Source organism: Puia sp. (genome assembly GCF_035546395.1).
GTDB lineage: Bacteria > Bacteroidota > Bacteroidia > Chitinophagales > Chitinophagaceae > Puia.
In genome coordinates this window covers 1-56,874 of record NZ_DASZXR010000016.1, presented here as the reverse complement: position 1 = coordinate 56,874, position 56,874 = coordinate 1, and the positions used below count along the sequence as shown (strand labels likewise).

Below are 56,874 nucleotides of genomic sequence, written 5' to 3'. Positions count from 1 at the left end.
ACTGGGCCAATCTATGATACGGCTCCCTGCTCAATTGCTGTTGGAGGTGCGCATTGAACCACAATATCACTTCGCGCTTAAATCGGTGAGGATAGACTAGCAACAGCAAGGGTATAAATGCGGCGTTTGCCAGCCATGTATCAGGCAATTTCTGTTCATCCACCTGTTGAGCCTGTAATACCAGGGCCGCCCATGACTGGGTTTCCTTTAACTGCTTGGTAACATGCTGGCCGTTGGGAATCCGCCATTTATAGAAGTCTTGTTTATTCGTCATTTCAAAATATTCTACCTGCACTTTGCTTATGGGATTCCATCTTTGCGTCAGCGCCTCCCGCATGTTGTCGAGGGCCGCGAGGTGTATCACGGTCTCCAGAGTATAAGCACTACGGCGGTTCAGAAAGCCGTTCATCTGCTCAGGAGACACAATAAGCCGAAGCAATATGGTATCTTCTGCATCATAATATAGGTCTGGAAAGGCCAGCGACGGCGTCAGGATCAACCCTAGGATATTATCCACCACCTGTATCAGTAGTTTATCGCCATCCGCAGATGCACCGCGAACCTTCCTATACCAATACACACACAGGTAAAAGGAAATTGAAGCCTCCCCCCAGATGATCATATCTCCCGCGTGCCTTGCCAATATTTCGTCTATATCTTCCAATTGCACATCGATCAGGTCTGCGGATAGATATTTCCGTATACCCAGATAGGCCATCAGCCCCATAAGGATCGTCACGCGGTATTTATACACAAATGCATCCTGGTTGAGGTTGCCAACGTATAAATATTGATGGCCCTTTATCTCTTCGCAAAGATCAATCAAGCTGTTGGTGATGATCTCCTCTGTCAAACGGAGCTCTTCTTTGCAACTTGCCAGGCTTGTACCTGTACTTTCACAGTACCCTAACAGCTGCGTCTGATAGATCGTCCATCCTTCGATCACTGCCCAGTGGTTTTTCTTTTCGCTATAATTTGTAAGCGCGAGCGCGCACAGGAGTGCCCCACTCGATAGCGCCCTCCTCTGTCCTTGTTTGGTTATATCTTCTTTGTGGATGATGGCGGTTAGCAGGTCTGAAAACTTCTTTTTGTCCAGGAACTGATCGCCACTGTCGATTCTAAACTCCAGCAGCGCTTTGAAGTCGGCCAGTTCCGTCGGTACAAAATGATCTTTATTCCGGAATGCCATATCGAGAAATTGTCCCTTGACAATCACCTCGATCTTATAATGCAGGTTTTGTTTTCTCCATTGTTCGTTTTGTACATGGATGGCATTGAACGCCTCCTCATCCATGTCCCCATTCAGTACAAAGACGGATCGATGCCGGTCATGGAGCGGCAGGGAAGGATGTGTAAGCGGGGTATATATTGCCTGATAAAACTGGTTGATATCTTGCTGCCAATCCCTTAACTTATACCTACCTCCCTTTACGTCTTTCAATTGAAAGCCAGTGGGAACACCCTCGGGATCGATCGCTATTACATCTTTTCCCCATTCCATACCACAATGTCGAGTAAGATGGATAATAGTATAGCCATCCTGGATCAACAAATAGCAAAAGGGCAGTTGAAAGGATCTTTCGGAGGAATTAGTCAACCAATTTTCTATTATTCTCTCGATCATACCATTGCATTCTTTTTGTTTCCAATATTTCTTGAAATCTTTGCGTGTAGGCAGCATTTTCTTTTATCTGAAGCAACGCGGCATTGATCTGCGCTCCCATCAGCTCTCCTGCCACGATGGATGGCATATTTGGCTGGCCATTCGGCTGAAAGGAAATCTCCACTTTTTCATAGATGGCGAATATGTCCTCGGGCGTGACAGTGCCTTTGGAAACATGCTTGTTGCCAACCAGTTCGGTCACCTCGCTGATCGTTTGAACAGACATGCTTACCTGCTGGTCAGCCATCTCTTTGGCCATCGCCAGCAGGTGCTCATAGATCAGCAGGGGATTGTTCTTGATCTCGGCAATGTCTAGCGTGAATGAAGCTGTCATCTTCTTCATCGGAGACGTATGTACTAGATCGTCATAGTAACTGACCAAGCCGTTACCCTCATGCATTACACTATAGCCAGCATCACGGAAGACGCCTGAATACATTCTTACCGCCGATGTGAAGAACTCTCGCTGTTGGGTATCTAATTGTTCTCGTACACGTGAAAATTCGGGAAGCATTCGGTGGGGGTTTATTCTTTAAGAACATCTTATTGGTGTAAATTTACTTTAAAGAGTGGACATAGTTCAGCAAGGATAGGGCGTACTTGTCTTGTAGCTGGTTCATAAACGGAGCGAAAAGCGGCGGTCGTAGTGAGGTTTTGATAAAGGGCAAGGGTGGTCATTGGAGCAACTTTGCAATAGCCCATTGCAACGACATCTGATTAATTGTGAGCTGGTTATGGGTGCATTTAAATGTTTCTGCCGAGCATGAAGGTAACGATTGAGCTACCTGAACTCATCTTTTTTTTGAGTTGCTAATATATTTAGCAATATATTTGGACATGGAGTTGCTCGGATGGCAGGGGCTGTTTGGTGATGAACAGAAATGCGTTCAATTGACCATGTTCCAAGACGGAGGTGCTATCGAAATATTTGTCGACAAATACCGAGAGGGATCCATCAATTTCTATTCAACTGGAATGGCAGTGCACATGCATCCCATGACTTCCTTAACAGGGGATGACATCTACATACTTCTGGAGCTGATTAAGTCGAATAATCGGCTACGAAACGCCATTTTAGGCAATCGGCTTTTGGAGCGAATTTGTCAAGCTATCAAGTAGCAGAGATTCCGCTCTTTTCAGCAGTTGAAGCACGATATCCTTGTCAACAGCTGGGCTGTCTCTCAGGAACGAGGCGACCGATTTTCCGTTGGTGAGGTGTTCAAATAACCGACTTACGGGAACAGAAGTATCATAAATGCATAATTCTCCACTGAGCATTTCCGCTAATTTTTTGGATTTATTTCCCACGATTGATTTGGATAATTTGGTTAACATATACCCCTAACTACAATGGGCACATTTATACTTCATGTAGGTAAGAGAGATAATCCTTCAAAATAAATATTTCTATCACAAAAAAAGTTGGTTTAACTATTCTTTGAACCGCTGGCCAAGGCTATTCGCAAGCAAAATCTAATGGATATTCGCAGTAAGGCCCATTTTCCGTTTTCGAAGAGGGGCACACGTCCTTTAATGACTTTTTCATACCATTTGACAATTGTTTTCGAAATCGCTGCACCCGCATCCTGAGACTAGACTCTGTCATTTCGAAAATGGGGACCATTTCTTTGAAAGTATATCCTTTGGCATGTAACAGGCAGATTTTAAAGCCAGTTTCGCCGGAGCGCTTTATCACCTGCATCAGATCCGCTGCTTCGTAGGCCTCGGCAAAAGATTGCACAATAGTTTCGTCCGGACGGTATTCCAACGTTAACCGATGCTGCCGTTCATTTTTATTTCTCCAATCATACAATATACTTTTGGCGGTGAACCAAATAATGCTTTCCACCGGGTAATGGCTGTAGTGCTCTGTTCTTAGTTTCAACAGAACTCGCAATGCCGTCTCTTGCATTAGATCTGCCACGATCATATGCTTTTGCTCGAAAGTGTATTGTAGCTTCCGACGAAAGAAATACTCCAACTTGGGGTGCATTTGCCCAAATGCCTGGATGAACTCTTCTTTTTTGAATTGATCAGCAGCAACGATGTAGCAAGACAATGCCGGCTTCGCTGCTACAGCTGCAACCATAACATCCCCATCGCCCTCAGACAGCAGATCTTCTTGTACTGATGCATAATGCTGAGCTGATTGTATCTCTTCCATGATATCCCGAGCGTAATCGTCGATGGCCCGATCCTCTTCCTCAAAGAAAGCAGCGATACCTTCCAGAGTGGTAATCTGCTCTGATTCCACTATTTCTTTAAGCGTCAGTACCGCATCCTCTAAGGCCGAGTCGGCAAACGATAGATGCTGTGCTGCCACATCAAATAAAAATGCGTACACCGCTCCCAATGTCCGGTCATCCAACGGTAATGGCAATTCAAAATCTTCAAGTATGTAGTTCAACAATGTACGTTGCTTGGTTGGTAAAAACATGACACAAGGTTTAAAATAATCGTTTAGTATCCTTTCGTAAGGCGCTTCTGAAGACGCTGACGGAGCCGAAGAATTCGGTTGTTAAGGGCAGTCTCTGAAAGCTTAAGCCTTGCCTGCATAGCTTCCCGATCGACTTCGTCGGCCACGTTCTCCATGATCGAAAGCTGGGTTTCGCTCATCAGCTTCGTCACTGCCTGCATATCTTCCCGCAATACCAGACGCTGATAAGGATCCGGCTCCCCGGAAGCAAGATCATAGGCCTCCGGTGGGTGATCAGTTAAAGGAAGCTTCTTTTTTGGAATACGAAAGGTTTCGCAAAAAACATCATTTGTTTTGAGGCGGATGATATGCTCGATGTCCCTTTTGGATTTACCCCCCGGCAACACTTTTAGAAGCCCCATTTCAAAAATTAGGTCCATCATGGTATTGATCATGGGGCCTCTGTTCTTGACGAACGGGGCTCTTTCACGAAACAACTTGTATAGGGTGGCAAGCACCACCTTTTTTTTCATTTTAAAGATGGCTTTGTAACCATTAAGTATTTCCTCTTCATCGACCCACATGAGTAACGGTTTACAAGTGAAATAAATGGGTTTTGAACATGGAGATCGTTGCTATTACTATGATAAGCGTTCCCAGCAACCATGGCGGTATATTATATACAAACATCTCAATGTAGCTGGCGGCATATGGAATTTTGATTTTGATGACCATATAGTTCTTTTTAATATAGTACCCACGTTTGGCCATTTCCATCTCGGTAGATTCGGGGCTTTTTTAATATATTATTTTACTTTATTCAAATATTCTTAGATATCAATGATTTATGCTGTTTCGATAAATAAATTTAATGGTCCAGGGAATTATACCAGGGCTGCGCAGCGCGGATGGTTTCAAATAGCGATCACTTGCGGCCAAAATCGGCAGGGTTCTCGCCCCAGGCTCGGGTCTCTTATTTCAGCAGTTTGTTATCATATTCGTTGTTCCTCAGCCAGGCCAATGCCCGGTCGACTAGTTAGAACAGCTTTTTGTTACTGTCTCTTCGCGGGTGATTGGTGCGAACTTCTTTGTCTTTCACCCAGCCGATCGCGTTGCGGCTGTCTGAATAAATCGCGCAGTGGATGCCTTGGCGACGGCAATGCGCCAACGCATGCACGATGGCGAGGAACTCGGCAATATTAATAGTGCCATCGGCGAAAGGACCCTGATGGAAAATTACCTTTTTGCCAGATGTTTCGACACCCTGGTTTTCCACTTCGCCGGAAAAGGTATTCCAGGCAGCGTCTACGGACATGGTATCCAACCTCGGATTCCCAAGTAGTGCCAGTTGCTCGGGAGTTAACTCGTTCTCGAATATGTCCTGTCCAATGAACTTTTCACTTTCATTCGTGAATGCCTCTTCCGCCATGGCCCGCGTTTTGAATGATTTGAATTCCGCGCCCGCAAATCCGTTAATCTGCGCACAGCAGGCCTCCCAGCTAGCGTAGATGCTGGGTGTACGACCTTTCCAAACGACATAGAATTTTGGCTTGGCCATAGAGGAAGTTACTAAGGATATGGCGGTCAAGCAAATTAATCGAATGTAGCTACGGTCCCTTGGTCAATTTCTTAACCGGTCAAGCCTGGAATTATCTTTCCGAGTCGGCTTCACCTATTGAAAATCCACCTTTCCAACATAGGACCTTTGAGTACTCAATAGCCGCTTATGCGTCGCACTTCCGAACAATTGAACCTATTTCCGCCTGAAATGGCAAACCGCCCCGTCACCGTTACCGACCTTGAATTGCATTTCAGGAAATTCAAATTGGAAATATTAAAGGAGATCAGTCTCATGGTATCCGATCAGCCAAAGGCCACTCCCGCCAGGTGGCTGAAGAACAAGGCCGCGGCCGCCCTACTCGGCGTGTCACTTCGCACCCTCCAGGACCTTCGGGATAAAGGGATCGTACCCCACAGCAGAATCGGCCGCATTATCTACTACGATCCAGAGGATATACAACAAGAGATCGAACGCCGCAAAAGCCGGGGACGATCCCATCCGGAACTAAACGCCACACCAACATGCTCAAACCCGGCAGGCCGGTCTCTTCCCGGCCGAAAAACCCGAAAGCAAGACCCAGCCTCTGGCAGGTGACCATCTACTTCAACGAAAAAGAATTGCCAGCGAACGAAGCAGCGGCCTTTTGGCGATCCCTTCTACAGGATCAGACAACAACACCATGGAAACAAAAAGCATTCCGGTGGATCGAACGCTATTACCGGCAAAAGCCCTGGTTATACCGTAGACGTCATTGACTCTTTTATACTTGAAGCTTGCTACACTTTTTTTAGGACGGCTAAAAATTCGATTGAACTTGCCCTGCCTAATATTATTCCCGTTACCGTTCGCGGCTTTTTCATTTTGGCCTCTCACCGACAATGGTAAGAAAGATCATTATCTCTTCCCCAATCCGTTTCGCACTCTGAACCTGGCCCTATTTTTTTTGCGAGCTTGCCCGGCAGCTACAATCCAATTCTCGAAACGCGGGGGCTTGCTACCGGCCAGACTCCGCCAGCGCTTTAGCCAGGATACCCACGTTAATCACAAAAAATCAAGCAAATATGGATAGCTATTTTCATTTTTCAGGACCGATCCCTCCCCAGTTCCAGGAGGTCCGCAATTACTTTACCGCCAAAGGCATATCGGCCCGCGAAGCGGAGGATTTTTTCCTGCTCCATGAAAAGCGACACTGGCGCAGCAGCACGGGAAATCCCCTCAAGAGCTGGAAACCTGCAGCCTATAAGTGGATCGCAGGAACAAAACGGAAATTGATAACCGATAGATCCTGCGTAATTGCGCTTCGATCGTGAAACAATTTTGGCCGGCCCTTACCTCTGCAGCCAACACATCCAGGTCTTAGCGCATGACCAATTCCTTTATAGGCACCTACACAATGAACCATGACATCACCACTACCACAATACGAGCAACAACTTAAGGAGGCTGGAATCACACGGATAGCCAGGCTTGTCACATCCCACGATAAATCCGACAGGACCGTACTTGAAGGATCGATAGCCAGCGTACCTATTCGGGATGGCATGGTAGGTTCTATCTTAATATACATAGAAACAACCAGGGTGGTCAGTCCGGCTCATCGATCTGTCGAATTGATCGTAGCCATTCTTTTGGTTGAAGAAGAGAAGAATAGCGGAGGTCGTGCCTCCTTAGTCGCTGAGAAGACATACCTGCCATTGATCCAGGGTTTTCCCCTGCTTGCTCGAATCGTACAAGATCTGATTACTATCTATGTTCAGAATAGGGCACTTTCTGCCGAATCGTAGTGGCTGTGGCTGATAAACTGGGGTTAAAGGTTGCTGGCTCCCCCCTAAACAGCACCCCGGCGCCTTCTGTTCGCTTGCTCTAGGGAAACCACCGACTTGCTCTTGATTTTTCTTTCCGAGGATGGCTCGCATACTGAAGAAAAAGGTTGTCGGGACATCATCTTTGTAGCGTGATTCGGTAAGTCAATGTTTTGATGAATCTTATTGCTCATACAATGCCAACAATATGAAACGAGAATCCTTTCATGTCCACTTTCCCTTCTTGTACAACCCACCCTAGTCGTAATAGTTGCCTGGCTTCTTTTATACGGTTGCCTTGTGGTGCTTCAGCGACCTCCCTTGTTAATATTTCCGCCATGATCAAATACAATAAACGGATCGACGAAGAACTAAAGCAATTGGGATTTGACAATGCGAAGGACATTTTTAAGACTGCGCAGCAGCTCTTTGGCATGACTTATATGTACGCAGAAGTTCCCATTAACGGGACATTGGCCCTTGGTTATGATCGAATTCATTTTCGATTCATTTTAATGTATCCGACTAAAAAGTACCCATATTATATCCAACACGTCAACGCCGCAACCGGACGATCGAAACGGGATTTTCGGGTAGAAGACCATCGGACAGTTGTGGATATGTGGGCGAAGGATGGTCCTTTGTCGACCCGGGAACAGTTGATTGCCGCAGTTCGGGCCAAGGCTATCGAGGAGCGGAAGAACTATAAGGAACTGTACAGGACGTTGATGATGGAAAAGATTTCCAAGATGAGGAATAATGACCAACTAAGAGCAAGTCTCCGGAAAAAATGAATAGCTCCAGCTTTCCACAGCACGACGGCCATGAAGCAACCGGTGATTTGTCGATACTAACACTAGCGACTTCCTTTTTGCTGAACTATTACATGGCGCTGAAATATCCGCACCAATGGGAAACAGGTCTTCTTTTTCTGATAAAAGTAAAATATATGATTCACTTCCACCACATGGTCCTGCACGGATTGCTGTTGATTCTTATCGGTTTGTTCATCCGCTTCAAAGTAGGGCAGCGTCGCTTTAAACGCCGAACGGTAACGGGAATGGAGCTCTATTCCTCCTATGCCAAAGGGGTGATTACCCGCTGCCTGGAAGGTGTGGCCGCCTTTTCGGGTCGCATACTGATCCTTGTCGGATTGGTTCTTGTAATAGCCGGGACGGTGTGAATGGATCGGAAGGGCTGTCGAATTCAATGTCTTTTTATTCGACCTGCACCTCGCTGCGTTCGTGAACTATCTCGCTTTGGTATTTTTCTTTCCCAGTGGGTTTCGCATACTGAATAAACACCTTTTTTGAGCCGCATCTTTGAAGGATAAAATCTGATGTTATGAACAAAGTTATTCCGATTTATCCCTGGCTGCCATTGACCGTAACGGGACTTGATCTGGGCAAGGAAACGACGAACCAGCGACCGGGACAACGATCACTTGACTGGCTGGCTGCCATCGTAGCTTGGCTTCCTCATCGGCGCCGACTTCTGAGGTCAATCAGGACTAAATCCGAAGGACACAAAGGATTTAAGGAAATGTACATCGCGCATCAGTCTGGCTGTCCCATAAGCCGTAGTTGCTCCCGACCTGACAATCGTGAAAACGTTAGTGGCCGGGGTCACGAGCTGATTAATGAAGAAAGGAGGTTTTGAGACCGTAGACACGACAAATGGCTTGGCGACCCATTCGAACTATCTAAACACAACAGGCATGTATTTTATATTTAACGTTTGGGATATCTGGGTGCTACTGGACAAAGTCCATGGCAAGAGCCGGTTAATTACCGATCAGGAGATCGATATACTGCGCGGCTTGTACCCGCTCCTTTTGGCGGATCAACCGAATTCCCTTACAGCACTGCAGATCAGTTATCTGCCACTGAATAAACTTCAAAATCAAAAGAACCGCGACTCGCCTGCCGCAACACCAGCCACGGTAGCGGAGCAGGTGAAATACGTTTCCTGCAAGGTGGCCAACAACTGGATCATTTATGAACTCAATGAGGAAAGCAGCCGATCTATGACCAGTTCCGAAATAACCTTTGTCCGCTCGTTCTTTGCAGGAGTCATTGATCAGGCTTCTTCGTTGGTCGAGGCTATTCAGGTGTGCACCATCAGTTTATCCAAACTTCAACAGCTCATACCGCTGTCCGCTCCACCAGTTGGTCAGGCGGCTAAGCTTGGCGGCTTACAGGTTAAAAAATAGAACCCGATTCAAATGCAAAACATCGAAATACACAGCAAGTATGGATTGGTTGTCAACTAGTCACAAAGAAGAGATTTTCAAGGAGCTGGTCGATCTTGGCTTTGATCGCCCCGGTTGGATCCTGGACCAGGCAGAACCCTGTATGGACCCCCAAGACCCGCTCGTTAAAGCCAATATCTTTTTTGACCCTTGCCAACCGGGAAATCAGGATGTCGGGTTGTATTTGGTGATCAAGGAACGCGACCGGGAGCATTGGTATGTGGAGCAACTGCACCTTTCAGTACAATTGGAGACCCAGCGTGCCGAGGAAGGGGTAGTTGTATTAAATCGAAAATTTACCGTCGACCAGGGGCCGCTTCCCAAATTTGATGAGGTACTTCGGGAGGTGGATACGTTGGTGGCAGTAGAGCAATTCAAGGAACAGTGCTTTCTTCAATATAATTTGGAAAAAGAACTGACGGAGCTGGGGTTTACGAATTACCCGGATCTGTTGCGCAGTCGCACCAAGGAGGCTGACTTCACGATTTTTCATACATCCGAACTTTTCGAGGCCAAAGAGCTCCATAAGGAAATTGCCGTCCGTTTTCAATTGGTCGTGACTCCCCCGGAAAAGAACCTGCCCGCCGTACTCTGGATGATTCGCGGTTCTTTGCATAGCGATCCCGCCGAGCCATTCGGTCTCCGGTGCCAGGCAGAACGGGCGTTTTATAAGTTCAATGACCGATTGCCCCACAAAGCAGTCATGGTCCAGGAGCTAATGCAGATGGCAAAGATCCAGAAAGACCCCTATGAGGAAGTCCGAAGGCGGTTTCGAATAGACCAGAGCAAGTTGGACAATAATTCGGATTTTAACCACAAACAGGGTCGCCTGAGATTGTGATAGACCATCGAAAGCAGTGAACCGGTCCTACTTCGTATGATTCTTAAAACGTAAAAACAAAGACCCTCTTATGACTTTTCCGGAATATGTGCCCATTAGACTGAAAAATAACGCTTTGCTGCCAGGTACAAGAAAGAAGACCGGTCGAAGGGGCAGAGAATTCAAGCCTTAGGATGCTTGCCGTTCAATGGGACCATCGAAGCGCTGCCATACAATCCAGATTCAAGGGTTGAGGGCGCCTATTGTTGCGCCCAGCAAGATGTATTGTTGTCGACAACTATTTATTTAAGCCCTGCGGAAGGCCGGAAGGCCGGTCAGCGTTACTATATATAATGGTGTAAATATCTATGGGACGGAAAAAGGCGAGAGAACAGGTTGAATTGAAGCACAAACTGTGTACCCGCGTGAATGATCAAAAAATGCGGGAATTGCAGGCCATCCTAGAGAAGAACCCGAAGATGGATATGAGCGCTTTGGTCCGAGGAATCCTACACAATCGCAAGATTAAAATCTATGTCAAAGATGAGACCTTGGATAACGTTATGGAGGAGCTTGCCCGGCTCCGAACTGAGATCCGGGCCATCGGCGTCAACATCAACCAAATCACCCGGCATTTCAATACCTATCCGACGCCTCAACAGAAGCTCCTGTACGCGAAAATGGCATTTCGGGAATACCAGGCCGTCCAACCAAAGATTGATGAATTATTGACGATTATTTCTAAACTGTCCATAAAATGGTTGTCAAATTGAAAACCGGCTCTTCTATACGGGGAGCACTGAGTTATAATGAACAGAAGGTTTACCGGGGAGAGGCCCACTTATTGTTGGCGTCCGGTTTTGGTTGCGACATCGACCGGCTTGGGTTTTCTGAAAAACTGAGGCGTTTTCAACTTTTGAATGAACGCGACCGAAACATAAGGACCAACACGCTCCATCTATCCATCAACTTTCCCCCGGAAGAGGTGCTTTCGGACGAAAAAATGCGCTTGATCGCCACGGACTATATGAAGCGGATCGGGTTCGGAGAGCAGCCGTTTCTCGTATACCGCCATGCCGATACCCTACATCAGCATTTTCACATCGTAACGACGAGTATCGAAGCGGATGGGAATCACATTGATATGAATTTCCTGGGGCGCGATAAGTCCGAGCCGGCCAGGAAAGCGATTGAGCAGGAGTTTGGCTTAATTGCCGCCGAGAGCAGAAAGCGCAAGGGATTTGTCCTCGAAGGGGCATCACCATTGCTGCCGGCTGAATACGGCAAACAGGAAACGAAGCATGCGATCACCAACATAGTCGGGACAGTAGTCAATTCCTACAAATTCGCATCCCTGGATGAGTTCAATATTATTCTGCGTCAGTTTAACGTGATCGCGGACTGGGGCCTCCCCGGCAGTCGCCGCCGCCATACCGGCGGATTGGTCTACAGCCTGCTGGACGCGGAGGGCCGCAAGACGGGGGTTCCCATCAAAGCAAGCGATATCTATAAAAAGCCGCTGCTGAAGCTCATCCAAAGGAAATGTGCCGGCAACCAGGTCAAAAAGGCGGGACTGGCAGTTAAAACGGAAAATACCGTCACGACGCTGCTGCGCAGTTGCCAGACAGCGAGCGAACTGGCGAGTCGATTGAAAAAAAGGGGCATTCGTCTTCATTTTGACCAAGATAAGCTGGGAGTCCTCCAATCCGTCCATTTCGTTGATCACTTCAACAAAACCGTTTTTTCGAATGGAGACTTGAATATTTCTCTCAATGACTTTTACCGGCTCCGGGCGGGGGATGTCATGGAAAGTTCCAATCGCAGCCAAAAAGTGATGATCCGTCCGTCCGGCGGCGATCATGCTCCGAATTCGACGGATTTTTTTGGGCTGGGCAGTCACTCCACCGCGGGGACCATGCATATTCTTTTCCATCAGACATTCGCAGCACCTGGACCCGGGCCGAGTACTCCCAAAAAGAAAAAGAGAAGAAAAAGGGGACCATCCCACTAACAGCCTGGAGTCGCCATTAATTAACCAAATCATGCACCATGCCAAACGGAGAAAATATTCAAGCCTTGGCCAAAAACCTGGAGTTGATCCGGTTTGTTAGCATCCTGCTGCTGCTGATCCATTTTTACAGCGTATGCTTTCCGGCCATGCTGGAATGGGGGCTGGCCGTAAATTTCGTGTCCACCCTTCTTTATAAGCTGACGCGCGGATTTCCGTTCCTTGCCGGAATCGAAGCCCCGAAGTTGATCATTCTCGCCTTTCTATTTATTTCACTGTATGGCCATACGGGAAAAAAAGACAATAAGATGACCTTGAAACCGGTGCTATGGTCAGTAGGATCCGGGGCCGCCCTATATTTTTTGTCTGGCCTCCTGCTCTCCGCCACCTTTTCGGAGCAGGTCAAAGCGGTTTGTTACATGGGTAGCACTACCATTGGTTATCTTTTACTACTGCGCGGAGGGGCAAAAGCTTCCCGGATGCTGACGCTACGAATGGGAAAGGATATTTTCAACATCGAGGCGGAAACCTTTCCGCAGGAACAGCGGCTCCTGGAAAACGAATATTCGATCAATCTGCCTGCCCAATACCGATATAAAGGCCAATGGCACTCATCCGTAATCAACATCATCTCCCCGACCCGGGCGCTCCTCGTGCTAGGCGTACCCGGGTCGGGCTGACGACCGACCCAGGGACTTGTCATGATAGTGACAGGAACTTGGGTCGAACCAATACAAAAGTTTTTTCGTGATCCGTCACGTGATCACGCAGCATATTAGTAAAGGCTTCACTTTCTTTTTATATGATTTCAAATTCCCGGACTTGACAACCATTGCCTACAATACCGCCCTAAAGTATCGGGACAAATATCCTGTGGCCCCCAAATTTTATATCATCAATTTCGACGACCTGTCCCGGTCCCATCGCTGTAACCTACTTGCACCCGAAACGATGGTAGATATTACAGATGCTACCGAATCGAGTAGGACCATCATGCTGGCTCTTAACCGGGAATGGATCAAGAAGACTGGCGATTTCTTTGTCGAGTCGGCCATCAACTTTATCACGGCCATCTTTTGGTTCTTAAAGAAGTACCAGGGAGGACGGTACTGTACACTCCCACATGCAATCGAGCTATCGTCTATTGAGTACCGAAGACTGTTCCCTGTGCTCTCTCTGGAACCGGATATCGAAGTACTGATCAATCCTTTTATTTCCGCCATGCTTAACAATGCACAGGAACAATTGGAAGGGCAGATCGCCAGCGCCAAAATAGGAATGGCCCGGTTGGCGTCGCCGGCGCTGTATTATATCCTTTCCGGTAACGATTTTGGATTGGACGTGAACAATCCGCAGTCGCCCAAAATTGTGTCGGTCGGCAACAATCCCTCAAAAACCCAAATTTATGGGGCGGTGATTTCTCTTTGCACGGAACGGATGCTGAAACTTGTCAATAGAAAAGGCCAATTGAAGTCTTCTTTGGTATTCGATGAGTTTCCGACGATTTTCGTCAATAACATCGATACCCTTATTGCCACCGCTCGCAGCAACAAGGTGGCCACGACGCTGGCAGTGCAGGACCTGTCGCAATTGAGAAAGGATTATGGCCGGGAGCAGGCCGAAGTGATCATGAATGTATGCGGCAACGTAATTAGCGGGCAGGTGCTGGGCGATACCGCCAAGCAGCTCAGCGAACGACTTGGAAAAATAATGCAGGAGCGGGAATCCGTTTCCATCAACAGCCAGGACACCTCTGTAAGTTTATCCACTCAATTGGAGGCCGCTCTACAGCCTTCCCGGATTTCCAATTTAAGTAGCGGCGAATTCGTGGGCGCGGTGGCGGACGATCCGCTGCAAAAGATCGAATTGAAAGCGTTTCACTGCCAGATCCTGAACGATTACGCGGCCATCCGGACAGAAGAGAGCGCCTACCAGGAGCTTCCCGTCATCCGAAACATCACTCCGGAGGTGATCCAGGAGAACTATTTCCAGATCAAACAAGATATCAAAAGCCTCATAGATTCTGAGATGGCTAAGATCGAAGCGCACCCGGAATATCAGAAGCGCGTTCGCGGAAATGCGCCGAATCCTCCCTCCGCCGAGAGTTTATAGTCTCTTATTTTAAAATAAAAATCAACCATTATGACACAGGAAATGGAAAGAAACCTGGATTATCTACAGAATTCGCTGGTTCGGGCCGGATTCGGAGACATTTACCATGAGCAACTGAAAAAGGACATGGCTGCAGGAAAGCCGGTCATCGAATTTCCGTGGTCCGGGCCTGAACAATCGCCCGGAGCAAAAGACTACATCCTTCTTCGCCCAAACATTGTAGAAAGTGAAGATCGGCCAGGGTTTTACATCTTCACGGGTATCGCGGCAACGAAATTCATTAACGAGAAACCGGAGATTTCCGTGACCATTCCGCACTACAAGATGACGGGCATGACGGCGGCCCAGGCCGTAACGGTGCTGAGTGGTGGCACGGTGCTGCACACCGAAGGCGAGGACTCGAACAAAAGGGCGAAGCAATACTTTAGCGCCATTGATTTCAAAAAACCGGTCAAAGAGGGCGAGCAGCACGCATTGGTCCGGGTAGCCGCTAAGAGCTTTGATCTGCCGCGGCTGTTGTCGAATGAGCGATACATGGGAAGGGAAGAGGAAAAGGCGGAAATTCTCCTGAATGTGCAAAACGGTCTCAAAGCCGACGTCACGCTTCAAAAAACGGATGAACATGGCCGATACCCGAAAGTCAGCTTGCAGCTTGGACTGGTAGAAAACAAAACGCAGGATACCTACGAGCTGGCACTGAAGGTACTGGACCGGTCGGGTAACGAGCTACGCCAACATGTGCAGCAGCCGAAAGCGGCCGTTGAGATGAAGACCACGCTGAAACTCCAAACGCAGAAAAAGCCGGAAGGATTGCCGGGGTCCACCCTTAGCTTGGCAGGGGCCGGGGAACCGGGTGGACGCACGCGGCGCCAAAATACGCCTAAGGTCTAATATGCCGGCTTGCCGTGCCGCTCCCACTTTTGTTAGGCCCTGGCTTGTGCCCGGGCCTACCTATTTTTGCCCGTTGATGTCATTGGTTCGTCCATGATCTGAACGGCCGTCACTGTACCTCAGTATTCGATGACAACGATGCCATTTTCAATGGCAAAAAGCACAAGGCCGACCCTGCTCTTTACGTGGAGCTTCACAAAAAGCGAGTCGCGATAGTTGTCCACTGTCCGCGGGCTAATTTTCATTTCTGCGGAAATTTCCTTATAAGTCATCTCCGTACTCGCAAGCCGCAGAAATTGAATTTCATTCTCGGTAAGATTGACCGTGTTCAGAACAGGAACATTCGCTTCGCCGTGCTGCAGCAGCTTGGCAATCTTGACGGTTGTGCTGCCGGAATAATAATACCCTGTTGTCATCGTGCTTTTTATGGCGTTGCGCAATTCGCTCGGGTGAATGTCTTTTTTCAAAAACCCCCTGACGCCCAGCTGTAACAGGCGGATCATCATAAACTCTGAATCGTACATGGTGAGTATCAATATCGGAATGTTCGGACAGTGTTCGCGCAACCATCGAGCTGTTTCATATCCGCCCAATTCAGGCATATTGACGTCCAGGATCAAAAGCTGGGGAGGGGCATTGTCTTGGAGCTGACTTATGAGTTCCTTGCCGTTGCTGGCCAATAGTGTTACCCTGCAATCGACAAACCCGTCGATGGCAGCGCCCAGGGCGTCGCGCAGAAGGATGTGGTCGTCTACCAGCCCAATTCTAATTGTTGAATCCATCTTATGTGTGACTTATTTTTATTGGTGTGGGCGCTATCAACGACACGATGCTTCCGAGCCCAGGATGGCTCTTAATCGTTAGCTGAGCCTGGATAAGCTCCGCCCTCGCCTTCATGTTATTTAATCCCCGTCCGCCCGTGAGAGGCTTCGATCCTTTGCCTGCAAGGGGAGCGGCAAATCCGGTGCCGTCATCCCGAATCTCCAAAAATAGCTCATGTGGGCGATAGTCTAAGATAATCTGTATCTCCCGGGCCTTGGCGTGTCGGATAATATTATTAATGGACTCTTGAAATATTCGGAACAGGACAATTTCTTGTTGATCATCTAAATGCCGGTAATTGCCCCGAATTTCAAAAATTACACTATATGACTCGGTTTTAGTCAGCTGGTTAACCTGGCTCTCAATAGCCTTTCCCAGCCCTTCCGACTTGATCTCGTCCAGGGTGAGGTTCTTACATAGGTCTCTCAGATCTTCCATTGTTTTTCCCAGCAGTTGTTCCGTATTGTTGACCATTTCCGCTGTGCGACTACCGGCGTCCACAGGCACGGTGGTCATGTACAATTTGGCCAGCGAAATAGATTGGCCAATATTGTCGTGGATTTCTCTGGATACGTGAAGTAGCGTTTGTTCCTGGACTTCCAACTGAACACGCAGGATTTCCTGCTCATATTTGCTTTTGACGTCCTCCAATTGGCTGATGAACGTCTTCCTCTTCTTTTGATAATAGAAGAGAACGGCCGTGATGAACCCCATCAACAGGATCATCAACGAAAACACACCGGCCATCGTAACCAGTACTACCGTTTTTTCAGACATGTCATGGCTTTAATGAACAATACCGTATTTATCACCTGTGCATAGTTATTGACGGAATAGGAGGCGCTTGCCAGCTCGTAATTCTTTTTAAATTTGAAATAGGCGAAAAAAAAGAGGCAGGGAATTTCTAGGGCAAAATAAAATAGTATCCCCGTTACCATCCAAAAGCCGGGGTTGCTACTTAGGTCTGTTATAACGGGGCGTACCATCAATTCTCTAAAATAGAGTAGACTCCCAAAGCACATCATGAACGCTTCGAAGATTACGAGACGCCCCATATATGGAGTCGTCTCGTGGCGCATCGCATGAAGCGAGATGTACAATAGGAGAACAACAGCCAATCCCGAAAGTAAAATCCTTGCCCTCCTGCCTGCAATCAAGTTGACTAAAAAGTAAGTGAAATAGATCAGCTCAACGATGGTATAGAAGAATTCAGAAACGTCGGTCCACGAATGATTGAATAGAGGAAGGACGTTGACAGTGGCGTTGATCCATGCGTAAATCGGAAAGCTGCGAAGATAGGAGGGGTTGAATGGCCTCCAACAGTACGCCACTGAAAACACGGCGAGCACCAAAGAGGAAAGCGTCATGCTGAAGAGCGAAATCTGATAGAGCTTATCGGTCATAGTACAAGTTAACAGAAAGCCTGAGGGACCTATACCGTGAAATCACCCTTGGTTGGTGGGAAAATTCGCATACGGGTTAAGGGGAATTACCTTCACTCGCTCAATGTACTTATTTATTTTTATTACCGAATTGCCCTGCTGTTAATATCCAATCTGTTGAAAAACAACGATAATTCGATCTGTTCTACGTGGAAACATTTACGATTGATGCCTCAAAGGTTCGAGAGTTCCGGTCATACAGACGCTATTTTCCAAAAATGTCATGATTATACGGATTGCGCGCATGAATTGACAACAACTCTTCCTCTACCTTAATTATCGCCCAATTACCAGCGCAATGGTCGATATGCCGGCCAACTACACATGCCAATAGTTTGAACCAGCGGCTTTGTCCCGGTAGCGCCGCCGTTGATCCTGATACCGATAGTTCTCATCAATACCTGTTCAACAATGGATAACAGTTCACTCGTCAGCAGCACTACCCCCCAATTATGGGAGCGGCTTCAGCATGATTTGGATGACCAGCTGGCGGCCATTCAAAAGGAAGAATCCCAAATCCTTTCTATGGCTCACCGGGGCAGTCAGGTCAGCAGCCAATTTCTTCACCGGCTAGTCGAATCGGTTGTTGATTATGCGTTCGGCGACGGTGAAGAAGTGTTGTTTTACAAAAAGGTCAAGCCCTACTTCCTCAGCCGGGTAATTTATTTCAATCGACTTTATAATTTGGAAATGGATCGGCCGGCCGGCGCCAGCAAGGGGTTGGAAGACTTTTACCGGAAGGCCTCCCAAGAGGTTGCTAAGATTTATGAACAGCATCGATTTATCTATCGGTATTTGCGGAGCGGGGCGACCCATTTAGACGAAAAGTTTTTTTTTCACCCACATGCCGGCAGTGTCGTCGCACTTTCAGGAATGGAGCCACCGGATGACGCAAGGCATCCCGTCTGCTACGACCATGTAGCGGCCCACCTGCTGGTGGCGGATGCTTTTCAGATGTTTCTGCAAGAGGCCCTACAGGAAATCCAAACACTCCAGAGAGGCCCTTCCGGGACATTGCCGCGCGTGACCTGGACGGACAGCAAAACAAGCCTGATAGAGCTGGCCTACGCACTGCAATCCGCTGGTGTCCTGAACAATGGCAAAATTGATCTAAAAGACGTCATTGATCACCTACAAACCGCTTTTCATGTGAATTTGGGCAACTACCCCCGCACCTTTCAGGAGATATTGGCCCGGAAAACGGGCTATACCAATTTTATCGACCGACTGAAAGCCAAATTGCTGCTGCGTATCCAGCAAATCGAAGATAAATACGACAGGGGGTAGCATCGTCGCAATGTAGCTGGAAAATTTGCCCCATTTTCCTTCTTCTCTCTTACGGAGTTTTGTGCAACGCTATTCCGAGCGCTCTCCCCACTCGGGTTTTTCCGCAACTTTCCGTCTTCTTCCTTGCCAGGTGCAACCCTTTTGTACTTGACTAAGTTCCAGTAGACCCCGACGCGCCAAGATCGGGCGCATTTTCCTTGTGATAAAATTTCTTGCCGAGTGCCTTCCCGGTATCGAAAGACCCCCTTCCGCGCGTCGCATATTTGCAGTACAACAGCGCGCGAAAAATACATCAATCACCCAAATTCCACGTTATGCTTTATAATCTTTCTCTCGTCGAAATTCTCCTCATTGCAGCCGGCGCCGTCGCGCTCTACCTCGCTATCCTGGCCACCGTCTTTGGTAAAAAACTTCCTGCCCTCCTGGGCCGGTCCCTTCGTGCTTCGGTCAGCCAGGCGACGGCGACAGTGTCCCACGGCATGCCGGAAAGGGCAGTGGAAGAACTCCCTCCGCTGATCGATAAGCCGGCCGATCATCCTGCCGAACAAGCGGGCATGTTTCACCCCTACGACGATCTCTATTCCGAGCCCATTGACGAAGGCGCCATTACGCTCTTGAAATCGGCAGAACACGTTGTCGAGCAAATCCAGGAGGTGGTCGATCATATTGCTTCCCATCCTGCCAACCCTGATGAAGTCTGCTCCAAGATACGGTCCATTGTCAGCCATTACAGCTTTTTTGAGGATACCGAATATTACGACGCCATCAATAGCTTCATAGTCGTCACTGTCCAGCGGGACTGCGATCTCGCCCTGACCGAAGACGACTTGAAGTTGCTCTGGGTTGAGGAAGCCGCTTAGTGACGCTGGTCCGCCCACTTCCTCCATTTACGAAAAAAACACCGGGTATTCGTCTAACGAAGCAGGCATTGACTTACAGCCTGTACAGCTCGCCGTTTGCCTCACCCAATCTCTGTTTTCACCTATCAAATTTCTGTTACAATGATCAAAACATTCAACCGCCCCACGCAGAGCCGTAAAACTGGCTTTATTCGCAAGACCGACTTAGTTGTTCTCGCAGTCACAATGTCCAGTCTGTCATTTGCCCAGGCAGACGGGAAAGCCGGCATTACCCAGGCCACCAACTTAATTACCGGGTATTTTGATACCGGCATCACTTTACTGTATGCCATCGGCGCGGTGGTCGGCCTTGTGGGAGCGGTCAAGGTCTACAATTCCTGGACCCACGGCGAACAAAATACCAACAAGCTGGCCGCCAGTTGGTTTGGCGCCTGTATTTTCCTGGTGGTCGTCGCGGCCGTACTAAAGAGTTTTTTTGGCGTGGCCTAATTCGCGGGAGGGCACGACTACTTATTGTGAGTAGAGCGACTTGCCGGTATCTAGGCAGCCATAACGTCGAGACCAGCTCATAGTTGCGGTCGTGCCTTCTCCCAAATGGCTCCCATCAGCCTTATTCCGAGGATCCAGTTAACAAACCATACATCGCGTTACAAAATGGCTACCGTCTACGAAATAAATAAGGGAATCAACCGCTCCGTTGAATTCAAAGGGATCAAAGCACAATATATCATCTATCTGGCAGTTGGGCTGGTGCTGCTGTTGCTCCTCTTTGCCCTGCTCTACGCCATCGGCGTCAAGCTATATGTCTGCATCGCGATCGTCGTTCTCGGAGGGGTCGGATTTGTCATGTTCATCCAACACTGCAGCCGCGTTTACGGCGAGCATGGCCTGGTGAAAAAAATGGCCGCCAAACGCCTTCCCGACTCCATACGTTCCCAGTCCCGTAAAATATTCATTGAGATTAAACCGACTCCCGATGTCCAGAAGTAAACTGCTGCGCGAGGTGATGCCCATCTACCGGGTCGAGCAGGATTGTATCCTCTCCCGGTCTGGCGATTTCACGCTTGCCTACGAACTGACGTTACCTGAACTGTTCACCCTGGGCGTGCAGGATTACGAAGCCGTTCATCAAAGCTGGCTCAAAGCGATTCGCCTACTGCCGACCCATACCGTCCTGCATAAACAGGACTGGTTCACGGAATGCCGCTATCAAGCGAACTTTTCCCGGGAAGACCTGACGTTTTTAACCCGTTCCAGTGAACAGCATTTCCACGATCGGCCCTACCTGGAACACCAGTGTTTTTTGTACCTCACCCAGAAACCGGCGGATCGCCGGCCTGCATCCGCTATGCTGTCAACATTGGTCCGCCCTTCGCTGGCCCCCGTCCAAACGCTCGATACAAAGGTCAAAGAGCAATTCATGGACAAATGCGGCCAGTTTGTCAAAGTGCTGCAGGATGCAGGCTATATTCAGCTCCGCCGCCTTTCTGACAATGAATTGGCCAGTTCGGCCGATAAACCCGGGCTGTTGGAGAAGTATTGCTACCTGCTCCATCCGCAAGAGAACCCGGTCATTCGAGACATCTCCTTGTCTCCGTCGCTGCAGGTGGGGAATCTTCACTGCCAGATATACAGTCTGGCGGACACGGAAGATCTCCCCAGCCTCTGCGGCCCGCGCATGAACTACGACAAGTACAGCACCGACAAAACGAAGTTCAGTATCAGTTTCGCCGCTCCCCTCGGTCAGATGCTGGCTTGCAATCACATCTATAATCAGTATTTGATCATCGACGATGGCCGGGAAACCCTAAAGAAAATGGAAGCCAAACGTCTAAAATTGCAGAGCCTATCGGCCTATTCAAGGGAAAACAGCCTGAGCCGGGATGCTACCAATAGTTTTTTGAATGAAGCCATCAGCTTGCAACGTCATCCCGTAAAAGCCCATTTTAATCTGCTTACCTGGACTTCTGATCCTGCCCGATCTGCCGACATACGCAATGCCGTTTCCGCGGCCCTGTCGCAGATGGATGCACGCGCCCGGCAGGAAACGACCTGTGCGGCCCAGCTCTTCTGGAGCGCCATGCCGGGTAACGCAGGTGATTTGCCGGTCCACGAAGCGTTCGACACATTTGCGGAGCAAGCTGCCTGTTTCTTTAACCAGGAAACCAACTATCGTAGCACGATCTCGCCGGTAGGCGTCCGGTTTGCCGAACGGCTGTATGGACAACCGGTTCACGTCGATATTTCTGATTGGCCGGTTAAAGCAGGTATCTGTGCGAACCGAAACAAATTCGTGCTCGGCGGGAGTGGCAGCGGGAAAAGCTATCTCATGAACATGCTGATCCGAACCTATGTAGAGCAAATGAGCCATGTTGTCATCGTGGATGTCGGTCACAGTTATAAGGGTATCTGCGACTTACTGGAAGGGTATTATTTTACCTATTCCGAGCAAAACCCGATCAAGTTCAATCCGTTTTACCTGGGTAGCGACGTGCTGGATACCGAAAAGAAGGAGTCCATTAAGACGCTGCTCCTTAGTCTGTGGAAAAGAGACGACGAATCGTTCAGTCGATCGGAATATGTTTCTCTTTCCAACGCCCTGCAGACCTATTTCGAATATTTGAAAGAGCATCGCAACGTGTTTCCCTGCTTCAATAGCTTCTACGAATATTTGCGGGATATTTTTTTGCAGAACCTTCGCCAGGAGGGGATTAAGGAAAAGGATTTTGATATCGATAACTTCCTCTACGTGCTGCGACCTTATTACGCAGGCGGTGAGTACGATTACCTGCTCAATGCCCGGGAAAACCTGGACTTATTGTCACAACCCATGATCGTTTTCGAATTGGACAATATTAAAGATCATCCGATTCTATTTCCCTGCGTGACGATCATCATCATGGAAGTGTTTATCAATAAAATGAGAAAGCTAAAAGGCATCCGAAAGGTCATATTGATCGAAGAAGCGTGGAAAGCTCTCATGCGCAATGGGATGGCTGAGTATATTAAATATTTGTTCAAGACGGTCCGTAAGTTTTATGGAGAAGCCATCGTCGTTACCCAGGATGTAGAAGACATTGTCTCTTCCCCGATTGTAAAACAGGCGATCATTAACAACTCCGACTGTAAGATTTTGCTCGATCAATCCAAATTTCAGAACAAGTTTGATGGTATTCAGGAACTGTTGGGGCTGACGGACAAAGAGAAATCGCTGGTCCTGTCTGTCAATCGCGCCAATGATCCAACGTTGAAATACAAGGAGGTATTTATTAGCCTCGGTGGTCAACTCAGCAAAGTGTATCGGACCGAAGTGAGCGCCGAAGAATACTTCGCCTATACGACGGAGGAGAAGGAAAAGATGTTGGTGCAAGCGTATGCGAAGAAGTACGGGAGCCTTCGCCGCGGCATTTCGATGTTGGTACAGGAACAACGGGAAGCGAGAAATCTGACAAAATAGTTCATCATGTTGACCGGTGGCCGCCGCCGCTGAATGGGCTACTTGGAACCTATCAACTTTTTTCACTAACTCAAAAATATTCGAATATGAAACCTATTGGACGATCCTGCCTGGTGGCATTGTTGATCCTCTTTTGGCCGTCGATGCGTAGTCAGGCCCAAATCTTGGAAATTATCACGGCCGCCATTAAGGCCGCCGATATCGCGGTGCAAAAAGTGCAGAACGTGACAATTGGACTGCAAAATGCACAAAAGGAACTCGAAAACGAGTTATCGAAATTACAATTGGGACAGATCGGCGATTGGGAGTCGAAATTTAAGGACATCTACTCCGAATATTTTACGGAACTGTGGAAGGTAAAGACGGCCATCTCCTATTTCCAGGAAGTAACAGCCATTATCGCGCAGCAGAGCCAGTTGGTTGCCGAGTACAAGCAGGCCTATAGTCTCATCCGCCAGGATAAGCACTTTACGCCGGCAGAGCTCGCCTACATCTATAGTGTCTATTCCGGTATCATTGACCAGAGCGTGAAGAGCCTAGACGAGATCGTGACGGTGTTGACGCCTTTCTCCCTGCAAATGTCAGATGCGGCGCGCCTGCAGCTCATCAAACAGGCGTCCACCGAGATCGAGCGACAAACGACGGACCTCCGCAATTTCAATAACCAGGCCGTACAGATCAGCCTTCAGCGTTCGAAGGACGAGCAGGATATCAATTCCGTCAAAAGCCTTTACGGGCTTTAATTCAGGTGCCATGAACGAGTTGAAGAAAAAATGGAGTATTCAAACCCATTGGTCCAAAGTATTGGCAATGCATACGGATTGGCTGATCTCAAAAGGCTATACCGAGCGAATGCTGGAGTCGGGGGAGCCGGATGGCCGCCTAAAAGAACGGATCAAAGAGGGCATTACCCAGGCCGTCCAGAATACAATCTGGATATACAGACTGGAAGAGTTTGACGTAGAAACGGTAGGTCGGTTTAAAGAAAAGGAGGATACCGTCGTCTTTCGATTCAGCTATCAATTGGACCCCGCCGGCGGCCGGCTGTGGTTGACCTCCATAAAAGCCAACCTGGACGCCACAAGCCTGGAGTACCTGATTGAACGGAACACCCCGGGACAGTTACCGGCTGCCAGTACGGTGCATAAGCAACTCCTGGCGATCCAACAGAACGCACTGCTGAGCCGGCTATACCGGGAAACGCAGCAGCCGCCGGGAGAACCAGTCAAGAAGAAAAAAATGTGATGCATTATTCAACCACGAGCTGAGATATGACAACTAATTATAAAACATTGGACGAGAACATTGCCTTGCTGGCTTCGAAGGGCTACACAGAGAAGGGCCTGAACCTCGACTACCCACCCGACACCATACGGAATTTGTTGGGAGAGGCGTATCAACACTATGCTTCACTCGCCGCGCTGACCGGGAAGGAAGAGAATTTCGTATTGGCGTTGCCGGCTAGGTTTGACAATGCCCAGGATACGGTCCGGTTTCGGATCAATTTCCGGCTGGACCCCTCCCAGGACCGGTTACGTATTACCGCGCTGTCAGCCAGCATGGACAATTTTAAGCAATTGCAAATATTGGCCGCGCGCGCAGAGATCCAACCCGCGGAAGTCATTTATCAGCAATTGTCTGATCAGCGGACGCATAAGGTCGTTCAGCTGCTGGAAACCAGAAAAGTTAATCCCATTAAACGGACCGTTCATCTATGACTACATGTACGCAATACCGACACTGCTTGGCCATCGGGATCCTGCTGGTCCTGCTGGCAGTCGGCCCCCTGGTAGCAGGAGCCCAAAGCATGGAAGAAACCATGTTGGAACAGATTGCCCGGCTGGAAACGACGCTCCAGCAACTCAAAAGAGGCTATGAGATCGTTCGGCAAGGGCTGTCCACTATCTCCGCCATTAAACAGGGACAGTTTGACCTGCATAACATCTTTTTTAGCTCCTTGATGCACGTCAACCCGTCCATTCAACAGTACAGCAAGATAGCCGATATCTTGGCCATGCAGGGGCAGATCCTGCTGGGCTGCCGTACGACGCTGCCACAATACGTGTCATCCGGCATGTTCAATGCCCGGGACCTCGGGTACCTGTCGGCCGTATATACGAACCTAAAGGAATTAACGTCCAAAGATGTCGATGAACTGTTAGACTTGGTTTCGAATGACTTCTGGCAGATGTCTGATGACCAGCGCATGCGACGGATCAATCAGCTCTATGACAAAGTCGAGGAAAAGTACGTCTTCTTGCAGGCGTTCACCAACCGGACGCGCGAGGAAGGGCGGTGGCGCGCCCAGCAGCAGTTGAATCTTCAAAACCTTTCAAAACTCATCAATCCATGAGAAAGATATTGTTTTTGCCCATACTGCTCTGTATCGGATTGTTCCCTACAGCCCGGGCCAACGCGCAGGCACAGGAACTGGAGCAATTGGCCCTTGACATTGAAAAGCTCGCCCGCATGAAGAGCATTCTCAACGAAATGTATGACGGATATAAGATCCTTACCCAGGGCTACGATGCCGTGAGAAACCTGGCAAAGGGAAATTTTGATCTACATTCGGTTTTCCTAAACAGTCTGCTGGCGGTCAATCCATCCGTCAAGCAATACGTGCGGGTCGCCGATATTATCTCCAGCCAAGCCACCCTAGTAACAGAATATAAGTCTGCACTGACTGCCTTTCGCAAATCTGGCGCTTTTTCCGCCAGCGAGCTGAACTACCTGGCGAGCGTATATGGTAACCTCGCCAATAAATCGCTGGACAACCTGGACGAACTGGTCATGATTCTTACGGACAGTGAGCTGCGGATGAGCGACGCCGAACGGGTCACAGCGATTGATCATATTTATGAGGATATGCAGCAGAAACTCGCCTTTCTCCGACAGTTCAACGGCCGCACCGGGATGCTGGCCAGTCAACGGCAACGCACGCTTCAAGACATCAATTCAATCAAGCCGCTTTTCGGACAATAACAGTTATATGAAATACGCACTTTTTTTAGGCCAATTGCTCCTTATTTGTCTGCTTCTTCCCGTGATTAGCTTTGCCCAGACAGATGCTGGGATAGGGGAACTTCACGGTGTGCTTCAAAATGTATATAGACAGATGATCCCCCTTTGTGAGGACCTGTTGCAGGTCTCCCGGGCCATTGCCGGGTTTGGGACAACCTTTTACATCGGCGTCCGCGTGTGGCGGCATATTGCCCGGGCAGAGGCTATCGACGTGTTCCCACTTTTCCGACCCTTCGCCATTGTCGGCCTGATAGCCTTGTTTCCGAACGTACTGTCCCTTATCGATCAGGTACTCAGTCCCACGGTCACGGCCACGGCCGCCCTGGTGGAACACTCCAACGATGCGGTCAACAACTTGCTCGCCGCCGAGACGATCGCTATAACGACGGACAATTCGCCCATTGTCATGCCACCCATGGGCGGCGGTAACACCCAAGCGTGGGACAAATATGCACAACCAGGGAGTACCGCCCCTGACAACGATAGCGGCGGCGGCTTCTGGTCCGCGATCGGCTCTGGCTTTAAGTTTATCGCCAGTTCTGTGGAGTCCGCTTTTCGCTTCATCTTTCAGCTCCTGATGTCCGTGCTACTGCGCATACTGTATTTTGCCGCCAGTCTATGTATCGATACGATTCGAACGTTTCACATGGTGGTGCTGGCGATCATGGGGCCCCTCGCATTCGCGTTCAGCTGTTACGACGGCTTCCAACATTCACTGACCAACTGGCTGGCCCGATACATCAATATCTATTTGTGGTTACCCGTCGCCAACCTGTTTGGGGCCATCCTCGGAAAGATCCAGGAAAACATGTTGCAGATTGATCTCGCCCGCATACAAAGTGGAACGGCGACGCTTTTTTCAGCCACCGATCTCGCTTACTTGATATTTCTTTTGATTGGTATCGTAGGATATACCACAGTTCCCTCCATTGCCAATTACATCATTCATACCCACGGTCCGAATCCGCTCGCGCAGAAAGTCACCGCGCTGGGATCAATGGCTGTAACTGCTGCATCCGGCGGCGCCGCCGGCGGAGCGGGTGGCATGGCGGCCGGTGCCGCGTCGGGCGGCGGGTCCGGAGGCGGGTATGAAACCACCGCCAAGGGACAGCCCTATGATCCTTATCAATTTAGCCGGGACAAGATCAGTGGCTAATTCACTCACCGATAATCTATTGGATGCCATGTTCAAGCAATTCAAAAACATCGATACTGCCTTTCAATTTGTCAGACTGTTTGCTATTATTTTCCTGGTATGCAACGTCATCATTTGCCTTTACACCGTCTATCGCACCACGGCTACGGTTCAAAAGGGCCAACAAAAGATCTATGTGCTGTATAACGGTAAGTTGATGGACGCGATCGCTACCCAACGATCCGATAGCCTGCAGGTAGAAATCCGGGATCATGTGAAAATGTTCCATTTTTATTTCTACAGCCTCCAACCCGACGAAGCCGTCAACAAGCGCCACGTCACAGCGGCCCTGTACCTCGCCGACAACAGCGCGCGCCAGGAATACAATAACCTTTCGGAAAATGGCTACTATACCAACATCATTTCCGCCAACGTCAGCCAGGAAGTGCTGGACTATGACAGTATTCAGGTGGATATTAATCATGTTCCTTATTCCTTTCGGTACTTCGGTAAGCTGCGGATCATTCGGGCTACCAGTGTCCTGACCCGATCGCTAATTACGGAAGGCTATGTCCGGATGACCGATATCAGCGATCACAATCCGCACGGCATGCTGATCGAGCGGTGGAAAGTCGATGACAATAAGGATCTCACCCTGGAAAAACGATGACGCCGCCTCCCGGCGTCCGACACCGGAACACGGCAACGCCATTGCCTTCACCATTCATCTATTATAACTATGAGATTATTTCCTAAAAGACAATCCCTGTTTGGTATAAACCTGCCGCCCAACAATGCCCTGACCAACGCCCGACAATATTGGCAAAGTCAATGCCGTAGGATAGCACTGCACCTCAACCGGCGGATCGCCCTACTGTCGCAACGGACCAAAATAGCCGCCATAACAGTTTTTTGCCTGTCCATGGGGATATTTTCCAGCCAACTGCTGTATCGAGGATTGTACAGCCGGCCGATCCAAACGGGCGGTTTTTCGAACGGCCGGTCCATCAGCCAGCCGGCAACGCCGCTGCTTTCCGACTCGACGTTGAAAGCCATTCGCCGATTCCGAGCGCGACAGGTCGCTCCTTCGTCCCCTTCAACCGATTCATTCACCAAATAAATGTGCAAACATGCCTAACCAAACAACCGTCTCTCCGAAAAAGCGCCTGTTGGCAGCGGCCGCCATTTTCTGCCTGCCCGTCCTGGTAATTATCGTCGCCGTTAGTGCGCTACTCAGTCATCACAAAACCTCCGCTAAGACCGGCACAAATTCCGCTTTCAACACCAATTTACCATCGCCCAATCTGCCGAAAGGCGAGAAGAACAAATTGGAGATTTATATGCAGGCCCAGCAAGATTCCATTAAGCAACGGCAAGAGCGTGCGAAAGATCCGTATGTCGGCGCGACCACCGATCCGACGGCATCCGGCCTACCGAAGCCACCGGTGGCGATCATGCCGGCGTTCCATTCTTCAGGAGGGGACGGCAACCCGGTGTATTCACCCGAAAGCAATGACAGAAAGGTCGCGGAACGCCTTCAGAAAATCTATGCGGCGCTCGGGTCTTCTACGGCCGGAACGGCCGGCGATCGATCCTTTTCTCCGGGATCAGCTCCTTCTCAGCCGCCCGCTGCTTCGGCAGAACTTCCCCGCCTCGAACGACTCATCGCGTCGCTGCATCAGACGGATACCGCCACCGACCCCCGGCTTCGCCAAATCAAAGATGTGCTGGACCAAGTCATGGCCCTGAAGTACCCGGACCGGATGGCCGCTGGCAACAATACACCCACGGAGCGAGTTGTCCTTCCCGTAGAGGCAACACCGCCTCCGACCGACGATTCGCTATACCCAGCGCCTATCCGATCGACCGCGAACGGATTTTTTGGACTGAACGATGAAGCCGATAGTGCAGCGACGGCGACCACCCTGCAAGCGGTCGTCCACGCAACCCAAATCGTCCAAACCGGTTCCATCGTCAAATTGCGCCTTCTGCAGCCCATTTATGTGGGAGGCAGGCCTATCCCCGCCAACGCATTCATCTATGGGCCGGCCACGATCAACGGAGAAAGGGTCACAATCCAACTGACCAACGCCATATACAACGGACGTATCTATCCCATCGCGCTGAAAGTGTACGACGGAGCGGATGGACTGGAGGGCCTGTTCGTGCCTGGGATGATTACGCGGGATGTCGTCAAACAGAACATGAGCCAAGGGGTCAGCGGTTTGAACATCGGGACGTTGGATCCTTCGCTCGGCGCGCAAGCGGCCGCGGCCGGGATCGAAACGGCCCGCAATTTATTAAGCCGGAAGATCAGTCTGGTCAAAGCCACGCTGAAAGCCGGACATCTGGCTATCCTCAAAGGTGCCAACAATCAATAATCTCATCTTTTAAACTTACGATCATGTATAAAATCATTGCTTATTCGCTCTTTTTCTTTGTTTCCTGCGCAGTTCGCTTGTACGGTCAATCAATGGCGACCCCGCTCCCGTCGTCTACAATTGTTCCCCACCACCTTATTGCCATAAGTTACAATACGACCACCGTCCTTGTATTCCCCGCCGCCGTTCGGCCCGTTGACCGGGGGGACCAGGACATCCTTGCCCAAAAACAACCGGGAGCGGACAATGTGCTCAAACTAAAAGCCGCCCGGAAAAATTTCCCGCTCACCAACTTGCATGTCTTTACCGCGGATGGGCGCATCTACGCTTTTGACGTTATCTATACCGATAGCCTGGCATCGACCCACGACCTGACCGCTTTGCCGACCCGAACCCCCGCCGGTCCGTCTGAGAATCCCGTTCAGCTGACGGGAGAATCGGTCAATACGGAGGCTATGACCGCTTTCCTCGACTCTCTGCGTTGTCTGCCTCCTTTGCACCACGGGCCGGTCAATCGCCACGATAAGATGACGTTTCGACTGCAACGGATCGGGTTTGCAGGATCGCTCTTCTTCTTCCGCTTCGAGATCGCCAATCACTCCAACCTCGACTATACGATCGACTTTCTCAGAATGTACATTCGGGACCGTCAAAGGGCCAAACGAACGTCTGTTCAGGAACACGAGATGACCCCGGTGTTCCTGGATTCACTCTCCATCGTGCCGGGAAAGGCGACATGCCAATACGTGCTGGTGATTCCGGCGTTCACCCTTACGGCCGGAAAACAATTCCTCGTAGAAGCCTATGAAAAAAACGGCGGAAGGATCATGACGCTGAATATCCGAAACAAGTACTTGTTCAAAGCCAGTAAACTTTAATTGTTGTATGCCAACCGAAACAAATGGGCAAAGACCCTTCAATCGACCGATGGATCTTGTTCGTTTCTATGCGGAGCAGGAAGGAGCCCACAAGGTTAGAAGTCCGCTGGCGCATAAAGACGATCCGACCGCCCTGCAATACCTGAAGTCGCAATACGAGCATATTCTTACCCGGTTGCGAAAGATGCCACGACTGACAACCGATGAACGGAAAACCAGGTCCTACCTTCGTCATGAAGTACGAAGAATGCGGGCCAAGCTAGACCCATCCTGGGCTCGATCGATTGTCCATTTCCGCCCTGTCAACTGGCTACTGAATACGTTGCTTGGGCGTCAGACTAACTATGCGCAGCATCAAAAAGTAATTACTGCCTATACCAAGAATACGGCTATCGAGTACAATGTAGCGCAGGTGCATCAACAAATGGCCGAGGCAGGTTTCACCGGGCAGATCGAAAAAGCCCTATCAAAACTGATGGAGCACGAACTGCCGGCCTTTAGTCTCCGGTATGTACAGCCAGATGCTCCGAATGCCGATTTTATGCTCCATTTCACCCGGATACCGGGACGGGACATCTATTACTTTAAAGGGTTTGATGTAACGGCCAGGCCCGATCTTCAATCCGTCATTGCCAACGATCCGGCTACCCCCAAGATGACCTTTCCGATATCCAAAGACTTGGCGTTTTCGGCACAAGAGGCGGCTAACCTCGCGCATGGCCGACCGGTACAAAAAGAAATACAAGGTAAGTCCGTTTGGTTCATGCAGGATCACTCCGGCATTCCCGCTCTACAGCAGCGGCCATTCGATCTGGAGGAGGCGCTCGGCGCCTGGAATCTGAAGGAAGCCAGGAACCGATCGGACCGGGCGCAACTGATCCAAACGCTGAAGACCGGCGGCAAAGCGACTGTAACCCTGTTGTCCGCTGACGGTATGGAGGAAAAATTGCAGATGAAGTTAGGATTTAACGCCGACCGCCTGGTGTTCACCGACCTGCGTGGCCGATATGTAGACCCAAGCATGCCCGACGAGCTACGCTCTAGGGCCAGGCACCTGAACCAAGACCTTCAGCAACGACAAAAGGCCGTGTCAAAGCGGGTAGGGACGCCCCTTAAAATTCACTGACGTATAAATTTCTTACTTCATGCTGGCAGACCATACCACTTTGGATCAACACATTGCCTTACTGCAGGACAAGGGCTATCTTGAAGCCAACTTTAAAACAGCCACACAGGTCGGCTATTGGTTGAAGGAGCTCCAGGAACAGTTTGATCAAAGCTACCAGCAGGCACATCTGGCCGGAGAAGCCACCCGGTTTATTGCGACAATCAGTGGTCGCTTCAACGCCGACCTCGACCTTCTTCACTGTTCGTTCCGGTACCGGTACGACCCTCAGAGCGATGCCCTTTCCCTCACTTCCCTCTATACGAAGCTCTACCAGTTCAAGAGGCCCTACTATTTGGATAAGCAAATGGACCTCCCCAGCGCCCAGGACGTGTACGACCGACTCGCCGTCGCGCTGGCTAAAAAAGAGCACGAACCCCTTTTTTGTCAACTGAGGCAGGAATTCCAACGGGAAAAAGATCCCGCCAATGACTACCATCCCCCTAATCCAAGAGAACGGCCATTTATTCATCCGCTCGATCTTCGGGATGCGCCAGCTTTTCGACTTAAAATCCGGCGATAGACCGGATCAAAACCGATTCGGGGCACACTGCGCCCCGGATTTAGTCAACCATACATAATTGATTGTCATGCAAATAGAGCAGAGCCTTGTCCAAGATATCAGTCAGATCTGGACCGCCGCCCGGACCAAGGCGTTTACGCTGGTCAACAAGGCCCTGACCGACGCCTACTGGGCGATCGGTCAACGGATCATGCAAGCCGAGCAAAAGGGCCATGCCAGAGCTGAGTACGGCAGCTACCTGTTAAAGGAGCTTTCTCGCCAACTGACCCAACAACACGGGAAGGGCTTTGACGAACGGGAGCTGCGCAGAATGCGCCAGTTTTTTACGGCCTTTCCGAATCGGGGCGCAATGCGCCCCGAATTGACTTGGTCCCACTATCGCCTGCTGCTGCGAGTCGAAAGTCCGCAGGCTCGCCTCTACTACATGAACGAAGCCGCAGACCAGGGGTGGGCTACCCGGACCCTTGATCGCAATATCGGTTCGCTCTATTTTGAGCGCATTGTGGCCCATCGCCGGCCGTCCGCCGTAACGAGCCCTTCCGCCACCGGTGCCGCTATTTCTGCCGATGACCTCATTAAAGACCCGTATGTGTTGGAGTTTCTGCGATTGGACGTGCCCACCGGCTTCTCCGAAAACGAATTGGAGAGCGCCATTCTCAGCAAGCTCCAGCATTTTCTATTGGAAATGGGGAAAGGATTTTCTTTCGTCGGGCGGCAATACTCGATTAAAACCGACACGGCGCAGTATTACATCGATCTGGTCTTTTACAATTATATTCTGCGTGCCTTTATCTTGGTCGATTTGAAAATTGCCCCACTGACCCACCAGGACATCGGTCAAATGGACATGTACGTCCGCATGTTCGAGGATCTTCGCAAAGGAGCCGCCGACAATCCCACCATCGGCATCATCCTTTGCACAGAGAAAGACGCCACCTTGGTAAAATACAGCGTTTTGGAAGAGAACAAACAGCTTTTCGCCTCTACTTATCGTCTGCTATTGCCCACGGAGGAAGAATTGACCCGGGAAATCGACCAAGCCAAATACTACAACCAATCCCAATAGCCCACCTGCACGCTCGGTGAAGTCGCGGCTCTCTGACGTTCACACAATAGGTTCTACGATGAAAATATACTTTTTTACCGATGGGCTGCCCTTAGAAACCCAACGAGCGCTGTATCTTGAATTGAAAGATAAGTTCGAACGGCCCTCCATCGTGGACCCCGCGTTGACCGGCGACGAGCTGTTGAACGCCAATTTGGAAGACGTCGCTTACTTTGACACGCACATTTTCAATCTTCTCAAATTCGCCCGAATTCAAACTGTACGGGAACTAACGCAAACCTCCGAACAATATTTGTGTTCCATCCGCGGTTTCGGGAACGTGTCGTTGCAAAAAGTCAAGGACTTTCTCGACGCCAGGGGCTTGGCGCTAACCCGTGAGTATTAATGCATCACTACGCGGCTATCTATCCTGTAGCTCAATTGGCCTAATATTGACGAGTACAAATCTGAGCAAATGCCGACGTAGCATTTACACCCAATTTTTACCATAAGTCAGGGTGCAACCATTTGTTCAAATGAGATTCAATCAGGTGTGCTCCGTACCCCCGGATGTTGATCTCATCTCGAAGGTCCATGTACTCTTCCGCCTCAAGCAATGGGTTGACTAAAACATCGAATTTTATAGCCGGCGGCGATGGCAGCCGAAAAAGAAACCCATCTTTGGAAAAGGGCTCGGGCAGCTCCAGGACAAACCGGTATTCCGATTCATACCGAAACGCATGTTCCTTTCGGAAGACGGCATATTTTACCATGGCATCCTGAGCATCCTGCACTTTCCGTATGGTTGTCAGGTTACGATATTGGATACTCCCCTGCATCCACTGGGCACGATAGTTAAATGCGTGGTCGTTCATCGAAATCCCCTCTTTAAATAGCTTTGCCAGACTCGTCCGATAGAACCGAATGGCAGCCACTCTTCGTTCGTCTCTATCCTTAGCATAGGCATCCCAAAGTGCCAGGGACTCATTGTTCGCCAGATGCCAGCAGCTGATCAAGAACCGCCGCTTCCTTTTGGCCAGCGCTGCAAAGTCGGGTTTTTCAACAAGGAGATCCTTTAATAGCACCGATTCCATCTTGTCCCCGAATTGGTCAGCTCGCGAAAACCAGATCGCTTTTTTGTCTAAGAAATCGAAAAGATATTTCTTTGGAAGAAATCGGTAGAGGTATTTTTCCGTCAACTCGGTTGTATGGTAGGTGTCGTAACGTTTCACTGGATTTTAGGTGGCTTTTGGTTAACTATTAGTCAAACGATGGCCTCGTGCCGATCACGGGGCTTTTATGGCCGGGTTACTAAAGATGTCTCTAATAAGTTCGGTATACCTCGCCTCGAAGTGATTGTCATCCTCGAATCCGGGTGAATCTATTACCTCTGATCGGTTACAACGATTATCACGTTAGACCTTGCTCATTTAGTCGATCCCCAATTCTTCATGCATCGCTTGCCATTCTTTTCCAAATTGAATGCTTTCTAATGCAGCTTTTCGCTTTTCTTCTGGCAAGCACTGGACACAAGTTGGATACTGAAGCCCTTTGTAATTTTGTTTACATTTAGGACATAGTTCCAATTTATTTATATCAAAGTGAAATGCACACTTTTTGCAAGCAGTTATTGTGTCCTCAAAAGAAAGGTATTTAATAGTGTCGTTCAAGTAAAGCAAAAACGCCTCTTTCCCGATCTTTTCAGCATCTTTATTTTTTGCCCGTTCTCTTTGTAGCCAATACCTAATATTTGACAGGTTATGTTTGTTTCTCCATTGATCCTTTGATATAAAGCACTTATCCCGAACTTCCATTGCGTCTTCATTTTCATAAAAAATTGAAATAAGTTCATTAACAGATTTATAGGCCGGGCTGTCGAATTCGTGCCGGCATGCTTTGCAACGATACTGAGGGCGTTTTCTCACCCTTTTGTCAGGATTACTATTGTTACAATTTGGACAGAAAGGGACGGGCACATAATTATATTTATTTAGGACGTAAGTTCTAAACTCATATTTATTCACTACGGGATTAGCGTTGATATGCTCATTAGCATATGCTCTTGTTATGTCCCTTAGATACTCAGAATATCTTATAGGATGAGAAAGATGCTGTAGCGTTAATGTATCATTACTACCGCATATTTCACATTTGTCTTTAATAAATTCAGACTTCCTTTCTTTCCAATCTTTTGTATGCCAGGACCTTTGCCCTTCATTAAATTCATTCCAGTATTGGGCTTGTGCGGCTTCTAAGCCAATTTCGCCGTTCGCCAGTTTGTCCCTTAGAAGTATGGCTTCACTATATGTTAACATATCATTTTTGACTTATTTTTTGCACCTACTGTCTTTTAATCTCCCATATAAACGTGGTATTCGGAGTCATGTCTTTTAGTCGAGTGGAAAGCGATGACACAGTCATTCGCAGAACTAGCCGCTGACAGCACTAGGCAATTTTTGGTAGTCCTTTGCGCAACACTGCGCGTTGAGGAAATTGGCTAGTGCAGCCCTCCTTCAACACCCATTCTACTTTGCCTTGGGTCATTTGCAGCACCCCCTTTGCTACGGTCGTTCCGTCTTCCTCCGGGCCATCTACTATGTTGCATCGTACTTTCCCCCATTTTCGTTTTCCCGAGATAACGAACATTCTCCAGCTGGTTGGGTCAGTTCCTAAACGGACATTAAATCGGCCTTTCAATTCGCGACCCGATCCCCACGATTCCAAGTCAATATAATGCGAAAGTACGTTCCGGATTTGGCCGAGGTTGTCCCAGTTGCCTACAAATATCCGCCCTTTACGCTCAGCGCGTCCATGTTTCCACTTTAGGTAAGCGATAACTGCTTTTCCGCTTTCTTTTATCACCACGTACAAGCCCCCAATGGCGCCGAGTACTTTGGTCGTGAGGTCTATGTCGATCTTCATAAAGCATCGTTTTAACGAATTTACGTTCATTTTTGTGATTGTGGCGCCAATGCTTTAAATTCCAAAATTCCTGTTGTAGCCGAAGCTTTATGGCCACTGCCGGGTAGTCAGCATTAATGTCGTCATCAAATTATTTGGGGGGCGCTACCAGCCGCTCGCCTTGATGGGACAGCGTTGCGTCGCAATCCTTTCATCATTTGTTCCCTGATGGGGCGTGTGTGGGTTCCCCGGGGGGTGGGGGAGTGGCGTGCAAGCGCCCTTGTGGGCGTATCGCATGTTTTGTGTGCGTCATTGCTTACGTGACCCTTCCGTGAAGCCCGTCGCTGAAGGTTGAGTATCTAAAACGGCAATGACTTAATTACTTCCCAGTCAGATGTGCCCTTCTCCCGTAGGCGAGGAGAGCAGCGTTGCCGAAGGTCCTAAACCCTTGTCTGCAACGGATGATCGGAAGGGGTCTTAAATAGCCAAGAACGGCTTGAAATTCTCCTGTAAATAATGGGAATGGTTCTCCAATCAAAGGTTCATGGCTGCACATGCCAATGTCCCAATCTTTCTCTCTTGTTCGCACCCGTCGTGAATGATATGCAACACTTTAAAAAGAGATAGCATCTGGCCAGCCAATAAAGGGTGCGCACCAAGGCACGAAGGTAAGAGCTCCAAGTCCTCAAAAAGGGTGCAATGAAGCAGGTCAGTGCAACGATTCGTCTTCAGAGCCTCTCTACCTGGCCGAGATTGGTCCATAAGCGACGAGAATTGAGCTGAATGGCGGCGGAAAAGAAAGAAGATTACCTTTCGACAATAATGCGGCTTCTCAATTATTTTGAAGTGCCCACAGACGTTTTTTTTCTTATTTTGGCTAATAACAGTTTGAAACGCGGTTCATTTCTTAAGTTATTTAGGCTTTCATTTGTACTCAGCCACTTCACATCGGCAAATCCCGAATCGATTGCTTTGGTGAGGCTGTCAAGCGCCTGCTGCTTCTGTCCAATCAGAGAATAGTATATGCACCAGCTCACGAAGCCCCGAGTTGTACCCGGAGATCGTTTTTGATAATCCTCAAGCGCATTTTTGGCGTTGTCGAATTTTCCACTCCTGGCATAAGCAACTGCAACATCGCTTTTGTAGTCGCCATCTCGATAGGAGTCCGACATTAAGGAGGCGTAATTGAGTAATTCGATGGCTTTAGAGTAATCCTTCTTATGCGATTGACATGTAGCCATACTTCGATAGGTTGAAGCGATGTCGTCCTTTTCTGCTTGAACCTGATTTTGAATCTCAAGACAGTTTTTATAATAATTAAGCGCGGAATCAAAAAGGTTCAACGAGTCATATGCGTCGCCAATGTAGCTGTAAATAATTGAAAGAAAGACAGGGTCTAACCCCTTGGCTCTTTCTAAAATGTCTTTTGTTGCTTTAAAGCAATTTATCGCTTCCTGAAATCTCTGCAATTGTATCAATATAACACCCTTGCGTCCATATAGGCCTGCGTAAATGGTGTCATCCGCATGCAAGTATTTACGTCCTATTGAAATTGCTTTTTCTTCAAACCCCAATGCCGCTTCATAACGGAATGTGTCGATTAATGTTGCCGATATTTGGTGGTAAAGCCCGATAAGTGGTGAGTCCTTAACATTCGGCACTTGTTCAAAATACGTAACACTTCTTAATTCGTATTCCAACTTTTTGCCAGGATTATTCAGGGAATCGTAAAGAGTAGCTGTAAACCAATAATAATTGCCGAGAGCTGTGTTATTTCCCTTTTTTTCTAGTATTCTGTTAGCTTTATTAACAAATTCCAGGGCGTCATTTGTTTCTTTAACTTTGAAAAGGAGGCCCGATACCTCGAAGTAACAAGATGCAAGATCTAAATCAGCCGGCAAGGCTACTTCCCAAATAGCCAACGCTTTTTTTGCATGTGTTATAGCACTATCAGGCAGTCCTAACTGGGCAAATAGCTCTGCAGCTCTGAAATGAGCTAGCGCAAGTGATGTGTCAGAAGGTTCTTTCGTCGATTTTCGGATTCCGATTCCTATTAACCGATATTTTAACGCGTCTTCCTTTTGTCCGGACTGTGCAAGGCAAAAAGAATAGTTTTCGACAGCTTTTAGATATTCTGGGTCTTTTTCTTTTCCATGATTGTGCAGAATAGTCAGGCAGTTTTCCAAATCGAACAATGCGCTATCGACTTTTCCGGTGTGGAAATGATATAGTGCTGCATTGTTGTACGAGGTAGATAATGCCAAATATTGTGAATTCGCTGCTTCGATTTTGATAGCGTCTTGCTCGGCAATCAATGCAAGCGGATATTTTTCCTGCGCAGCATAAGTGCTAGCAAGAATACCATAATAGGTAGATAAGTGGGCGTGCAAAGGCCCCAGTTGCTCTTTGGTAATCGATATGGCACGTTGTACGTATTCAAGCGCGGAATCCAACTTATTGCTGTAAAGAAAAATAGCTGATAAAGTATTTAAGTATCTTGCTATTACAGCGTTTGCATTCCCGATGCGTTTTGCTTTCAGGGCTATTGCTTGTCTGCAAAGTCTTTCCGCTTCATCATATTTTTGCAGGTGCTGACAGATCAATGAAAGGGTATGGTAGCACTCTGCAAGATCGGGCAAGTCTTTTCCACCTTTTCTCTCCAGATAGGCAACCGCGTCAGAAACTAGTGTGTATCCTTTTTCGGCTTCGCCGACGTCTAGGAAACTTTCGCCAAGATTAACTATCGCCATTGCGTATCGGGGATCGTCGGGCTCTTTTTTAAGTGTTAAGAACCCAATGGCTTGCTTCCTTAAGACTAAGGCTGTGTCGTATTCTTCCAGCAAAGAATAGCTTGTGGCCAAAGAATTATAGCACCTGGCGAGATGGTAGTTGTTTTTGCCGTAGATGTTTTCGATAATAGAAATCGCTTTTTGAATATACGGTATGGACAGGTCATACTTTCCGACGGCCTGGTACAATTCTGATATCCCGATGCATGCATCCGAGATCTCTGGGTGATTGGTTCCCAAGATTGGTTCTCTTAACTGCAATGCTTTTGTTAAACACGCCTCGGCATCTTTGTAATTTGCAAGGCTTACATAGATGTCGCCCAGGTTATGCAGAGAAAGACTGTAGCTAAGAGACATGGTGTCAAAAAGCGCTCGCTTGATTGCCAAGTTTTTTTCCTGAAATTTGAGCGCCTCATTGAATTCTCCCTTTTCGTGGAGTGCGATGGCCATGTTATTATAGCATACTGCGAGTTCCTCGTTCGGGGATTTAAATAGCGCTGATTCAATATTTATGGCCCTTTGCTGGTGTTCGATGGCTTCATCGAATTTCCATAGTGAGGTATAAATTAGTCCGGTCATTGTATAACAGGTGGCGATTTCCAAAGAGGAGTCACCTAATAACTCCAGTGTTGACTTGTTTGCGAGTAGCTGTGCTGCAAGCGCTTTGTCATAGTTTGCGTCCAAGTAGTAGGCTCGGGCGGCATTTCTGGCGGCCTTCGAAAATTGATAGCGTCCGATATCAATCGATTTTCCAAGATCAACGATCTTTTCATATTGTTCAGCGGCGCTGTCATATCGAAAAAGCAATTCGAATGCCTCTGCCTTAAGTTCAAAGCTGTTCACAGCCTGCTTAAGTTGTTGTATGCTTTTCTCCTGTAACGCTTTTCCTTCCGCTTCCAATTTCTTTCCTTCATTGATGCCTGCAATTGCCTGATTGCTCAATTCAGTCAATTCGCGGTTATCCAAATATTTGATCGCATTTTCAATATCGCCTTTTTTGAATTGTTCGAAAGCTTTTATATATGACTCATTAGCAAAGTCCAGGTTTTGGGTAGCAAGATTCAATGCATACTCTGGCAGACGTTTTTCCAATTCATTAACCCGCTGCATCAATAATTTCTCTGCCTCAAATCTATCCTGGATTGTTGTCCCGAGACGTTTTTCGAGCTGATTTATGGCCGCTTTTGACTCCCTTTCTCCGGCCCTTAGCTTGGCAATAAGGGCATCTTTTTCGGCATAGAGTGCTTTCTTACTTATATCATATAGTTCTGTCTGAGCCATCGCAAGATGTCCTTTTTTTGTCAAATAGATATCGAGGGGCGCGGTCCGTCCCAGAACTACCGCTCTCAGATCATAATCGTTAACCACTTCCAAACCGGCCTTCTCTGCACTGATTTTGACTGCCTGGCCAGTCGGAATTCCGGCAAATGTCAAGGTGTATTTACCATTGTTGTCTGAATTAGCGTTCTTGCTGAACGCTGCTGTGATATAGGTGCCTTTTACGAAAATGATTTGTCCTGTCTCGTATTTGCTATTGTGGATGGACACTCGACCGGAGATGTCAATCTCCTGGCCCAGGCCGTATAAACCGGCGTAAAACAGGAGGACTAAAATTTGGGAGATTATGCGCATCATTTGGTAAGGGCTTTGAGTACTATTGGGAACTCATTTTCCGTTTGTACCGGCACATTTGATTGTTCGAATAGTTGATACCCTTTTTTAAACGCTCTAACGGTTTGATATTTTTTTTGCTTATCAAATGGGATTGAAAGGTTGTATTCTCCATACTTGTTGGAAAATGTCTCTGATCCTAAAATGGCTATCCTTACGCTATCAATGGGTTGACCGGTTTTGAAATTCGTGACGGTACCCTTGATGTTTGCAAGCCCATAGAGCTTTACTGCTAAGGAGACGTATTGTCCGGATGTAAGGTGATATTGAGAATCCGGCGAAACACTCCGGTAGGGCTCGTTTTGAGGGTCGATAAATGTGAGTTCGACCGTCTTTTCTGAATTGAAATACTGTATAGGGACCTGCTTGAAGGTCGCTTCCCCTTTTTCATTTGTTGGTTCCACTACGTCTGCATCTCCATAAATCAGTTTTACTTTTCCTCGGTTTGGTAAAACCAGGTCGTCCTTTCCTTTTTCGCCATGAACAAGGACTGTGACGATCCCGGTAGTTCCTTTGTCATGAAAATAGAGGTATATACTGTAGCCTGACAAACTCCACACCATGCACATAAAAAGCAGGATTACGGTATAGCCTTGTCTTTTGGTTAGGACTGGGAATATCTTTTGTCTGATAACTTCCCTGAAAAGGATTAGAAAGACGCCTAGGGCCAGCCCTGCGAAGCCTGCGATCAGACCCCATTCCTTTACAAAATTTACTTCCATTTTTCTACTCGGTTTTTGGTTATGGTTTGCCGTTTCGACGCAGTGAACCTTTGGGGAGACGGCGTAATGCTATCAAAAGATAATCTTTTTGTTTAAAATTTCCAACGGGAGGTCGATCTGGTCCTTGCCAGGTAGGTTGATCTTCAGACTTTTTGTTCCCCAGTAGTTTCGGTTAACATTCCAGGCCACAAAAAGCGCTTATCCTGATATACAATATCCATTGATGCTTGCACTGCGTTACCTGTAATGCATTGGAGAAGGCAGTTTATTTGATAGATAGAGCCGAGTTCGGTTCATCATATCTATTTTTCCTAGTTGCATTTTTTTCGTCAATACCTGACGACCTATCTCAAAGCGGCGAAGCTTTTTATTTACATCTAAGTATCCCGAGCGGTTCTAATGCACTTTTTTGCAACGGCGGTTCTTCTTCGATGGGTATTTTTTGCAATCGGTTTATGTGTCGTTCCTTGATGCGCGATGAGGTTCCCGGATGGGGAGCGGGTTGCTCGCTCCCCGCGTGGCGTGCGAGCGTCGGCCGCCTGTCCTGCAACTTGTATTGCACGTCGGCGACATCCCTGGTCGTAGACGATGTCAGATCTCGAACTGCCTCGATTAGATTCGGCATGACTGCCCCTTTCCGTTATGCGAGTGTGTACTGATCGGCGATGGTGCTGGCGCCAGGATGCTTACACGTCGCCGCAGCCATCTGAAACAGACATGAACACATTCATCTAGTCGGCAGAATAAACAGAGTCCGTCCGGATCAGGGCGATAGCAACCTCGGCGAAAAGTCACCCCGCCACAACCTATGCCTGGACGCAAGGTGAATCTCCTACAATATTTATTAATCAAAAGAATCCGGCCAAGCTATAAAGGGGGCGTCTAACAAGGCACGAAGGTAAGGGCCCTTGTTTTCAAAAAGGGCGACGCAAAACGGAGGGGTGCAACGGCTCGCCTTCGGCGCCTGCACCAGCGACGGGGGTGGGGTGGGCATGGGGACCCACCTCTTTTTGTGTGCCCATTTTGAAGGGGCCCTTGTGTGGGCGCCTTTCTTTTCGCCCCCTTTATAGTAAACCAGATTCCTGTCCGGGGCGCAGGAAATCACTAAAAATTATCACGATGCAACAAATGATTCACCGCTGTCGCGTGCCAACGGTTGCTGTTTTTTTTCCAGCTAACCCACGCAATCAAGTCTTTCATCCATAAAAATTATAACAGATGAATCCAACACTCTTATCTGGTTATTTGGCAAAAGCCATTCCCCGAAATTATCCGGTATTGCTGGCGGGTAAGCCCGGCATCGGCAAAACGGACATCATCACGGCAGCGGCGGAAGCCGCGGGAGCCGAGCTGATCATTTCGCATCCAGTTGTCTCGGATCCCACCGACTTTAAGGGGCTCCCCTTTCCGACAGGAGATGGCCGCGCCGAGTTCCTGCCCTACGGCGACCTGGAACGATTGGCCAAGGCCGAACATAAAACCGTATTCTTCCTGGATGACCTCGGACAGGCGTCGATCAGCGTGCAGGCAGCCTGTATGCAATTGATCCTGGCGCGACAGATCAATGGTCACCGCGTGAGCAATAACGTCGAATTTCTGGCGGCTACGAATCGCAAGATCGATCGGGCGGGCGTGTCGGCCTTTCTGGAACCGTTGAAGAGCCGATTCTTTTCGATCCTGAAACTCGATGTCAGCGCCAAAGATTGGGTGAAATGGGCCGAGACCCATGAAATGCCGCCTGAATTGATCGCTTACATCCAATTCAACCCGGCTGCCCTGGAAGATGCGAAACCCAACGCCGACCTGGAAAACTCCGTCTCTCCCCGGACGTTAGCCCATCTGGGACGCCAACAAACGGATGGACTGGACCCCGAGGAGGAGGCGGAAGTCTTCGCTGGTGCGGTAGGCGAGGCATTCGCCATCGAATACCGCAATTTCCTGGCCCTTTGCCGGCAGATGCCCCGCTTGGATGCCATTATCGCCGACCCTGGCCGCGCCATGGTCCATCCCAACGCATCGGTGATGTACGCCATTTCCGGCGGGCTGGCCCGCATCATGAACGATGCCAACATCGGCCCGATCTGCACCTACCTCGACCGGGTAGAGCCGGAGTTGTCGGTCGCCTGTATGATCAATGCGACCAATCGGAACCCGCAATTAAAAAACAACCGGGAATACGCCGTTTGGGTTGGCCAACACCACAAGGCCATCATTTAAAACTTCAACAGTATGGATGTTATTGAAAAACTCACCAAAGCAAAGGTTCTCCTGATCATTCATCAGCCCTTCTATGCCAGCCTGGTTCTGCCCTTGCCGATCGTCGCGGACGCATCCGTGGAAACGGCCTATACCGACGGAACAAAAATTGGGTACAACCCGTCGTTTCTGGACGAATTATCGACGGAAGAAGTGGCCGGATTGTTGGCGCATGAGGTTATGCACATCGCCCAACTGCATCATTTGCGGATGAAGGACCGGGATGCTGATCGTTGGAATGAAGCCTGCGACTACGCCATCAACCCGTTGCTGCTCCAGTCCGGGCTTAGGCTGCCGCCAGACCCTTTGGTCGACAAGCGGTACAACAACATGGCAGCCGAACAGATCTATACCTTGCTGCCACCGCCTCCGCCCAATCAACAGCGCGCTACAGGGATGGGAGAAATCCGTCCTCCATCGGCCGCAGAAGAGCCTGGGCAGCAGGAGGACCGGATCAAGCAGGCTGTGGCACAGGCCATGCTCGCGCAGCGTCTAAAGGGGAAAGTGCCCGAACATCTCAACCGCCTGGTGCAGGAGCTACTCCGGCCAAAAGTCAACTGGCGCGAAGCGCTGGCCCGGTATCTGACCGAGCTGACGCGCAACGATTACAGTTGGAAAAGGCCCTCGCCGCGCTATCTCTACCTAAAAGTCTTTCTGCCGGTGCTGGAATCCCTATCCACCGGCAAGCTGATCCTGATCGTCGATACGTCGGGTTCTATTGACGATGAGATATTGCGACAGTTCGCCGGCGAGTTACAACAGATATGCGATACGTTTTCTATCGGCGTGCAGGTGCTCTATGTCGATTGCATCTTTCAGGGGATGCAGGAGATCGAGCCCGGTGATACCATTCGACTAGAAGCCCAGGGAGGCGGTGGCACGGATTTTCGGCCTGGATTCCTCTTTATCGAGGAGCAAGACCTCCAACCCCGCGCTGTGCTGTATCTGACCGATGGCATTTGTGACCTCTTTCCGGAGGAGCCCGACTATCCCGTCCTCTGGGTCCAGTTCGGCGACTTCTTGTTCGAGCCACCCTTTGGGGATCGCCTCCGGATCGCCTGACGCCGGTCCTTTATTCGATTTTTTCATTGTTCACCTTAAAAATAATAGCCATGAAATCGTTAGCCGACAAGTGCATGCTTGTCAACATCCGCTTTGGCCAATGGACGGCCAAGAAATATGATAAATCCGTGTCCGGTGAGATCGAACGGCAACACAATGCGACCAACGCCGGGCGGTACAACAAAACGCTTATCCCGGAAGAATACCTTGCCAACATTCACAGCATCGTGTCGGCGGCCCGGGGATTTCTCAAAGAACAGACCCTCCCGTGGGGGGACAACAGCGACCGGCTGATCCAGTCTGCCGATGTCATCGGTTTCCTCGATCAATTTAGAACCTACAAAGATCAATTCGATGCCGAGGTCACTTCTTTCATATCAAAGTACGAACAATTGAAACAGGAGGCCAGCTGGAAACTCAATAGCCTGTACCGCGAATCAGACTATCCAACCGCGGGCAGGCTGAAGAAAAAATTCTTCATAGAAGTGTCTTGTCTGCCCATTGGCAATGTCGACGACTTCCGGGTAACAGTGGACCCTGCTGAACTCGAACGATTGAAGGCCGGCATGCTCAAAGAATATCAATCCCGCATGGCCGAAGCCACACAAGACATTTGGAACCGCATTTCCCGGATCGTCGGTCACATGGCCAGAAAGCTGTCCGATCCGGACGCCATTTTCCGGGACAGCCTCGTAGGCAACGTGCAGGATTTGATCGGCTTGCTGCCGAAGCTAAATTTTTCCGAAGACTCCGTGATCGATGAGGTGATCGACGACATGCGCAGGTTGATCGTCGACCCGGATACGCTTCGAACAGACAGCCAGATACGGAGCCGCGTTGCCACGGAGGCGCAGCAGATTTTGGAACGGTTGGGGATTGCTGTGGCAGAAGCCGCCTGACAGGTGACGACCGTCACCATCTTTCTACTTCACGATTAATTTATTTGTTATGAATGAACTCGTATCTTTTGCGCTGCAGTATCGGCAGTGGGGACTTTCTGTTGTCCCTGTCCAGGCCAATAAAAAAAGCGTCTCGAATTGGAAACGCTATCAGCAGTGGCGGATGTCGCCCCGGGCGATTCGTGTTTTATTCAATCATCCGTTGGCGGCCGGCATTGCCGTGGTATGCGGACCCGTTAGTGGCAACATGCTCGTGATCGACATCGACGTCAAAAACGACCTGTCCGGATGTCTGGTGCAATCTTTCGGCGGTCAGGTTCGGAGCCGGTATCCGGACATTTTTCAAAAATTGACGATCGCTTCTACCCGAAGCAGCGGCTATCATTTCCTTTTTCGCTGTGACAATCCCGGCCGCTGCATGGTCCTCGCCCGGCGTCCGACCACCGATCAGGAACGGCTGACCAATCCTCATGTTCGGGTAAAAGTCCTGATCGAGACGAAGGCGACGGGCGGCTACGTGGTCGTCTATCCAACGCAAGGCTACCGCGTTCTCCGCGGCAACTTGCAAGCCCTTCAGGTGCTTTCAGAGGTGGAGCGCAATCAACTCTTCGACCTGGCCCGGTCCTTTAACACCCTGCCCGACCTGCCGCCCATCCGCCGGCCGGGGTCCGTTCCTTTCTATTATGCGGGGAGTCCATTCGCCGACTACAATGCCCGGGGCGACTTTGAGCAGGTTTTGCTCAGTTATGGCTGGACGTTCGTTCGGGAAAACGCCGAACGGACCTATTATCGGCGCCCAGGCGAAACCGATCACGATACCTCCGGGAATTATCACCATGCACTAGGTTTATTTGTGGTCTTTTCCACCAGTACCGAATTTATTCCCCGCAAGGGATACCGGCCGGCCGCCATTTACGCCGTTCTCGAATGCCGGTGGGATTTCAAACTGGCCGCCAAACGACTTATCGACGCCGGATTCGGTACACCTTACTGGAAAATGAGGCAGTAAGATTTTTCATTTGAACGCTGGTTTCCGCCACGCTGGATCGGGTAGCCCCGACTCCCGCGTGGCTTTTTTTTAACATTAAATCTTCCCATATGTTTTCTGATAATTTTTTTCCCACACCCCCGGATGTTATCGAACGGATGTTGGACGGGGAATTGATTAAGGGCAAAATCGTCCTCGAACCTTCTGCCGGCAAAGGCGACATCGTTGACTATTTGCTCAACGAAGAAGCCGCCGATGTGCTCGCCGTGGAGCTTCACCCGGACCTTCGGGCGATCCTGGCGACCAAATGTACTCTTATCGGGCAGGACTTTCTGCTCCTGCAGAGCCACCAGATCAGCCATATCCATTTGATCGTCATGAATCCCCATTTGAAGCCGAGGACAGCCATATTTTGCATGCGTTCGAGATCGCTCCGCCGGGCTGCCGGATCATCTCGCTGTGCAACGCCGGCAGCTACGAGAATTTCCGGTCAAAGACCAAATCCCGCCTTCGGCAAGTCGTCCACGAACATGGCAGCATGGAAGAACTAGGTGCCTGCTTCTCGCGAGCGGAGCGGCAAACGGCCGTTCAAATCGGGCTCATCAAGCTCCAAAAGCAGGGAGGCGATCCCCAGACCGAATTCGAAGGATTCTATCTATTCGACGAGGAGGAGCCGCAAGCCAATGGCTTATTGCCCTACAACGCTGTTCGGGATTTGGTGAATCGCTATGTCGAAGCTGTTCGGATATACAGCGAATACCTCACCGTCGCCGTTCGGCTGACAGCCATCATGGAGGGGTGTTTTCAGTCAGATATGGCTACACTCCTCACGCCAGCCGATTACAACGCAAAGCGGAACGAATTTAAAAAGCAATTGCAGAAATCGGGCTGGATGTACCTCTTTCGAAAGCTAAATCTGGAAAAGTATGCGACCAAGGGTCTGAAGGAGGATATCAACCGGTTTGTGGAGACCCAATACCAAGTTCCGTTTACTATGCGCAACATCTACCGGATGTTGGAGATCGTACTTGCCACATCGACACAACGCATGGACAAGGCGATCCTGGAAGTCTTTGACCGGATAACTGCCCACCATCACGAAAACCGGCTCAACTTGGAAGGCTGGAAGACCAACGGTCATTACCTCGTGGGCTATAAATTTATCCTGCCGTATATGTGTTACAAAGATCAACGATTTTACAAGGGGCAAGACAAGATCCAGACAAGCTACGGCGGAAATTGGGATTTGGTCGAAGACCTCGTAAAAGCCCTGTGCTATATCAGTGGCGATGACTACGAAGCAATGGGCGACCTTCGAAGCTGGATCAGTCATCCATATAAAGTCATTACCGATAAGCGGGTATATTTCCGCTTCACGATAGAAAATTGGCAAGGCCAGGCGGCCAAAGCAGAAGAATTGTACCAGCAAGGGGTCGCTTACCGGTTGCTTCATCTCGAACCCGTATATGGTCAATGGTTCGATTGGGCTTATTTCCGGGTAAAGGCATTCAAAAAGGGGTCTATGCACTTTGAATTCAAAGATAAAGATGCGTGGGCCCGGTTCAACCAGCGGATCGCCCGACTAAAAGGATACTCCTTATTTGAAGGCAAACCACAGACCGCGTACCAAAAACGCCAGGCTGGTTATACCGCCCCACGCCGTTGAAGGGAAAGGTGTCTCCCATACCCGTCTGCCCGAGTACAGCCTCTCCTTCATCGATTAAAGATGACCGTTGCAGCCATTGTTCGGACGGCTCCTTCTTGCCGCCGCTTTGGCTGCACCAACAGGATGGCCCCCATGTGTGCCCCCGGGAGGGGGTAGGGGGGCACACATGGGGGCTTTATCCTCTCGCCTCTCATTTTTTCATCAATAAAATAAATAACATGAGCACAAGAAAGAAGAAGAACGGCATCGCCGTCTCCAGTGGGACCGTCGAGAACCTGGCGGTAACTCGACCCGGTCGAAAGAAGACCACGGCACCTACCCACGAGCAAATGGATGTACCGTCGTCTCCAAGGATCCGGATTCCACTCGAAAAGATCGATTTCAGTCCCTTTAATCATCGAAAGTTCATCCACCCCCGTAAGCTGGAGGAACTGTCCGCCAGCATCGCGAAGCTCGACGTGATCGAGGAAATTACGGTGCGCATCACCGTTCCCGGGCGGTTCGAGTTGGCGACCGGCGAACGAAGAGTCCGGGCTGCTCGCATCGCTGGCTTGATCGACATTCCCGCCAACATCCGGGAATTGACCGATGAACAAGTCATCGAAATGCAGCTGGCGGAAAATTTTGAGCGCCAAGACCCCCATTTCATGGAGGAAGCCTATGGGATCGACCGCTGGGTTAAGCTCCATCGGCCATTGAAAGACGTCGCGGCCCGGATGGGGCGCCCCGACAAATACGTATATGACCGTGTCAAGCTGCTGGACCTCGTCGAGCCGATCCACGAAATGGCAATGGCGGATTGTTTCACGTTTAGCGAGTGCCTGGCCATTGCCGGAATTTCTCAGGATGCCCAACAGAACTTCTATGACACGCACTGCCAATCCTGGAAAGATACGCCCCATTTTAAAGTAAACCGGCTGGACTTTATTCTTTCCAGCTACCATTGCCGGTTGTCCGCCGCCAAATTTGACATCCGGGACGAAACACTTATGCCCGCTATGGGTGCCTGTATCACTTGCTCTCACAACACAGGCTGTATCACGAGCATGTTCCCCGAGGAGGAAACAACCGCCAAATGTACCAAGCGTTCCTGTTTTGCTGAGAAGACCAAGGCATCGTTCTTCAGAAGTGTGGCCGATTTTGTTGACCAGAACAATATTACTGCCTTTCTTGCGCAAGCCGAGCCAGCCGGTCTCGAAAAGGACGCGGTCGATTATTTGGCCGCCCACAACAAGCCCTTGGCCGTGGTTGAATCCTCTTCTGTAACGGAGGTCCTTGTACCCAAGGAGCCCGTTAAGGAACTTTTTATGAAAAGGACCACAGGAGACCAGTACCCGGACGAGTATTTTGAGGAGGAAGAGGATTACAGTGGGGAAGGGGGATCGGTTAATGACGACGAAAATGGCTTTAGCGATGAAGAGGATGAACCCGATGAAGAAGAACAGTATAGTGAGGAGATCGAATACGACGAGGAGGAGGAACAACAGCCACAGGGATCGGATACGGCCGATCCTGAACTCGAAGACTCCGCTAATACCGAATCCGCGCCGTTGATCTTCAACGAAAAGGCCTACGACGACGCCATGGGTCGGTATCGCGAACGACAGGCTGACCACGAGAAATTGATCGCTGAATTCCCGCTTCAATTCGGCCTGCGAATAGGGTATAACCAGTCGCTTATTCTTGTGACGTTTATTAACCGGCCTCGTCCAGCTGCTGTTAATGCAAGGAACGAGGCTGTACAACTTACCTCCAAAGAAGTACAGGAAGCCATCAAGCAAGGCAAAGCAACGCCTGCAATGCTCGATGGCGAGCTTAAGCGAAGCCAGCAATGGATCGTTAGAAAGGAAGAGATCGATGCAGAGAAGACGCAAAAAACCATCTACGATCAGTTCAAGCATCGGATGACAGAAGACGCGCCTTCGACGACCTTGACCGACGCGGACATTGTGGGCCGCCGCTGGTTCATGTACCAGGGACTCAGCTACTCCGATCAGGGCCAGGTTGATGCACTCTTATTCCCTGGGCTGGATCAGATGCGACGCGAAGGCCCTTCTATCGAAGACTTTAAAAAGTTAACAGATGACCAGGAAGGCATCCTGATAAAATTTGCGGTGATGGGCCGTGACCAAACCAAAATTCCTACAGAGGTGGCCGGTCAGGTGCTGTATCAAATGGCGCAGCCGTGGGTAAACGTGGCCGCTGTTGAAACGAAATACCAGGCTGGTGCCGAAAAGCGACGCAGCAATCACCGTGATAGAACCCGCAAATTGCAGACAATCATCGCGGAGCTCGACCCAGATCGCCCGAAAGTCTTGCCAGCTTGGGCGACCTCCCTCGCCGTGTCTGACTGTACGACAATGGAAGACTTTCTGCAAAAGTACCTGATCCCTGACGCCTTTTCTTCGGCAGGCGAAGATGTTCGGGAACGAGCGCTCTACGCCGCCCGACAGGAACAGAAGGTGCACGGCTTTGCGTCCATAGACCCGACGAAAAGCAGTACGGGCAAAATGGTTGTCTTTATTCCTAACAAATAAACAACGCCTCGCAGTAAATGCGTCTCCAGACGATGGCAGACGCATTTACTTTTTCGGGCTTGCAATGCCCTCGATTGTTCATCAAAAATGAGTTTCATGGTATCATTAACTAAGCAGCTGGCCGATTCCACTATACCGATGATGGCGGCTATTCGATGTGGTACCCAGCCAATTGTCGTTGCTTTCAGTGGCGGAAAGGACAGCGTCGCGATGGTGCTCTACCTGCTGGAGCAGGGCATTGATCCTTCCCGCATCCATCTCCACCATCATGACGTTGACGGACGAGGCCCCAAGCTGTTTGATTGGGAATGCACCGAAAGCTATTGTCGGGCGTTTGCCGATGCTTTTGGGCTGTCCTTATTCGTGTCTTACCGTCAAGGGGGCATCCTCCGGGAGATATACCGACTGAACGAACCTCGGCAGGATATCTACTACCAGGAAGTACCCGATGGCTCCTTTCTGCGGATCGACGCTAGTGCCCGCGCGATAAATACGCGGCTAAAGTTCCCTGCTGTTAGCGGTAACCTGTCCATCCGTTGGTGCAGTAGTACGGTCAAAATCGACGTGCTGGCCGCGGCGATCCGGCGCCACCCAGCCTACTCCCGTGATGTCGTGGTATTGACTGGCGAACGCCGCGAAGAAAGCAAGGTCAGAAGCGGCTATAAGGCAATCGATCGCTATTCCGCGGCTACCAAAAAACGCAGAGCGGTACTATGGCGCCCCCTGTTGGGCTGGTCGTCAGCAGACGTCTGGGCTATTTTGGCCCGGTGGAAAGTACAACCGCACCCAGCCTATATGCTCGGCTGGACCAGATGTAGCTGCCAGCTTTGCATCTTCGGGTCAGTCAATATATGGGCGACCCTGCAGCTGATGGCACCCCACAAGATAGAGGCGATCGCTCGTATTGAACAAGAAATCGGGTTTACCCTGTTTCCAGGCACGACTATCAAAGACTACGTCTCCCGTGGAGTTGCCTTGCCAGCACAGTCGGCGTATTGGGTCCAACAAGCCACAGGTTCATTTACTGCGCCCGTCCGCCTCGATGATTGGAGATGGCCTCCGGGTGCCTTCGGAAAGGAATCCGCAGGAGCATCCTAAGGATAGGTGTCCGAAAGACTGCGCTCTACATCACCGTTTCAACTAGCATTTCATTGAGAACTAATGATGACCTAGCTGGCAAGGTAAATTCTGTTCATCCAGTCAGGGCGGGAGGAACGTCCGATTCAACACGGGACGCTAAGTAGGGCATGGCTCTTCGGCCCCGTGATCTATTAAGCAATATTTAAAAATAATATCCATGTTAATTAAAAAAAGCTTGTCCTGGGAGTACATCAGCTCCACCTACCATCTGGTCTTTCCCGGCTACTACGATTCGGCTGCACCTTGGAAGAGTATTCAGGAATGCTTTGTAAGCAAAAAGACCCTGAGTGCCGTACTACAGGCGGTAGAAGAGGAAAAAAGGATCAGCGGGCCGCCGACTTTTGAAGGAGAACAGGTCATCCTATCCGTCGGCGAAAGAATGATCGTTCTTCAGCCCGAAACGATTCGACACGAGCGAAGGATGCTTTCCCTTTACCGGCTTCGCTGCCATCAGCTCGGCATTCACTCATTTTTCAATTTTAGCGCCTCCAACGACGATCGGTTATTCAGCTTTAACGACATCTATAACGCTGTGCTCGCCGGAGCAAGAGATGGATTTGAAGCCGCACTCGCAGGTAAGAAGACCATCGGTGGATTATCGTTGACCGAATACGCCTGGGCCTATACCGAGCGGCAGCCAGGTAGTTGAGGATCCTTTTCCCAATTATTTAATGTAACGGCCGTCACACCCGATAGCTGTGATCTCTTTCGCCATGACAACCAGTGTCAAAAATGTCCCCTTTACAGAAGAAATCTTGCTGTTCCGGAATCAGAAGCTCCCGCCGACGCCGATCGCCGTTTTGTACGCCTTTGCCGATTGTTTGGTCACCCGCGGAGTCGAGTGGCTACAATCGGAGGAAGCCAAAGCGATGACCCATACTATCAATATGAGTGTGCATGGCCGCGACTATCGGATCAATGGAAAATCCGAGCAAAAGAGGCTGGAAGAAGTCTTTACAGAAGATGTCTGACTAATTGTTCACCATTAAACCCCCGTGTGCACCGGGTTCCTGTGCGCAAAAAATATGAAGCAATTGAATGTAAGAACAACAAAAATTATCCTGCTGTTTCTATTGAAACTGCAAGGACTAAAAGAAAAACGGCTAACCGCGATAGGGCACAAGGATGTCCTCGTCTCAAAAGGCCCCGAAGTAAGGTTTGGGCAGAGTCCAGGTTATCTTTTAGACATTGGAGTCCTGTTGCCGGACCAGAAAGATAAGTACGAATATCTGATGACTTTTTTGGTGGTTGACCGTCGGGCCGAGGTAGGTTCTCGACTGGCTTTGCAGGTGTATCCCGTTGCTACCAAAGACGATGCCAACAACGTAAATGAGGTGTGTGTTTTTTTCAAGGGAAATGTCGTCATTAAATATGATCTCCGTCTGCAACGGAATCAGGCCAAACGAGCCTTTGACTGGCTTCACGAAGCGAAGGTCGCGGGATATCTCCAATAGCGACCCGTAGCCGGCAGGCTGCATTCTTTCACCCAATCCATGCGCAAGATGAGTCGAAAAAGAAGGCGATGTGAGTCGTCTCAGCTTCCTATTGTGTTTCCGCCTCTGGCTAGTGGAGATCATTGGCAAAATTGGCGGAAATGCAAACTGCTGTACCCTGATCGTATCGTGATCCTCGTGGAATTGCCCTTCGGATTTACCCTGTACGATGATGCCACAGCCCTGCGGGTCATCCCGGATTGCCGGATCGAACCTACGGCCGACATGAACGGGTGCTACTTTTTATACACGGACATGGGGGCGATTTTGGAAGGAGCGCGAAGATCGAACATCGATATCGTGATCTGCGATCCTCCGGAGGATGGAGCCTGCCATTTATTCAATTAAGAAAATCTATTAATTATTTAACCAAGCACTTATGGACAAAAGGACGTCGAACGGAATCAAATACACGGAAGAATTGGTGAATTCCAACGGATCTGGGTATATCCTTTATCCGGACCCTGAACGCCCCGCGGACCAAATCGAATCCGCGATTCGAGAGATTGAAGATAGTCAGGATGTTGTCTGGATCAGAGTCGCGAATGAAGAAGACCGGGACAATTTATTTAAGTCGGAAGTCTTTCAATTGCCGGCAGTGCGACCGCTTAGGTGGTACGAGATTAACGACGACCCCACGTTGATCCGACAGGCCCGAAGGTCGGAGATGACGCCAGAAGAATATGCTACGAAATGGGTGTTGCCTTTCACTGCACAGGTTAAGGCGGCACGAGAGGCCTATTTTGGAAAAGACTTGGATCAAGTATAGTCACTGGACGTTTTTATTTTTTCCCTTTTAATCAGTGGCGAGGCAATCAAAGCTTCACCCTTTCTATTTATCAAAACTGAAACAGCATGAAACGACAATCCCCGCCGGTCATTCAACAGCGTTTGTTTGACGTAGAACCTGAGGAGCCTAAATCAGTTGCGGGAGCACAAAAGAACAATGGCGACGACTTCGTATTTGAGATCATGGATGCCCTGCAGTCTCCCATTTTAACCTTCAGTCACAATTGGGCCGACATGATTCCGGGCAGGATCATCGAGATCATTCCGATTGCTCGCTTGGCTGCCCTCTTAAAGAAAGAGAGGACGGCGACCTACGTTGAAACAACGGCTTATCTCTTTACAAGAACACTGGAAGCGCCTATGCCGTCTGACTGGGTTGATATTTATACGCATGTAAGCTGTCGCACGCTTCAAATTTGGTTTGGAGAGGACAGATGGGAAGATGTGAGCGCGCCCAAGGAGCTCAACGACTGGCTTTTGTCTCAATTAAGTGGCCTGCGCGATAAGATTTATGAACGGAGGCGGAAAATCCTCAAGGACCGACTTAAAGGTTCCAATTCAATGAAAGAGGCCGAGTCGGTGCAACGAAGCCGGCCTCCGGCACAGAATCAGCAGTCTTCTTTATCTTTCTAAGAGTTTGATAAGTAAGGACTAAGCATGGCTACAAATTTTCACAACAAAAAAAATAGTATGAAGCATATTTCGATCTTAGGAGTGGATTGTACGATTGAATTCGACCTTTATAGGAACAAGACGGTTGCTATGACAGCCATCCGGGCGACGGATGGAGAAGAGTGGTGTGTCCTGACCGTGAATTACGAGCGGTTTTTTGAGGGAAAGGATTACAGTAAGCATTTCGTATTTCCCCTGGTGGTTATAAAGAACGGCGACATCAACCAAGGTGTTTATGAGGACCTGGTCCGGGACGGGGCCATCGAGTCCGGACCCTATTTATCGGGTACAGGCCGTACTGTCCAGGTAGGAAGGTTAACACCTGAGTGGCAGACCCTGGCGAGACAACAACTGAAACTGCCACCAGAACCGGGTGAAAACACCCTTCTGAAATAAGAAAAATACCGACTGCAAAGTGTATTTGACCTTTGCCCGATAACGAAGAGACTTGTAATTTCAACCTCTTAAATGGTGCGGCTAAATTCATTAAAGATGTTGAAATCTATCTACATTTTTAGCATTCTTATAAACCTGACTGCCAATTTCTTGGCGCTTGCCATTGGGGTCGCTTGTTGCTATCGAAATCGGAATCCTTCCTACGTAAGGATATTTCCCGTCTACCTATTCGTTTCGGTTGCCATCGAGTTATTGGTAAACGAATTTGTATCCAGGCTGTTTCATTTTAAGCCTTTCGGCGACTATCAAGACGTTGCTAGCAACGCGATATACAACTTGTACACACCCTTTGAACTGTTCATCTTTAGCTGGTTCCTTTTGCGGATTATTCGATCGGTTCTGATCAAGAGGTTGCTTGTTGTTTCTGTGGTAGCATACGGTTTATTTTTCATCACTTATTCCTGGAGATTCGGGATTGGTAGTCAGCTAAATACCGTCGCGATCCTATTGGAAAGCGCCGTCATCATCATTCCTTGTCTCATCTGGTATTGGGAGCTTTTCTCCCGTAATGAATCGTTGGACTTGATGAAAGAGCCGGCGTTCTGGTTGGTCACGGGTATTTTTTTCTACCTGGCAACTATTATTCCCTTTTTTATTGGTAGCATCTATCTTACGAACCATGGTTTTTTGAAGGTGACCGCTGGCCTCTTCTCTATTAATAACTTCACGCTTGTTGTTACCTACATTTTGTTTATCAAGGGATTCACCTGCAGAAAGGAGACATCAGACTTGTTGAGTTAGTAATCGTCTTTATTGTATCCACGGGTCACCCGCCCTCCTCGGCTTGAACGCATTTCTTCAAATTCGTCGTATTCTGGGCTGTCATACAAAGTGCCCGTAGTGTCGAGTTCTTTCTCTGCTTCAAACTCCGGATGTTCCAAATATAAGTCATCATCACTTTCTTTCAATTCCACACCCTCATCGGAACTCGGACCGTCATCGTCTTTTATTCGGTATTTTGCTCTGAAGGCGGGAGTCAATTTGAGGTAAGCTGCCTCCGTCAAGATCGGCTGCAAGCCTTCTTCTTCGTCAATCAATTCATAAGTAAATTCATTAAGCATGGGAAGGAAGTTTAGTTGAACAAATAAAAATAGTCAGTTTTACGGTCAAAAAGTATATTTCTGTAGGCCAACGGCAAATGCGATTGGCTCGTCATCTCTGATTTTGTTTCATGGTTGGATTAAAGTTTAGAATGTCAGGTGGTATAGGTAAGGTATATAATTTACTATTTGGCAGGAGTTGGTAGGCCATTCCGTTGAGCGTTCGGGTGAGGGTGATGTTCCGTCCTTCGAG

60 protein-coding genes (1 of these 60 only partly in view) are annotated in these 56,874 nt (G+C 49.2%); 43 read left to right on the top strand and 17 right to left on the bottom strand.

Going from position 1 to position 56,874, the window contains the following annotated elements; genetic code table 11:
• The 6 genes from VHE34_RS21280 to VHE34_RS21260 all read right to left on the bottom strand — a co-directional run.
• Positions 1-1,624 carry the 5' portion of a hypothetical protein gene (locus tag VHE34_RS21280; protein ID WP_325591627.1) on the bottom strand. The gene continues 5 nt to the left of window position 1, outside the view, so the window shows 1,624 of its 1,629 coding nt (coding positions 1-1,624); it begins with the start codon at positions 1,622-1,624; its stop codon lies off the left edge, out of view.
• Complete coding sequence (locus tag VHE34_RS21275) at positions 1,590-2,177, bottom strand: hypothetical protein (RefSeq protein WP_325591625.1); 588 nt, start codon at positions 2,175-2,177, stop codon at positions 1,590-1,592. The genes VHE34_RS21280 and VHE34_RS21275 overlap by 35 nt, the downstream gene beginning before the upstream one ends.
• A gap of 560 nt (positions 2,178-2,737) precedes the next feature.
• Positions 2,738-2,941 (bottom strand): DUF433 domain-containing protein, encoded by a 204-nt coding sequence (locus VHE34_RS31190; protein WP_414709926.1) that lies wholly within the window; start codon positions 2,939-2,941, stop codon positions 2,738-2,740.
• Positions 2,942-3,119: 178 nt separating this feature from the next.
• Entirely contained in the window at positions 3,120-4,100 is a 981-nt protein-coding gene (locus VHE34_RS21270) for a hypothetical protein (RefSeq protein ID WP_325591623.1), read from the bottom strand.
• Between the two features lie 23 nt (positions 4,101-4,123).
• Positions 4,124-4,663, bottom strand: coding sequence for a hypothetical protein (locus VHE34_RS21265; RefSeq protein ID WP_325591621.1), 540 nt, complete (start codon positions 4,661-4,663; stop codon positions 4,124-4,126).
• 452 nt (positions 4,664-5,115) lie between these two features.
• A complete protein-coding gene (locus VHE34_RS21260) occupies positions 5,116-5,637 on the bottom strand; it encodes a ribonuclease H family protein (protein WP_325591618.1) in 522 nt (173 codons plus the stop codon).
• Between the two features lie 210 nt (positions 5,638-5,847).
• On the opposite strand from VHE34_RS21260, the gene VHE34_RS21255 reads away from it, so the two are divergent.
• From VHE34_RS21255 to VHE34_RS21205, 11 genes are all read left to right on the top strand, one after another.
• Positions 5,848-6,234: a helix-turn-helix domain-containing protein gene (locus VHE34_RS21255; protein WP_325591615.1), complete on the top strand. Its 387-nt coding sequence runs from the start codon at positions 5,848-5,850 to the stop codon at positions 6,232-6,234.
• 467 nt (positions 6,235-6,701) lie between these two features.
• Positions 6,702-6,950 (top strand): hypothetical protein, encoded by a 249-nt coding sequence (locus tag VHE34_RS21250; protein ID WP_325591613.1) that lies wholly within the window; start codon positions 6,702-6,704, stop codon positions 6,948-6,950.
• 830 nt (positions 6,951-7,780) lie between these two features.
• Positions 7,781-8,236, top strand: coding sequence for a hypothetical protein (locus tag VHE34_RS21245; protein WP_325591611.1), 456 nt, complete (start codon positions 7,781-7,783; stop codon positions 8,234-8,236).
• The gene (locus VHE34_RS21240) at positions 8,233-8,625 is read left to right on the top strand and encodes a hypothetical protein (RefSeq protein ID WP_325591609.1); all 393 of its coding nucleotides are present in this window, start codon (positions 8,233-8,235) and stop codon (positions 8,623-8,625) included. Before VHE34_RS21245 ends, VHE34_RS21240 begins: the two co-directional genes overlap by 4 nt.
• 534 nt (positions 8,626-9,159) lie before the next feature.
• Positions 9,160-9,654 carry a hypothetical protein gene (locus VHE34_RS21235; protein ID WP_325591607.1) on the top strand — a complete coding sequence of 165 codons (495 nt, stop codon included), beginning with the start codon at positions 9,160-9,162 and terminating at the stop codon, positions 9,652-9,654.
• A 40-nt stretch (positions 9,655-9,694) separates the two neighbouring features.
• On the top strand, positions 9,695-10,534 hold the full coding sequence (locus VHE34_RS21230; protein ID WP_325591603.1) for a hypothetical protein: 840 nt from the start codon (positions 9,695-9,697) through the stop codon (positions 10,532-10,534).
• 347 nt (positions 10,535-10,881) lie between these two features.
• Complete coding sequence (gene mobC, locus VHE34_RS21225) at positions 10,882-11,286, top strand: plasmid mobilization relaxosome protein MobC (protein WP_325591601.1); 405 nt, start codon at positions 10,882-10,884, stop codon at positions 11,284-11,286.
• Entirely contained in the window at positions 11,271-12,524 is a 1,254-nt protein-coding gene (locus VHE34_RS21220) for a relaxase/mobilization nuclease domain-containing protein (protein ID WP_414709917.1), read from the top strand. Before mobC ends, VHE34_RS21220 begins: the two co-directional genes overlap by 16 nt.
• 38 nt (positions 12,525-12,562) lie before the next feature.
• The gene (locus VHE34_RS21215) at positions 12,563-13,201 is read left to right on the top strand and encodes a YWFCY domain-containing protein (RefSeq protein ID WP_325591596.1); all 639 of its coding nucleotides are present in this window, start codon (positions 12,563-12,565) and stop codon (positions 13,199-13,201) included.
• Between the two features lie 142 nt (positions 13,202-13,343).
• The gene (locus VHE34_RS21210; protein ID WP_325591594.1) at positions 13,344-14,633 is read left to right on the top strand and encodes a type IV secretory system conjugative DNA transfer family protein; all 1,290 of its coding nucleotides are present in this window, start codon (positions 13,344-13,346) and stop codon (positions 14,631-14,633) included.
• Positions 14,634-14,663: 30 nt separating this feature from the next.
• A complete protein-coding gene (locus VHE34_RS21205; protein ID WP_325591592.1) occupies positions 14,664-15,524 on the top strand; it encodes a hypothetical protein in 861 nt (286 codons plus the stop codon).
• A 119-nt stretch (positions 15,525-15,643) separates the two neighbouring features.
• Here VHE34_RS21205 and VHE34_RS21200 read toward each other — a convergent pair whose 3' ends face one another.
• Genes VHE34_RS21200 through VHE34_RS21190 form a run of 3 tightly spaced genes read right to left on the bottom strand, consistent with a single transcriptional unit; the run spans position 15,644 to position 17,749 of the window.
• A complete protein-coding gene (locus VHE34_RS21200) occupies positions 15,644-16,306 on the bottom strand; it encodes a response regulator transcription factor (protein WP_325591589.1) in 663 nt (220 codons plus the stop codon).
• Between the two features lies 1 nt (position 16,307).
• On the bottom strand, positions 16,308-17,123 hold the full coding sequence (locus VHE34_RS21195; protein ID WP_325591587.1) for a sensor histidine kinase: 816 nt from the start codon (positions 17,121-17,123) through the stop codon (positions 16,308-16,310).
• Positions 17,105-17,749, bottom strand: coding sequence for a hypothetical protein (locus tag VHE34_RS21190; protein WP_325591585.1), 645 nt, complete (start codon positions 17,747-17,749; stop codon positions 17,105-17,107). The genes VHE34_RS21195 and VHE34_RS21190 overlap by 19 nt, the downstream gene beginning before the upstream one ends.
• A gap of 450 nt (positions 17,750-18,199) precedes the next feature.
• Between VHE34_RS21190 and VHE34_RS21185 the strand changes: the two genes are divergently transcribed.
• From VHE34_RS21185 to VHE34_RS21100, 18 genes are all read left to right on the top strand, one after another.
• A complete protein-coding gene (locus VHE34_RS21185; protein ID WP_325591583.1) occupies positions 18,200-19,075 on the top strand; it encodes an RteC domain-containing protein in 876 nt (291 codons plus the stop codon).
• Positions 19,076-19,389: 314 nt separating this feature from the next.
• A complete protein-coding gene (locus tag VHE34_RS21180) occupies positions 19,390-19,935 on the top strand; it encodes a hypothetical protein (RefSeq protein WP_325591579.1) in 546 nt (181 codons plus the stop codon).
• 141 nt (positions 19,936-20,076) lie between these two features.
• Positions 20,077-20,424 carry a DUF4134 domain-containing protein gene (locus VHE34_RS21175; RefSeq protein WP_325591576.1) on the top strand — a complete coding sequence of 116 codons (348 nt, stop codon included), beginning with the start codon at positions 20,077-20,079 and terminating at the stop codon, positions 20,422-20,424.
• Positions 20,425-20,589: 165 nt separating this feature from the next.
• Positions 20,590-20,925, top strand: coding sequence for a DUF4133 domain-containing protein (locus VHE34_RS21170; RefSeq protein ID WP_325591573.1), 336 nt, complete (start codon positions 20,590-20,592; stop codon positions 20,923-20,925).
• Entirely contained in the window at positions 20,912-23,392 is a 2,481-nt protein-coding gene (locus VHE34_RS21165) for a TraG family conjugative transposon ATPase (protein ID WP_325591571.1), read from the top strand. Before VHE34_RS21170 ends, VHE34_RS21165 begins: the two co-directional genes overlap by 14 nt.
• A gap of 86 nt (positions 23,393-23,478) precedes the next feature.
• On the top strand, positions 23,479-24,135 hold the full coding sequence (locus VHE34_RS21160; RefSeq protein ID WP_325591569.1) for a conjugal transfer protein TraI: 657 nt from the start codon (positions 23,479-23,481) through the stop codon (positions 24,133-24,135).
• Between the two features lie 10 nt (positions 24,136-24,145).
• Positions 24,146-24,637, top strand: a complete 492-nt coding sequence (locus VHE34_RS21155; RefSeq protein ID WP_325591567.1) for a hypothetical protein — start codon at positions 24,146-24,148, stop codon at positions 24,635-24,637.
• Positions 24,638-24,663: 26 nt separating this feature from the next.
• Entirely contained in the window at positions 24,664-25,110 is a 447-nt protein-coding gene (locus VHE34_RS21150; protein WP_325591565.1) for a hypothetical protein, read from the top strand.
• On the top strand, positions 25,107-25,745 hold the full coding sequence (locus VHE34_RS21145; RefSeq protein ID WP_325591563.1) for a hypothetical protein: 639 nt from the start codon (positions 25,107-25,109) through the stop codon (positions 25,743-25,745). The genes VHE34_RS21150 and VHE34_RS21145 overlap by 4 nt, the downstream gene beginning before the upstream one ends.
• Positions 25,742-26,374: a TerB family tellurite resistance protein gene (locus tag VHE34_RS21140; RefSeq protein WP_325591561.1), complete on the top strand. Its 633-nt coding sequence runs from the start codon at positions 25,742-25,744 to the stop codon at positions 26,372-26,374. Before VHE34_RS21145 ends, VHE34_RS21140 begins: the two co-directional genes overlap by 4 nt.
• 7 nt (positions 26,375-26,381) lie before the next feature.
• Positions 26,382-27,569 (top strand): conjugative transposon protein TraJ, encoded by a 1,188-nt coding sequence (gene traJ / locus VHE34_RS21135; protein ID WP_325591559.1) that lies wholly within the window; start codon positions 26,382-26,384, stop codon positions 27,567-27,569.
• 28 nt (positions 27,570-27,597) lie between these two features.
• Positions 27,598-28,218, top strand: a complete 621-nt coding sequence (gene traK / locus VHE34_RS21130; protein ID WP_325591556.1) for a conjugative transposon protein TraK — start codon at positions 27,598-27,600, stop codon at positions 28,216-28,218.
• A 460-nt stretch (positions 28,219-28,678) separates the two neighbouring features.
• A complete protein-coding gene (gene traM / locus VHE34_RS21125) occupies positions 28,679-29,929 on the top strand; it encodes a conjugative transposon protein TraM (RefSeq protein ID WP_325591554.1) in 1,251 nt (416 codons plus the stop codon).
• Between the two features lie 23 nt (positions 29,930-29,952).
• Positions 29,953-30,807, top strand: coding sequence for a conjugative transposon protein TraN (gene traN, locus VHE34_RS21120; RefSeq protein ID WP_325591552.1), 855 nt, complete (start codon positions 29,953-29,955; stop codon positions 30,805-30,807).
• 7 nt (positions 30,808-30,814) lie between these two features.
• Positions 30,815-31,933 carry a hypothetical protein gene (locus tag VHE34_RS21115; RefSeq protein WP_325591550.1) on the top strand — a complete coding sequence of 373 codons (1,119 nt, stop codon included), beginning with the start codon at positions 30,815-30,817 and terminating at the stop codon, positions 31,931-31,933.
• A gap of 19 nt (positions 31,934-31,952) precedes the next feature.
• Positions 31,953-32,495 carry a hypothetical protein gene (locus VHE34_RS21110; RefSeq protein ID WP_325591548.1) on the top strand — a complete coding sequence of 181 codons (543 nt, stop codon included), beginning with the start codon at positions 31,953-31,955 and terminating at the stop codon, positions 32,493-32,495.
• Between the two features lie 67 nt (positions 32,496-32,562).
• Positions 32,563-33,561 (top strand): PDDEXK nuclease domain-containing protein, encoded by a 999-nt coding sequence (locus VHE34_RS21105; RefSeq protein ID WP_325591546.1) that lies wholly within the window; start codon positions 32,563-32,565, stop codon positions 33,559-33,561.
• A gap of 58 nt (positions 33,562-33,619) precedes the next feature.
• Positions 33,620-33,946 (top strand): DNA-directed RNA polymerase subunit alpha C-terminal domain-containing protein, encoded by a 327-nt coding sequence (locus VHE34_RS21100; protein ID WP_325591544.1) that lies wholly within the window; start codon positions 33,620-33,622, stop codon positions 33,944-33,946.
• Between the two features lie 97 nt (positions 33,947-34,043).
• Here VHE34_RS21100 and VHE34_RS21095 read toward each other — a convergent pair whose 3' ends face one another.
• The 5 genes from VHE34_RS21095 to VHE34_RS21075 form a co-directional block, all read right to left on the bottom strand.
• Positions 34,044-34,772: a hypothetical protein gene (locus tag VHE34_RS21095; protein WP_325591542.1), complete on the bottom strand. Its 729-nt coding sequence runs from the start codon at positions 34,770-34,772 to the stop codon at positions 34,044-34,046.
• 198 nt (positions 34,773-34,970) lie between these two features.
• Positions 34,971-35,855, bottom strand: coding sequence for a hypothetical protein (locus tag VHE34_RS21090; RefSeq protein WP_325591540.1), 885 nt, complete (start codon positions 35,853-35,855; stop codon positions 34,971-34,973).
• Between the two features lie 130 nt (positions 35,856-35,985).
• Entirely contained in the window at positions 35,986-36,462 is a 477-nt protein-coding gene (locus VHE34_RS21085) for a hypothetical protein (RefSeq protein WP_325591537.1), read from the bottom strand.
• An 815-nt stretch (positions 36,463-37,277) separates the two neighbouring features.
• Positions 37,278-40,865, bottom strand: a complete 3,588-nt coding sequence (locus tag VHE34_RS21080; protein WP_325591535.1) for a tetratricopeptide repeat protein — start codon at positions 40,863-40,865, stop codon at positions 37,278-37,280.
• Positions 40,862-41,623, bottom strand: coding sequence for a carboxypeptidase-like regulatory domain-containing protein (locus VHE34_RS21075; RefSeq protein WP_325591532.1), 762 nt, complete (start codon positions 41,621-41,623; stop codon positions 40,862-40,864). The genes VHE34_RS21080 and VHE34_RS21075 overlap by 4 nt, the downstream gene beginning before the upstream one ends.
• Before the next feature lie 1,218 nt (positions 41,624-42,841).
• On the opposite strand from VHE34_RS21075, the gene VHE34_RS21070 reads away from it, so the two are divergent.
• Genes VHE34_RS21070 through VHE34_RS21055 form a run of 4 tightly spaced genes read left to right on the top strand, consistent with a single transcriptional unit; the run spans position 42,842 to position 46,849 of the window.
• Complete coding sequence (locus VHE34_RS21070; protein WP_325591529.1) at positions 42,842-43,840, top strand: ATP-binding protein; 999 nt, start codon at positions 42,842-42,844, stop codon at positions 43,838-43,840.
• Positions 43,841-43,852: 12 nt separating this feature from the next.
• Positions 43,853-44,941 (top strand): DUF2201 family putative metallopeptidase, encoded by a 1,089-nt coding sequence (locus tag VHE34_RS21065; protein WP_325591526.1) that lies wholly within the window; start codon positions 43,853-43,855, stop codon positions 44,939-44,941.
• 50 nt (positions 44,942-44,991) lie between these two features.
• Positions 44,992-45,840: a hypothetical protein gene (locus VHE34_RS21060; RefSeq protein WP_325591523.1), complete on the top strand. Its 849-nt coding sequence runs from the start codon at positions 44,992-44,994 to the stop codon at positions 45,838-45,840.
• Positions 45,841-45,889: 49 nt separating this feature from the next.
• Entirely contained in the window at positions 45,890-46,849 is a 960-nt protein-coding gene (locus VHE34_RS21055; protein ID WP_325591520.1) for a bifunctional DNA primase/polymerase, read from the top strand.
• Here the strand turns inward: VHE34_RS21055 and VHE34_RS21050 are convergent.
• Positions 46,828-47,190, bottom strand: coding sequence for a hypothetical protein (locus VHE34_RS21050; protein ID WP_325591516.1), 363 nt, complete (start codon positions 47,188-47,190; stop codon positions 46,828-46,830). The genes VHE34_RS21055 and VHE34_RS21050 overlap by 22 nt on opposite strands.
• Positions 47,191-47,240: 50 nt before the next feature.
• Here VHE34_RS21050 and VHE34_RS21045 point away from each other — a divergent pair, with 50 nt between their 5' ends.
• Entirely contained in the window at positions 47,241-48,494 is a 1,254-nt protein-coding gene (locus VHE34_RS21045; RefSeq protein WP_325591514.1) for a DUF4942 domain-containing protein, read from the top strand.
• 218 nt (positions 48,495-48,712) lie between these two features.
• Positions 48,713-51,031, top strand: a complete 2,319-nt coding sequence (locus VHE34_RS21040) for a ParB/RepB/Spo0J family partition protein (RefSeq protein ID WP_325591512.1) — start codon at positions 48,713-48,715, stop codon at positions 51,029-51,031.
• A 105-nt stretch (positions 51,032-51,136) separates the two neighbouring features.
• On the opposite strand, the gene VHE34_RS21035 is transcribed toward VHE34_RS21040, so the two are convergent.
• Positions 51,137-51,301 (bottom strand): hypothetical protein, encoded by a 165-nt coding sequence (locus VHE34_RS21035; RefSeq protein WP_325591509.1) that lies wholly within the window; start codon positions 51,299-51,301, stop codon positions 51,137-51,139.
• Between the two features lie 93 nt (positions 51,302-51,394).
• Between VHE34_RS21035 and VHE34_RS21030 the strand changes: the two genes are divergently transcribed.
• The 8 genes from VHE34_RS21030 to VHE34_RS20995 all read left to right on the top strand — a co-directional run bounded on the left by VHE34_RS21030 (position 51,395) and on the right by VHE34_RS20995 (position 56,322).
• The gene (locus VHE34_RS21030; protein ID WP_325591507.1) at positions 51,395-52,129 is read left to right on the top strand and encodes a phosphoadenosine phosphosulfate reductase family protein; all 735 of its coding nucleotides are present in this window, start codon (positions 51,395-51,397) and stop codon (positions 52,127-52,129) included.
• 199 nt (positions 52,130-52,328) lie between these two features.
• Positions 52,329-52,820: a hypothetical protein gene (locus VHE34_RS21025; protein ID WP_325591505.1), complete on the top strand. Its 492-nt coding sequence runs from the start codon at positions 52,329-52,331 to the stop codon at positions 52,818-52,820.
• Positions 52,821-52,884: 64 nt separating this feature from the next.
• Positions 52,885-53,142 (top strand): hypothetical protein, encoded by a 258-nt coding sequence (locus VHE34_RS21020; RefSeq protein ID WP_325591502.1) that lies wholly within the window; start codon positions 52,885-52,887, stop codon positions 53,140-53,142.
• A gap of 54 nt (positions 53,143-53,196) precedes the next feature.
• The gene (locus tag VHE34_RS21015) at positions 53,197-53,625 is read left to right on the top strand and encodes a hypothetical protein (RefSeq protein WP_325591500.1); all 429 of its coding nucleotides are present in this window, start codon (positions 53,197-53,199) and stop codon (positions 53,623-53,625) included.
• 168 nt (positions 53,626-53,793) lie between these two features.
• Positions 53,794-54,012 carry a hypothetical protein gene (locus VHE34_RS21010; RefSeq protein WP_325591498.1) on the top strand — a complete coding sequence of 73 codons (219 nt, stop codon included), beginning with the start codon at positions 53,794-53,796 and terminating at the stop codon, positions 54,010-54,012.
• A gap of 507 nt (positions 54,013-54,519) precedes the next feature.
• Positions 54,520-55,086, top strand: a complete 567-nt coding sequence (locus tag VHE34_RS21005; RefSeq protein ID WP_325591496.1) for a hypothetical protein — start codon at positions 54,520-54,522, stop codon at positions 55,084-55,086.
• Between the two features lie 57 nt (positions 55,087-55,143).
• Positions 55,144-55,521: a hypothetical protein gene (locus tag VHE34_RS21000; protein ID WP_325591494.1), complete on the top strand. Its 378-nt coding sequence runs from the start codon at positions 55,144-55,146 to the stop codon at positions 55,519-55,521.
• A gap of 96 nt (positions 55,522-55,617) precedes the next feature.
• A complete protein-coding gene (locus VHE34_RS20995) occupies positions 55,618-56,322 on the top strand; it encodes a hypothetical protein (protein WP_325591492.1) in 705 nt (234 codons plus the stop codon).
• Here the strand turns inward: VHE34_RS20995 and VHE34_RS20990 are convergent.
• Positions 56,319-56,642 carry a hypothetical protein gene (locus VHE34_RS20990; protein ID WP_325591490.1) on the bottom strand — a complete coding sequence of 108 codons (324 nt, stop codon included), beginning with the start codon at positions 56,640-56,642 and terminating at the stop codon, positions 56,319-56,321. The genes VHE34_RS20995 and VHE34_RS20990 overlap by 4 nt on opposite strands.
• Between the last annotated feature and the right edge of the window lie 232 nt (positions 56,643-56,874).

What these genes read in the sequence shown, in the direction of transcription:
- VHE34_RS21275 (WP_325591625.1), bottom strand. Translation starts at nt 2,177, where the DNA reads ATGCTTCCCGAATTTTCACGTGTACGAGAACAATTAGATACCCAACAG.
- VHE34_RS31190 (WP_414709926.1), bottom strand. Translation starts at nt 2,941, where the DNA reads ATGCTCAGTGGAGAATTATGCATTTATGATACTTCTGTTCCCGTAAGT.
- VHE34_RS21270 (WP_325591623.1), bottom strand. Translation starts at nt 4,100, where the DNA reads ATGTTTTTACCAACCAAGCAACGTACATTGTTGAACTACATACTTGAA.
- VHE34_RS21265 (WP_325591621.1), bottom strand. Translation starts at nt 4,663, where the DNA reads ATGTGGGTCGATGAAGAGGAAATACTTAATGGTTACAAAGCCATCTTT.
- VHE34_RS21260 (WP_325591618.1), bottom strand. Translation starts at nt 5,637, where the DNA reads ATGGCCAAGCCAAAATTCTATGTCGTTTGGAAAGGTCGTACACCCAGC.
- VHE34_RS21255 (WP_325591615.1), top strand. Translation starts at nt 5,848, where the DNA reads ATGGCAAACCGCCCCGTCACCGTTACCGACCTTGAATTGCATTTCAGG.
- VHE34_RS21250 (WP_325591613.1), top strand. Translation starts at nt 6,702, where the DNA reads ATGGATAGCTATTTTCATTTTTCAGGACCGATCCCTCCCCAGTTCCAG.
- VHE34_RS21245 (WP_325591611.1), top strand. Translation starts at nt 7,781, where the DNA reads ATGATCAAATACAATAAACGGATCGACGAAGAACTAAAGCAATTGGGA.
- VHE34_RS21240 (WP_325591609.1), top strand. Translation starts at nt 8,233, where the DNA reads ATGAATAGCTCCAGCTTTCCACAGCACGACGGCCATGAAGCAACCGGT.
- VHE34_RS21235 (WP_325591607.1), top strand. Translation starts at nt 9,160, where the DNA reads ATGTATTTTATATTTAACGTTTGGGATATCTGGGTGCTACTGGACAAA.
- VHE34_RS21230 (WP_325591603.1), top strand. Translation starts at nt 9,695, where the DNA reads ATGGATTGGTTGTCAACTAGTCACAAAGAAGAGATTTTCAAGGAGCTG.
- mobC (WP_325591601.1), top strand. Translation starts at nt 10,882, where the DNA reads ATGGGACGGAAAAAGGCGAGAGAACAGGTTGAATTGAAGCACAAACTG.
- VHE34_RS21220 (WP_414709917.1), top strand. Translation starts at nt 11,271, where the DNA reads ATGGTTGTCAAATTGAAAACCGGCTCTTCTATACGGGGAGCACTGAGT.
- VHE34_RS21215 (WP_325591596.1), top strand. Translation starts at nt 12,563, where the DNA reads ATGCCAAACGGAGAAAATATTCAAGCCTTGGCCAAAAACCTGGAGTTG.
- VHE34_RS21205 (WP_325591592.1), top strand. Translation starts at nt 14,664, where the DNA reads ATGACACAGGAAATGGAAAGAAACCTGGATTATCTACAGAATTCGCTG.
- VHE34_RS21200 (WP_325591589.1), bottom strand. Translation starts at nt 16,306, where the DNA reads ATGGATTCAACAATTAGAATTGGGCTGGTAGACGACCACATCCTTCTG.
- VHE34_RS21195 (WP_325591587.1), bottom strand. Translation starts at nt 17,123, where the DNA reads ATGTCTGAAAAAACGGTAGTACTGGTTACGATGGCCGGTGTGTTTTCG.
- VHE34_RS21190 (WP_325591585.1), bottom strand. Translation starts at nt 17,749, where the DNA reads ATGACCGATAAGCTCTATCAGATTTCGCTCTTCAGCATGACGCTTTCC.
- VHE34_RS21185 (WP_325591583.1), top strand. Translation starts at nt 18,200, where the DNA reads ATGGATAACAGTTCACTCGTCAGCAGCACTACCCCCCAATTATGGGAG.
- VHE34_RS21180 (WP_325591579.1), top strand. Translation starts at nt 19,390, where the DNA reads ATGCTTTATAATCTTTCTCTCGTCGAAATTCTCCTCATTGCAGCCGGC.
- VHE34_RS21175 (WP_325591576.1), top strand. Translation starts at nt 20,077, where the DNA reads ATGATCAAAACATTCAACCGCCCCACGCAGAGCCGTAAAACTGGCTTT.
- VHE34_RS21170 (WP_325591573.1), top strand. Translation starts at nt 20,590, where the DNA reads ATGGCTACCGTCTACGAAATAAATAAGGGAATCAACCGCTCCGTTGAA.
- VHE34_RS21165 (WP_325591571.1), top strand. Translation starts at nt 20,912, where the DNA reads ATGTCCAGAAGTAAACTGCTGCGCGAGGTGATGCCCATCTACCGGGTC.
- VHE34_RS21160 (WP_325591569.1), top strand. Translation starts at nt 23,479, where the DNA reads ATGAAACCTATTGGACGATCCTGCCTGGTGGCATTGTTGATCCTCTTT.
- VHE34_RS21155 (WP_325591567.1), top strand. Translation starts at nt 24,146, where the DNA reads ATGAACGAGTTGAAGAAAAAATGGAGTATTCAAACCCATTGGTCCAAA.
- VHE34_RS21150 (WP_325591565.1), top strand. Translation starts at nt 24,664, where the DNA reads ATGACAACTAATTATAAAACATTGGACGAGAACATTGCCTTGCTGGCT.
- VHE34_RS21145 (WP_325591563.1), top strand. Translation starts at nt 25,107, where the DNA reads ATGACTACATGTACGCAATACCGACACTGCTTGGCCATCGGGATCCTG.
- VHE34_RS21140 (WP_325591561.1), top strand. Translation starts at nt 25,742, where the DNA reads ATGAGAAAGATATTGTTTTTGCCCATACTGCTCTGTATCGGATTGTTC.
- traJ (WP_325591559.1), top strand. Translation starts at nt 26,382, where the DNA reads ATGAAATACGCACTTTTTTTAGGCCAATTGCTCCTTATTTGTCTGCTT.
- traK (WP_325591556.1), top strand. Translation starts at nt 27,598, where the DNA reads ATGTTCAAGCAATTCAAAAACATCGATACTGCCTTTCAATTTGTCAGA.
- traM (WP_325591554.1), top strand. Translation starts at nt 28,679, where the DNA reads ATGCCTAACCAAACAACCGTCTCTCCGAAAAAGCGCCTGTTGGCAGCG.
- traN (WP_325591552.1), top strand. Translation starts at nt 29,953, where the DNA reads ATGTATAAAATCATTGCTTATTCGCTCTTTTTCTTTGTTTCCTGCGCA.
- VHE34_RS21115 (WP_325591550.1), top strand. Translation starts at nt 30,815, where the DNA reads ATGCCAACCGAAACAAATGGGCAAAGACCCTTCAATCGACCGATGGAT.
- VHE34_RS21110 (WP_325591548.1), top strand. Translation starts at nt 31,953, where the DNA reads ATGCTGGCAGACCATACCACTTTGGATCAACACATTGCCTTACTGCAG.
- VHE34_RS21105 (WP_325591546.1), top strand. Translation starts at nt 32,563, where the DNA reads ATGCAAATAGAGCAGAGCCTTGTCCAAGATATCAGTCAGATCTGGACC.
- VHE34_RS21100 (WP_325591544.1), top strand. Translation starts at nt 33,620, where the DNA reads ATGAAAATATACTTTTTTACCGATGGGCTGCCCTTAGAAACCCAACGA.
- VHE34_RS21090 (WP_325591540.1), bottom strand. Translation starts at nt 35,855, where the DNA reads ATGTTAACATATAGTGAAGCCATACTTCTAAGGGACAAACTGGCGAAC.
- VHE34_RS21085 (WP_325591537.1), bottom strand. Translation starts at nt 36,462, where the DNA reads ATGAAGATCGACATAGACCTCACGACCAAAGTACTCGGCGCCATTGGG.
- VHE34_RS21080 (WP_325591535.1), bottom strand. Translation starts at nt 40,865, where the DNA reads ATGATGCGCATAATCTCCCAAATTTTAGTCCTCCTGTTTTACGCCGGT.
- VHE34_RS21075 (WP_325591532.1), bottom strand. Translation starts at nt 41,623, where the DNA reads ATGGAAGTAAATTTTGTAAAGGAATGGGGTCTGATCGCAGGCTTCGCA.
- VHE34_RS21070 (WP_325591529.1), top strand. Translation starts at nt 42,842, where the DNA reads ATGAATCCAACACTCTTATCTGGTTATTTGGCAAAAGCCATTCCCCGA.
- VHE34_RS21065 (WP_325591526.1), top strand. Translation starts at nt 43,853, where the DNA reads ATGGATGTTATTGAAAAACTCACCAAAGCAAAGGTTCTCCTGATCATT.
- VHE34_RS21060 (WP_325591523.1), top strand. Translation starts at nt 44,992, where the DNA reads ATGAAATCGTTAGCCGACAAGTGCATGCTTGTCAACATCCGCTTTGGC.
- VHE34_RS21055 (WP_325591520.1), top strand. Translation starts at nt 45,890, where the DNA reads ATGAATGAACTCGTATCTTTTGCGCTGCAGTATCGGCAGTGGGGACTT.
- VHE34_RS21050 (WP_325591516.1), bottom strand. Translation starts at nt 47,190, where the DNA reads ATGGCTGATCTGGTGGCTCTGCAGGAGCAGAAAGTCCTGCCCGATAAG.
- VHE34_RS21040 (WP_325591512.1), top strand. Translation starts at nt 48,713, where the DNA reads ATGAGCACAAGAAAGAAGAAGAACGGCATCGCCGTCTCCAGTGGGACC.
- VHE34_RS21035 (WP_325591509.1), bottom strand. Translation starts at nt 51,301, where the DNA reads ATGATGGTGGAGATGGATGCGGGAAGGATCAATGCCCTGCTCCAGCAG.
- VHE34_RS21025 (WP_325591505.1), top strand. Translation starts at nt 52,329, where the DNA reads ATGTTAATTAAAAAAAGCTTGTCCTGGGAGTACATCAGCTCCACCTAC.
- VHE34_RS21020 (WP_325591502.1), top strand. Translation starts at nt 52,885, where the DNA reads ATGACAACCAGTGTCAAAAATGTCCCCTTTACAGAAGAAATCTTGCTG.
- VHE34_RS21015 (WP_325591500.1), top strand. Translation starts at nt 53,197, where the DNA reads ATGAAGCAATTGAATGTAAGAACAACAAAAATTATCCTGCTGTTTCTA.
- VHE34_RS21005 (WP_325591496.1), top strand. Translation starts at nt 54,520, where the DNA reads ATGAAACGACAATCCCCGCCGGTCATTCAACAGCGTTTGTTTGACGTA.
- VHE34_RS21000 (WP_325591494.1), top strand. Translation starts at nt 55,144, where the DNA reads ATGAAGCATATTTCGATCTTAGGAGTGGATTGTACGATTGAATTCGAC.
- VHE34_RS20995 (WP_325591492.1), top strand. Translation starts at nt 55,618, where the DNA reads ATGTTGAAATCTATCTACATTTTTAGCATTCTTATAAACCTGACTGCC.
- VHE34_RS20990 (WP_325591490.1), bottom strand. Translation starts at nt 56,642, where the DNA reads ATGCTTAATGAATTTACTTATGAATTGATTGACGAAGAAGAAGGCTTG.